44 protein-coding genes (1 of these 44 running past the window's edge) are annotated in these 57,671 nt (G+C 57.4%); 21 read left to right on the top strand and 23 right to left on the bottom strand.

Annotated features, from left to right (window positions below; translation table 11 throughout):
* Positions 1-420: the final stretch of a histone deacetylase family protein gene (locus B7364_RS16320; RefSeq protein ID WP_085341112.1), read on the top strand. It extends 489 nt beyond the left edge of the window; the window shows 420 of its 909 coding nt (coding positions 490-909); the start codon falls outside the window, past its left edge; it ends in the stop codon at positions 418-420.
* Positions 421-624: 204 nt separating this feature from the next.
* Here the strand turns inward: B7364_RS16320 and B7364_RS16315 are convergent, their stop codons facing one another.
* From B7364_RS16315 to B7364_RS16305, 3 genes are all read right to left on the bottom strand, one after another.
* On the bottom strand, positions 625-2,064 hold the full coding sequence (locus B7364_RS16315; RefSeq protein ID WP_085341111.1) for an aldehyde dehydrogenase family protein: 1,440 nt from the start codon (positions 2,062-2,064) through the stop codon (positions 625-627).
* A 144-nt stretch (positions 2,065-2,208) separates the two neighbouring features.
* Complete coding sequence (locus B7364_RS16310) at positions 2,209-3,741, bottom strand: helicase HerA-like domain-containing protein (protein ID WP_085341110.1); 1,533 nt, start codon at positions 3,739-3,741, stop codon at positions 2,209-2,211.
* 90 nt (positions 3,742-3,831) lie between these two features.
* Complete coding sequence (locus tag B7364_RS16305) at positions 3,832-5,313, bottom strand: SLC13 family permease (protein ID WP_085341109.1); 1,482 nt, start codon at positions 5,311-5,313, stop codon at positions 3,832-3,834.
* Positions 5,314-5,402: 89 nt separating this feature from the next.
* Between B7364_RS16305 and pgi the strand changes: the two genes are divergently transcribed.
* Positions 5,403-7,007 (top strand): glucose-6-phosphate isomerase, encoded by a 1,605-nt coding sequence (gene pgi, locus B7364_RS16300; RefSeq protein WP_085341108.1) that lies wholly within the window; start codon positions 5,403-5,405, stop codon positions 7,005-7,007.
* On the opposite strand, the gene B7364_RS16295 is transcribed toward pgi, so the two are convergent.
* Positions 7,004-7,750 (bottom strand): polysaccharide deacetylase family protein, encoded by a 747-nt coding sequence (locus B7364_RS16295; RefSeq protein ID WP_085341107.1) that lies wholly within the window; start codon positions 7,748-7,750, stop codon positions 7,004-7,006. The genes pgi and B7364_RS16295 overlap by 4 nt on opposite strands.
* A 2-nt stretch (positions 7,751-7,752) precedes the next feature.
* Positions 7,753-9,579 carry an HAD-IIIC family phosphatase gene (locus tag B7364_RS16290; RefSeq protein WP_157893761.1) on the bottom strand — a complete coding sequence of 609 codons (1,827 nt, stop codon included), beginning with the start codon at positions 9,577-9,579 and terminating at the stop codon, positions 7,753-7,755.
* Between the two features lie 142 nt (positions 9,580-9,721).
* Between B7364_RS16290 and rsfS the strand changes: the two genes are divergently transcribed.
* From rsfS to B7364_RS16265, 5 genes are all read left to right on the top strand, one after another.
* A complete protein-coding gene (rsfS, locus tag B7364_RS16285; protein ID WP_106407667.1) occupies positions 9,722-10,090 on the top strand; it encodes a ribosome silencing factor in 369 nt (122 codons plus the stop codon).
* 2 nt (positions 10,091-10,092) lie between these two features.
* Positions 10,093-10,563 carry a 23S rRNA (pseudouridine(1915)-N(3))-methyltransferase RlmH gene (locus tag B7364_RS16280; RefSeq protein ID WP_232780940.1) on the top strand — a complete coding sequence of 157 codons (471 nt, stop codon included), beginning with the start codon at positions 10,093-10,095 and terminating at the stop codon, positions 10,561-10,563.
* 18 nt (positions 10,564-10,581) lie between these two features.
* Positions 10,582-11,778, top strand: coding sequence for a murein hydrolase activator EnvC family protein (locus B7364_RS16275; RefSeq protein WP_085341103.1), 1,197 nt, complete (start codon positions 10,582-10,584; stop codon positions 11,776-11,778).
* Between the two features lie 145 nt (positions 11,779-11,923).
* A complete protein-coding gene (locus B7364_RS16270; protein ID WP_085341102.1) occupies positions 11,924-13,363 on the top strand; it encodes a S41 family peptidase in 1,440 nt (479 codons plus the stop codon).
* Positions 13,364-13,377: 14 nt separating this feature from the next.
* Positions 13,378-14,088, top strand: coding sequence for a M48 family metallopeptidase (locus B7364_RS16265; RefSeq protein WP_085341101.1), 711 nt, complete (start codon positions 13,378-13,380; stop codon positions 14,086-14,088).
* On the opposite strand, the gene B7364_RS16260 is transcribed toward B7364_RS16265, so the two are convergent.
* Complete coding sequence (locus tag B7364_RS16260; protein ID WP_085341100.1) at positions 14,085-16,619, bottom strand: ABC transporter permease; 2,535 nt, start codon at positions 16,617-16,619, stop codon at positions 14,085-14,087. The genes B7364_RS16265 and B7364_RS16260 overlap by 4 nt on opposite strands.
* Positions 16,616-17,302: an ABC transporter ATP-binding protein gene (locus B7364_RS16255; protein WP_085341099.1), complete on the bottom strand. Its 687-nt coding sequence runs from the start codon at positions 17,300-17,302 to the stop codon at positions 16,616-16,618. Before B7364_RS16255 ends, B7364_RS16260 begins: the two co-directional genes overlap by 4 nt.
* A 60-nt stretch (positions 17,303-17,362) precedes the next feature.
* Here B7364_RS16255 and B7364_RS16250 point away from each other — a divergent pair, with 60 nt between their 5' ends.
* The 3 genes from B7364_RS16250 to thpR are packed head-to-tail and all read left to right on the top strand — an operon-like array spanning position 17,363 to position 19,671.
* Positions 17,363-18,043: an arylesterase gene (locus tag B7364_RS16250; RefSeq protein WP_085341098.1), complete on the top strand. Its 681-nt coding sequence runs from the start codon at positions 17,363-17,365 to the stop codon at positions 18,041-18,043.
* A gap of 30 nt (positions 18,044-18,073) precedes the next feature.
* Positions 18,074-19,114, top strand: coding sequence for an aldo/keto reductase (locus B7364_RS16245; RefSeq protein ID WP_085341097.1), 1,041 nt, complete (start codon positions 18,074-18,076; stop codon positions 19,112-19,114).
* Positions 19,115-19,128: 14 nt separating this feature from the next.
* Positions 19,129-19,671, top strand: coding sequence for an RNA 2',3'-cyclic phosphodiesterase (gene thpR, locus B7364_RS16240; RefSeq protein WP_085341096.1), 543 nt, complete (start codon positions 19,129-19,131; stop codon positions 19,669-19,671).
* On the opposite strand, the gene B7364_RS16235 is transcribed toward thpR, so the two are convergent.
* Genes B7364_RS16235 through B7364_RS16215 form a run of 5 tightly spaced genes read right to left on the bottom strand, consistent with a single transcriptional unit; the run spans position 19,668 to position 28,679 of the window.
* Entirely contained in the window at positions 19,668-21,173 is a 1,506-nt protein-coding gene (locus B7364_RS16235) for a UxaA family hydrolase (RefSeq protein ID WP_085341095.1), read from the bottom strand. The two genes, thpR and B7364_RS16235, sit on opposite strands and share 4 nt — an antisense overlap.
* Positions 21,170-22,645, bottom strand: coding sequence for a mannitol dehydrogenase family protein (locus tag B7364_RS16230; protein ID WP_085341094.1), 1,476 nt, complete (start codon positions 22,643-22,645; stop codon positions 21,170-21,172). Before B7364_RS16230 ends, B7364_RS16235 begins: the two co-directional genes overlap by 4 nt.
* A gap of 1 nt (position 22,646) precedes the next feature.
* Positions 22,647-24,074 carry a glucuronate isomerase gene (uxaC, locus tag B7364_RS16225; protein ID WP_085341161.1) on the bottom strand — a complete coding sequence of 476 codons (1,428 nt, stop codon included), beginning with the start codon at positions 24,072-24,074 and terminating at the stop codon, positions 22,647-22,649.
* An 11-nt stretch (positions 24,075-24,085) separates the two neighbouring features.
* Entirely contained in the window at positions 24,086-25,714 is a 1,629-nt protein-coding gene (locus B7364_RS16220; RefSeq protein ID WP_232780935.1) for a family 43 glycosylhydrolase, read from the bottom strand.
* A 4-nt stretch (positions 25,715-25,718) separates the two neighbouring features.
* The gene (locus B7364_RS16215; RefSeq protein ID WP_085341093.1) at positions 25,719-28,679 is read right to left on the bottom strand and encodes a TonB-dependent receptor; all 2,961 of its coding nucleotides are present in this window, start codon (positions 28,677-28,679) and stop codon (positions 25,719-25,721) included.
* Between the two features lie 245 nt (positions 28,680-28,924).
* Here B7364_RS16215 and B7364_RS16210 point away from each other — a divergent pair, with 245 nt between their 5' ends.
* The 6 genes from B7364_RS16210 to B7364_RS16185 all read left to right on the top strand — a co-directional run bounded on the left by B7364_RS16210 (position 28,925) and on the right by B7364_RS16185 (position 35,693).
* Positions 28,925-30,016, top strand: a complete 1,092-nt coding sequence (locus B7364_RS16210) for a LacI family DNA-binding transcriptional regulator (protein WP_232780934.1) — start codon at positions 28,925-28,927, stop codon at positions 30,014-30,016.
* Positions 30,017-30,142: 126 nt separating this feature from the next.
* On the top strand, positions 30,143-30,991 hold the full coding sequence (gene kduI / locus B7364_RS16205; RefSeq protein WP_085341092.1) for a 5-dehydro-4-deoxy-D-glucuronate isomerase: 849 nt from the start codon (positions 30,143-30,145) through the stop codon (positions 30,989-30,991).
* A 16-nt stretch (positions 30,992-31,007) separates the two neighbouring features.
* Positions 31,008-31,766 carry a 2-dehydro-3-deoxy-D-gluconate 5-dehydrogenase KduD gene (gene kduD / locus B7364_RS16200; RefSeq protein ID WP_085341091.1) on the top strand — a complete coding sequence of 253 codons (759 nt, stop codon included), beginning with the start codon at positions 31,008-31,010 and terminating at the stop codon, positions 31,764-31,766.
* A gap of 6 nt (positions 31,767-31,772) precedes the next feature.
* Positions 31,773-32,771, top strand: a complete 999-nt coding sequence (locus B7364_RS16195; RefSeq protein ID WP_085341090.1) for a sugar kinase — start codon at positions 31,773-31,775, stop codon at positions 32,769-32,771.
* Positions 32,758-34,350, top strand: coding sequence for a carboxylesterase/lipase family protein (locus tag B7364_RS16190; protein WP_085341089.1), 1,593 nt, complete (start codon positions 32,758-32,760; stop codon positions 34,348-34,350). Before B7364_RS16195 ends, B7364_RS16190 begins: the two co-directional genes overlap by 14 nt.
* Complete coding sequence (locus tag B7364_RS16185; RefSeq protein ID WP_106407665.1) at positions 34,350-35,693, top strand: pectate lyase family protein; 1,344 nt, start codon at positions 34,350-34,352, stop codon at positions 35,691-35,693. The genes B7364_RS16190 and B7364_RS16185 overlap by 1 nt, the downstream gene beginning before the upstream one ends.
* Here B7364_RS16185 and B7364_RS16180 read toward each other — a convergent pair whose 3' ends face one another.
* Genes B7364_RS16180 through B7364_RS16165 form a run of 4 tightly spaced genes read right to left on the bottom strand, consistent with a single transcriptional unit; the run spans position 35,694 to position 39,310 of the window.
* Positions 35,694-36,974, bottom strand: coding sequence for a TRAP transporter large permease (locus tag B7364_RS16180; RefSeq protein WP_085341087.1), 1,281 nt, complete (start codon positions 36,972-36,974; stop codon positions 35,694-35,696).
* An 11-nt stretch (positions 36,975-36,985) separates the two neighbouring features.
* On the bottom strand, positions 36,986-37,480 hold the full coding sequence (locus B7364_RS16175) for a TRAP transporter small permease (protein WP_157893760.1): 495 nt from the start codon (positions 37,478-37,480) through the stop codon (positions 36,986-36,988).
* Between the two features lies 1 nt (position 37,481).
* Positions 37,482-38,465 carry a TRAP transporter substrate-binding protein gene (locus tag B7364_RS16170; RefSeq protein WP_106407669.1) on the bottom strand — a complete coding sequence of 328 codons (984 nt, stop codon included), beginning with the start codon at positions 38,463-38,465 and terminating at the stop codon, positions 37,482-37,484.
* Positions 38,465-39,310 (bottom strand): 2-keto-4-pentenoate hydratase, encoded by an 846-nt coding sequence (locus tag B7364_RS16165; RefSeq protein WP_085341158.1) that lies wholly within the window; start codon positions 39,308-39,310, stop codon positions 38,465-38,467. Before B7364_RS16165 ends, B7364_RS16170 begins: the two co-directional genes overlap by 1 nt.
* A 121-nt stretch (positions 39,311-39,431) precedes the next feature.
* Between B7364_RS16165 and B7364_RS16160 the strand changes: the two genes are divergently transcribed.
* Positions 39,432-40,781 carry a pectate lyase family protein gene (locus B7364_RS16160; protein WP_157893759.1) on the top strand — a complete coding sequence of 450 codons (1,350 nt, stop codon included), beginning with the start codon at positions 39,432-39,434 and terminating at the stop codon, positions 40,779-40,781.
* On the opposite strand, the gene B7364_RS16155 is transcribed toward B7364_RS16160, so the two are convergent.
* Positions 40,778-41,782, bottom strand: coding sequence for an alpha/beta hydrolase (locus B7364_RS16155; protein WP_232780933.1), 1,005 nt, complete (start codon positions 41,780-41,782; stop codon positions 40,778-40,780). The genes B7364_RS16160 and B7364_RS16155 overlap by 4 nt on opposite strands.
* Before the next feature lie 339 nt (positions 41,783-42,121).
* On the opposite strand from B7364_RS16155, the gene B7364_RS16150 reads away from it, so the two are divergent.
* The 3 genes from B7364_RS16150 (at position 42,122) to B7364_RS16140 (ending at position 44,425) form a co-directional block, all read left to right on the top strand.
* Positions 42,122-42,721, top strand: coding sequence for a sigma-70 family RNA polymerase sigma factor (locus tag B7364_RS16150; protein ID WP_085341083.1), 600 nt, complete (start codon positions 42,122-42,124; stop codon positions 42,719-42,721).
* A 105-nt stretch (positions 42,722-42,826) separates the two neighbouring features.
* On the top strand, positions 42,827-43,474 hold the full coding sequence (locus B7364_RS16145) for a cupin domain-containing protein (RefSeq protein WP_157893758.1): 648 nt from the start codon (positions 42,827-42,829) through the stop codon (positions 43,472-43,474).
* Positions 43,475-43,597: 123 nt separating this feature from the next.
* A complete protein-coding gene (locus B7364_RS16140; protein WP_085341081.1) occupies positions 43,598-44,425 on the top strand; it encodes an enoyl-ACP reductase FabI in 828 nt (275 codons plus the stop codon).
* A gap of 272 nt (positions 44,426-44,697) precedes the next feature.
* On the opposite strand, the gene B7364_RS16135 is transcribed toward B7364_RS16140, so the two are convergent.
* Positions 44,698-46,896, bottom strand: coding sequence for a TonB-dependent receptor family protein (locus B7364_RS16135; RefSeq protein WP_085341080.1), 2,199 nt, complete (start codon positions 46,894-46,896; stop codon positions 44,698-44,700).
* Between the two features lie 222 nt (positions 46,897-47,118).
* Here B7364_RS16135 and B7364_RS16130 point away from each other — a divergent pair, with 222 nt between their 5' ends.
* Positions 47,119-48,573 (top strand): sensor histidine kinase, encoded by a 1,455-nt coding sequence (locus B7364_RS16130; RefSeq protein ID WP_085341079.1) that lies wholly within the window; start codon positions 47,119-47,121, stop codon positions 48,571-48,573.
* Here the strand turns inward: B7364_RS16130 and B7364_RS16125 are convergent.
* The 5 genes from B7364_RS16125 to acnA all read right to left on the bottom strand — a co-directional run bounded on the left by B7364_RS16125 (position 48,570) and on the right by acnA (position 57,210).
* A complete protein-coding gene (locus B7364_RS16125) occupies positions 48,570-50,366 on the bottom strand; it encodes an AmpG family muropeptide MFS transporter (RefSeq protein ID WP_085341078.1) in 1,797 nt (598 codons plus the stop codon). The genes B7364_RS16130 and B7364_RS16125 overlap by 4 nt on opposite strands.
* A gap of 43 nt (positions 50,367-50,409) precedes the next feature.
* On the bottom strand, positions 50,410-52,128 hold the full coding sequence (locus tag B7364_RS16120; RefSeq protein ID WP_085341077.1) for an ATP-binding protein: 1,719 nt from the start codon (positions 52,126-52,128) through the stop codon (positions 50,410-50,412).
* Between the two features lie 54 nt (positions 52,129-52,182).
* Entirely contained in the window at positions 52,183-53,340 is a 1,158-nt protein-coding gene (locus B7364_RS16115; RefSeq protein ID WP_085341076.1) for a glycoside hydrolase family 53 protein, read from the bottom strand.
* Between the two features lie 56 nt (positions 53,341-53,396).
* A complete protein-coding gene (rpoH, locus tag B7364_RS16110) occupies positions 53,397-54,281 on the bottom strand; it encodes an RNA polymerase sigma factor RpoH (protein ID WP_085341075.1) in 885 nt (294 codons plus the stop codon).
* Positions 54,282-54,525: 244 nt separating this feature from the next.
* Positions 54,526-57,210: an aconitate hydratase AcnA gene (acnA, locus tag B7364_RS16105; protein WP_085341074.1), complete on the bottom strand. Its 2,685-nt coding sequence runs from the start codon at positions 57,208-57,210 to the stop codon at positions 54,526-54,528.
* Between the last annotated feature and the right edge of the window lie 461 nt (positions 57,211-57,671).

The following is a 57,671-nucleotide window of genomic DNA, read 5'->3' as shown; positions in this document are numbered from 1 at the left end:
GGCACGGCCTTGATCTTTCGGAATGAACCGCGCGTCTTCACCTTTTCCCTACATTGCGACGACAATTGGCCACTTGAAAAGCCACCTTCGGATGTGGACGTCGCGCTACCCAAGGGGATGGGCGATGCGGGCTATCTGGCTGCATTGAATGAACATCTGCCCGCATTATTGGACGAGGTTCGTCCAGATGTGGTGTTTTATATTGCGGGTGTCGATCCACATCAGGACGACCGTTTAGGCAAACTCGCCCTAACGGATCAAGGCCTGATGACCCGCGACCGCCGCGTCATCGAAGCCGTCCGCAGGCGGGCTATTCCTTTGGTCACGGTGCTAGGGGGTGGCTATGGCCACGATGTCACCGCGGTAGCGCGGCGGCACAGTTTTGTGTTTCATGCCGCGGCGGATTTTTTGGTGGGGTGATTTAGCGCGCTCCCCTCGCCCCTTTGGGGGGGAGGGGTCGGGGGAGAGGGGCCGGGGGTGAGGGGGGGCCAGCGCAAGAGTTCTTAGCTCAATACGGTGGGGGTCTCTGGCGTACAATTAACTCTATGAATGCGGGCCCTCACCCCAACCCGTCGACCTATAGGTCGACCCCAAAAGGAGAGGGGCTCCTCAGTGACCTAAGCTCTATTCCGCCGCCACCGCGCCATAGCCCATGACGGCTTTGACTTCGAGGAATTCCTCAAGGCCGAAGTCGCCCCATTCGCGGCCATTGCCCGATTGCTTATAGCCGCCAAAGGGGGCCACGGTGTCCGTGCTGGCGCCGTTGATGTGGATCATGCCAGCGCGGATTTGCTTGGCCACAGTGCGGGCGTGGTCGAGGTTTTCCGACTGCACATAGCCGGACAAACCATACACCGTGTCATTGGCCATGCGGATGGCGTCGGCCTCGGTGTCATAGGGGATCATGGTCAAGACAGGGCCAAAGATTTCTTCCCGCGCGATCGTGGTGTCATTGGTTTCGCTGACAAATACCGTGGGGCGCACGAAATAGCCTTTGTTGAAACCTTCAGGGCGGCCGAGGCCGCCAGCGACCAAGGTTGCTTCCTTCATGCCGATTTCGATCAAGGATTGCACCTTCTCAAACTGGCGAGCATTGGCCAAGGGACCCATGGCAAAGCGCTTATCACCAGCCGGGTCTGCTACCACAACCGATTCAGCCGTGGCCTTTGCGATGGCTGCGGCTTCATCCAGCTTTGGACGCGGCACAAACATGCGGGTTGGTGCGTTGCACGACTGGCCCGAATTGGTCATGACTTGCATCACGCCTGACGAAACTGCCTTCTGAATGTCGGCATCTTCCAACACGATATTGGGGGACTTGCCGCCCAGCTCTTGGGCAATGCGTTTCACCGTTGGGGCGGCACTCTTGGCAATCTCAATACCTGCGCGGGTAGAGCCGGTGAAGGAGACAAAGTCGACTTCTTCATGGGTCGACAAAACGCTACCAACGCCTGGGCCATCGCCATTGACGAGGTTGAACACCCCTTTCGGCACGCCTGCCTCATGAATGATGTCGGCTAAAATCATAGCGTCGAGGGGGGCAAGTTCGGACGGTTTCAACACCATGGTGCAGCCAGCCGCCAAAGCGGGGCCAACTTTGCAGCCGATTTGGTTCATCGGCCAGTTCCAAGGGGTGATCAGGCTGCACACGCCAATCGCTTCATAGCGAATGCGGGTATTGCCACGCGAATGCTCCCACGTGAATTCTTTGAGCGCATTCAAGGCCCCCATCAATTGGCCAAGGCCCGCTGGGGCTTGAGCAGCAGTTGCCAACCACATGGGAGCGCCCATTTCCTGGCTGATCGCATGGGCAATTTCAGGCAGCTTGGCCGAGTAGAGCGCGATGATTTTTTCCAAGAGCGCGATGCGCTCATCATGGCTGGTTTCGGAGAAAGCAGGGAAAGCAGCGCGCGCGGCAAGGATGGCCTTCACGGCATCGGCTTCGCTGCCCAGAGAGATGACGGCAATAGGCTCTTCTGTTGCCGGATTGATGACATGGTGATCGCGTGGCGTCACGGGATCAACCCAAGCGCCGTCGATATAAAATTGTTTGCGTTCAATCATGGCAGACTCCCTTGTGCGTTTCTCAACCCCGTTGATCGGGGCTTGTGCATGGCGGCTTCTTCATACCAAGGTCCAAGCGTCATGGCGAGGGACCTACACATGAATTTTATGGCACCGTTCGCAAAAGAGACGCCGGCACACGGCCTAGCGGCGGCGTAGCGAGCCCATCAGGCCGCGCATCAATTCCCGTCCGATAGTGGAACTGGCTTGGCGCACCATGGTCTTCATCGCAGTCTCAGCCAAGCTTTGACGCGACCGGCCAGAGCGGCCACGAGTGCTGCCGAAAATCGTACCCAAAAGGCCTCCAGTGTCTTCAGGCGCATCCGCTTGGCGTGTGGGTTTCGACCGGCTTGGTTCTGGCGCTTCTATTTCTGCCTGTTGCGCCTCAAGTTCGGCCGCCTTACGCTCGAGAATTTCAAACGCGCTCTCGCGGTCAACGACTGCATCATAGCGCGGGCCTATGGGGCTGGCCGAAATCACGCGCGCGCGCGCTTCAGGCGAGCAGGGGCCAACTTGGCTTACAGGCGGGCGGATATAGGTGCGCTCCACAATGGTAGGAATGCCCTTTTCGTCAAGCGTCGAGACCAAAGCCTCCCCAACGCCCAAGGCTGTGATCATATCTTCGGTCTTAAAGCGGGGATTGGGGCGGAAGCTTTCCGCAGCAATCCGTACCGCCTTGGTTTCGCTTGGCGTATAGGCGCGCAAAGCGTGCTGAACCCGGTTGCCCAATTGCGCCAATACGGTTTCTGGAATGTCTTGTGGGTTCTGGGTAACAAAATAAATACCCACGCCCTTTGACCGGATCAGACGCACCACTTGTTCGATTGTATTCAGCAAGGCTTTGGGCGCGTCGCGGAACAATAAATGGGCTTCGTCAAAGAAGAATACCATTTTCGGCCGGTCCATATCGCCAACTTCGGGCAATTGCTCGAACAATTCTGACAGCATCCACAACAGGAAAGTGGAATAGAGCGTCGGGCTTTGGACCAAGCGGTCTGCCGCTAGAATATTGACAATACCTTTGCCGGACAAATCGGTGCGCATGAAGTCGCGCAAATCAAGGGCTGGCTCACCAAAGAAGCCATCGGCACCGGCTTGATCCAATTGCATGATTTTGCGCTGGAGGGCGGCAATCGATTGCGGCGTCACAAGGCCATATTTTTTCGACACCATGCTGTCATTTTCAGCCATGAAGTCGAGAATGGCTTTGAGGTCCTTCATGTCCAACAAGAACAGGCCCTCTTCATCGGCCATTTTGAAAGCAACCGCCAAAGCCCCTTCTTGTGCGTCGCTGACTTCCATCAGGCGGGCAAGAAGCGTCGGGCCCATTTCTGAAATTGTGGTGCGAATAGGGTGACCTTTCTGGCCATAAAGGTCCCAATACACGACCGGGATAGACTCGCTTTTATAGTCATTCAGGCCAATTTGTTCGGCGCGCGCTTTGAACGGGGGCGAAGGCTCCCACGATTGGCTCATGCCCGAAAGGTCGCCTTTGATGTCGGCTGCGAACACGGGCACGCCCGCGCGCGAAAAGCCCTCAGCCAAGACCTGAAGCGTCACGGTCTTGCCCGTGCCGGTCGCCCCCGCAACCAAGCCATGACGATTGGCCCGCTTCAACAAAAGCTCGATGGAGATAAGGGGTTCGCCACCGGCGCCGATCAGAATGGACTCACTCATGGGTTACACCAAATCCTTCTAAATGCTGGAAAAAAGCCTGACCTCACCTTATTGCTGTCTGTTAAACTTGTTAAGGGCAGCGGCGGGAATTTAACCCGTCACCAAGGGGCCGATCAGTCCAACAGCCGCAGCAATGGTCAGAACTCCAAACAAATTCAACGCAAAACCGATGCGCAGCATTTCAGACTGTTTGGGGGCTCCGGTTGCGTAAGCGATGGCATTGGCCGCGGTTGCAATCGGCAGCATGAAGCCAAAGCTTGCTGCAAAGGTGGCTGACGCCCCAATTAAAAACGCATCGCCCCCCGATCCCGCGACCATGGCGGTGAGAACGGGCAACATGGCCGTCAATGTTGCGACATTCGAGGCAAGCTCTGACAGAAAGACCGTCGCGCCGACAAGGATTAAGACCACCATTAGGATAGGCAAAGCGCCAATGCCCGCCATATGGCTGCCGATATAGGTCGAAAGGCCCGTTGCTTCTAAAGCTGCGGCCATCGACAGGCCTCCGCCAAACAGGATGGCAATGCCCCACGGGATGCGCTCGGCCACGTCCCAACCAAGAAGGGCCTTATTTGGTTCGGCTCTGTCGCCCGAAGGCACAACAAACAAAGCAACCGCCCCTAAAATGGCGATCACCATATCGGTCAGGCCTTGAAGGCCGGGCAATTTGCTGACAGGTTCGCGCAAGATCCAAGCGAACGCAACGGCCAGAAAGATGGCCATCACACGGGCTTCTTTCGGGCTCATCGGGCCTAAAGCGCGGGCCTCTGCCGCGATCACGTTACGGGCAGTATCATCGCCCATATGGGCTGGAAGACGATAGGCAATCTTAGTTAGGATCAACCAGGTTAATGGCATCATCACGAGGATTATGGCCCCGCCAATCGCCATCCATTCCGGAAAGCTGAGGCCCACTCCATTGGCGTCTAGCCACTTTGCCCCAATCAGATTGGTGGGCGAGCCAATAGGCGTTCCGATCCCGCCGATGGAGGCGCAATAGGCCACTCCCAAAACACACGCGGCCATAAGTTTCCGCCGCTCTGGCCCCGCCGGCGCGGCTGCCGTGCACACAGCAAGGGCAATCGGTGTCATCATCAAAGCCGTGGCCGTGTTTGATATCCACATCGACAGCAAAGTCGTGGCGATCATAAAGCCACCAACAATGGCTGCAGGGCTGGACCCCACCGCCGCGAGGATATGGATTGCAATGCGGCGGTGAAGGCCCGATTGCTCAATGGCTGCCGCAATCATAAAGCCGCCGATGAACAAGAAGATGATCGGATCGGCATAGGGCGCTGCAGCATCGACGGGCTTTAAGACGCCCAACAACGGAAGCATGCCCAAAGGCAAAAGGGCAGTGGCAGCAACTGGTATCGCCTCACTCACCCACCAAATGATCATCAACGCCAAGAGACTGAGGGCTTTCCAAGCCTTGGGGTCAAGGCCTTCGGGGGCACCAACCCACAGCATGATCGCGGCCACAACAAGCCCCAAGACAAAGCCGATCTTTTGCCCGACACCGGAAGTGCCATGACCTTCTTCAAAATCTGTCTCATGGACGGGTTGCGGCATTGGGTTTCCTCAAATGTGTCTCGCTTCATGACTGATAGTCAGGGTTTTGAGGTCTCGACAAGTGCGGACGGTCTTGGCAGAGGTGAGCCATGACACACAATGATTTGATCGCCCGTGGCCAGTCGGCCGCCCTTACCTCTCTGCCAACTCTTCTGCTTGATCAAGCGCGTCATAAGCGCTTGAACTTTCAGGCCGCTGGCCTGTCTTTTGATTTTTCCCGCGGCCTTCTCAGCCAAGCGGATTTGGATGCCCTTTTGCTCCATGCCCAAGAAATCGGGCTAGAACAAGCACGATCGGATCTTTTCGCCGGGAAAGCAATCAATGTGACCGAAGATCGTGCTGTGATGCACATGGCTTTGCGTCAGCCAGAGCGGGAATTCATGGCCAAGGGGGACGCCATTAGCGCGGCTGTGCGCGCGGGGCGTGCGGCGGCGACAGCCTTTGCGCACGCTATTCGCACCGGGTCGATTGCGGCTTCAGATGGTCGGCCATTCAAATCCATCCTCCATATTGGCATTGGGGGGTCAGACCTTGGCCCGCGCTTGGTCTATGAGGCCTTGGCCCCAACGGCTGGCAGTGACATTACGGTCCGCTTTGCTGCCAATATTGAGCCCGGCGAACTCGCCGCCGCCCTTGTTGGCCTTGACCCGCGTGAGACCTTGATCCTGTGTGTGTCTAAGACTTTCACGACGCTTGAGACTTTAGAGAATTTGACGGCGGCGCGGGCATGGCTGCAAGCCACCATTGGCCCAGACGATAGCGCGCATCTGGTTGCCATCAGTGCGGCGCCTGAAAAGACCAAAGCCGCAGGCTTTAGGCCGGATCGGGTGTTTGACTTTAAAGAATGGGTCGGTGGCCGCTTCTCGCTGTGGTCAGCGGTGGGCCTGTCGTGTGAAATCGCTCTAGGCCCTGAGGTCGTGGCGGAGATGCATGCTGGTGCCGCTGCGATGGACATTATGTTTGAGACGCTGCCACTGGCGGAAAACCCGGTCGTCATCGCAAGCCTGATTGGGTGGTGGAACCGGACCTGTCTCAATTTCAAAAGCCGCGCGGTTATTCCCTATGCTAAGCGCTTGCGCCTCTTGCCGCAATTTCTGCAGCAATTGGAGATGGAATCCAACGGCAAGTCGGTCGATCTGGGCGGTCACAATGTTGCAACTTCTGGCCCGGTGGTTTGGGGGGCCGAAGGCACCAATGCTCAGCATGCCTTCTTCCAGCATCTGCATCAAAGCCCGGATGTTACGCCGGTTGAATTCATCGCCATCGCCCAAGATGATGAGAATGCAGCCGGCCGCACCCGCATGACTTTGGCCAATGTTTTGGCCCAAGCCGAAGCTCTGACCCATGGCAAGAGTTTGGAGTCGGTGAGACAGACGATGCAGGCAGCCGGGGCGCGTGCCGAGCAAATTGCCGCGATTGCCCCCCACCGGGTTTTCAAGGGAAATCGCCCCTCCAGCTTTGTACTGATGGACCGCTTAAGCCCCGCCAATTTTGGCGCCTATCTGGCCTTCTGCGAGCACCGCACCTTTGTTGAAGGCAAGCTGTGGGGCGTCAATTCATTTGACCAATGGGGCGTTGAACTGGGCAAGGTCATTGCCAGCGAAATCGATATGGATTTGCAAAATGGCCCCAGCGATCGCCGTGACCCATCCAGTGTGGCGATGATTGAAAAGATACGCGCCTTGCGGGCTTAGCCAAACATCACTTTGGCGGCGGCAGCTTTGACAGGCAGGGTCTCAATCCCGGCATCCTTGAGGGTCGTAATCACATCCTCAAGGTTTTCCGGCGTGCAGCCGTAGTCTGATGGGTCTGGCCCCACGTCATGGGTGAAAAAGATGATCCAAGCCTGCCGTTCTTTAGCCTCGGCGACCAGATCTCGGACGCGGCCAATATCGTGCTGACGCCGCTCAATCCCAATGGCACGCAGCTCAGAGAAATCCACCCGACCCACATTTAGGCCGCGATAGACGCCCCGACAGGTAAAAAAGTGGCGGGCATAATAGGCTTTCGCGGCCAAACTGACCGCGCCATAGGGATAGGCAAAGCTGGTCATCCGCACATCACCCAGCGTCTGACGCATAAAGTCCGCATTGGCTTGTCGATCCTCATCGCGCCCGGCATCATTTAGCTTGGTGACAAAGGGGTGGGCATAGGTGTGGCAGGCGATCTCATGGCCTGCTTGATGCAGCGCCAAAAGGTCATGGGCTTCATGCTGGGGTCGGTCTTCAAACGTTTGACCCGTATGGCCGCCACAGACATAGAAGGTGCCCTGGATCTGGGCGCGCTGCAAAATGGGTGCGCCGACGCGGGCTGCGGAAAATGGAATGTCATCAAAGCTGATCGAAGCGACCGCTTGAGAAAGGCGTGATTGGATTGGGTTCAGTGGAATGGCGCGCGTGATGGCCCCCTCGATCCGGGTCAGAAGTCCAGTCGCCATGATTACACAGCCTCCGTGGTGCGCACAGGCATGGGTTCGACAGGCAACACATGGATGCGCACAATGTCGCTGCCGTCAAAGTCGGCGGGCAAGCTTTTCCGCAATTGGCCGCGACTGTCGTCTGCCGCTTCGAGGGTGAAACCGAGGCCCAAGAAGAGATCGCGTGCAGGGCCATTGCGAGCTGCTTTCTGGTAAGTGATCGAAAGCGCCTCTGCCCCGGCGACATGATAGCGCGCGGCCAGCCACGCAAAGAAAGCCGCTTCCACCCGTTTGCGCTGCACGCGGCAGCTCATGAAGAAGTCGCGTATGTGACCCGTCTTGGGGGTGCCATAGGCAAAGCCGATCAGGCCATAATCGCCAAAGCGGTCGGCACAGCGCAGCGTCCAAGCCTCGCCACCATTTTCGTCCGACAACATGGCAGCGACATCATCGCGGCTATAGCGGGTCGCAGCAATATTGAGTTGGTTGGTTCGCTGCGACAATTCATAAACCCGCTCCGCATCCTCAGGCGACAGGGCAGAGACGGTCAAAACCAGATCACAATTGCGCAGGAATTGGTCCATATCGCCAGCCGCAGACTCGGCAGCTAAGGCGCGCTGGGCTTCCACGGCATAGAGCGCGCGACGGCCTTTGCTTTCCGGAGTCACTGGCACGTCAAATTGCGGGCGATCTAACAAGGTGAGCGCCTCTGTTTCGGCCAATACGGTTACATATGGATGGGCTTCGCCCACCTCGCCGCGCTCAAACGGCTGATCGTCAAGGAAGACGAAGGTATCAAGGCCCAGATTGAGCGTCTCAGCGATGCGCGCCAAGGCCAAGCTTTTGGGCCCCCAGCTGATCTGCGGAGCGAGCATGAATTCCAGCAGTCCATGATGGGCGAGGGCGGCTATTGCCTCATCATGATTATTCTTGCTAGCGACGGACTGAAGAATACCGCGCGCATCGAGGCCTAAGATCACGTCGCGAATGCCTGGCTTTACAACCACGCCCTCAGGCCCGTCTTCGACCAAAACACCGTCCCAAATTGTGTGATCCAGGTCCCAGACCACGACTTTGGCTTTGGCAGCAGGTGCGCTAAGCTTCGGAGCGCTCTCTGTTTCGACCGTTTTCGCCCAGCTTACAAAATCACATAAGCCAAACAGGACTTCCAGACCTTCAGTTTCGCCCATCGGCTCGATTTGAACCAGATAATCCTGCCCAAGGTCGATCGTGCGCGCAATATCTGCACCCGGGATCGAGACCCGGGTCCAGTCGGAACCCAAGGTGAATTGGCATTGGAACAGGGCAGGGTTGGTCTTGTCGACTGGCACCAAAGTCAAAGTGAAGGGGATCGCCTTTGCCGACAGAGCAGCCCCTTCGATCAAGAAGGCATCAAACTCCCCGGGTAAGCTTTGGGCAAAGCTGCGATGCTTGGCGGTGCGTGCGCGCGCCTCTCGCCGGGCAAGAAAGGCCAAGCCAAGCCCGAGAGCCGGTTGTTGGGCTTGTTCGAGATGCGCGGCTTCGGCTTTTTCAACCCGACCCACAGGGCCACGACCCTCGAGCTTGCCCCAGCGGCGAAAAGCGATCCGAGTCAAAGGCGTGTTGTGGACTGCTCCCGTCTCAATGGTTTCAATGCCATGGGCAAAGCGCCGGCAATGGCCATCGGGGCGTGGGGTGTAGAAACTGCACGCGGTGTAACAGGTGGGCGCGGCACATTCGGAACAATGCTCCCCCCACACAATCATGCTGCGGCTTTGGATCAAGTCATAGGTCGCGGCGCGCGCATCGGTCATGGCTTCAGGCAGCCGCATGCGGGCCTGAGCTTTATCCAGCGCCACCGTCTCTTTCATTACTTGACCCCTTTGAAGCCTGTCTAACAGGTCGGGCTTAAAAAACCATTTTCCAGCTTGGTTCAGCACTGTCTGCAACAGGACATGCAATTTGACTTCACTTGTGCTAGAGACGTCCTCAAATTTCTGAAAGGCCAAGACCCTGTCGTCCGAACTTAGTGATACTCAAAACCCAAATCTGAAAGACATCATCCTCACATCTTTGGATGACGACCAAGCAGAAGATGTGCTGTGCATTGATTTAACTGGCAAAAGTTCTATCGCCGATGCCATCATCGTCGCCTCCGGTCGTTCGCAGCGCCATGTAGCCGCGATTGCAGACCATATTGTGCGCAAGCTGAAAGATGCAGGCGTTGGCAAAGCGCGGGTTGAGGGCCTGCCCAATGCCGACTGGGTATTGATCGATGCTGGCGATATTGTCGCCCATATCTTCCGACCAGAAGTGCGCGCCTTTTATGCGATTGAACGCATTTGGACTGGCGAAACCCGTCACGCGGCAGGTGCTGCTTGAATGTGACTTTGGCTGCCATCGGGCGGCTTAAGGCGCAAGAACCCGAACAAGTGATGACGCTCGACTGGCTCGGCCGTGCCGATGCTATGGGTAAGCCCTTGGGCATTAAGGCGGTTCGTTTAGCCGAAATTGACCCACGTTTGCGCGAACCCGACCGCGATAAAGAGGCAGCGGCCCTTTTGGCAGCGATTGAGGCGGGCAGTTTCATCATTGCGCTGGATGAACGCGGCGAGGCGCCAGGTTCTGTTGGCTTTGCGAACCGTTTGGCCAGCCTGCGCGATCAAGGCCAACGCCATATTGTCTTGGCCATTGGTGGCCCGGATGGACATGGTAAAGCCTTATCCCAAGCCGCTTCCATGAAACTAGCCTTTGGGTCATGGACTTGGCCACACAAGCTTGTACGCGCCATGGCAGCCGAACAAATTTATCGTGCCATTTCCATTTTGGCAGGCACACCCTATCATCGGGTTTGAGGCCCATGTAACGCCAAGATGACCGCGGCGGCAAATCCGGCTATTTCACCAATCATGCGCAGATTTCGGGCGATCCTTCTGGTGGGTGTGACGCTGGGTGCAGCCATGCCTGTCTATGGCCAAAGCTCTGCTGAGCAAGAACTGAAGCGCCTCGAAGCCGAGCGTCTTCGGCGCGAAGAACGTGTAGGGGCCCTGGTTGATGATGCTAATCGCGTCGCAAGTGACGCTGAAGCCCTCAGAAAGAAGCTTGTTGCCGCCGCAGAAGATCGTGATCGGCTTGAGCGCGAGGTAGAACGCTCGGAAGTGCGTTTGATCCAAATGCGGGCGCAGGAAAAGCAGTTAAATGCAAAGCTTGCTAACAATCGTGATGCGTTAGAAGATGTCGTAATCGCCCTGATTGCGATGGAAAGAGACCGTCCACCGGCTTTGGCCGTGCGGCCCAAGAATGCCGCCGAGGCCGCCCGTGTGGCGATCTTGATGGGCGAAATTGCACCCCTGCTTGATGATCGCGCCAAACAGGCCGCAGCTGATATTGCGCGCCTCCAAAACCTGCGTGAGTCCATTCTGATGCAAAATACCAGCTATCGGGAAAGCAACACTCGCTTGATGATTGCGCGGCAGACGATTGGCGCCTTGATTCAGGAAAGGCGCATGGTGCAGGCCCGCATTATGCGGGATGCCGACACCGAGCGAGCGCGGATTTCAGAAATTGTCCGCCGCGCCAACGATTTGCGTGATTTGGTGATCCGCTTGGGTGGCTCGGTTCCCGGATTAGACCTCCAAGAGCAACAGGATGGGTCGGACTTTGCGCGTGGCTTTGATCGCGCCATGGGGACGGTAACCTATCCGGCCTATGGCCAAGTTGTGAAAGGCTTTGGCGCTGCATTGGAAAGTGGCGGCCGCTCTGAAGGCATTACCATTCGCACCCGCCGGTCGGCCCAAGTTGTTGCCCCATTTGATGGTGAAGTAGAGTTTGCTGGCCCCTTCCGTTCCTATGGACGGGTGATGATTTTGAATGTCGGTAATGGCTATCATATTGTTTTAGCAGGCATGGCGACGATTTATGTGGAAGCGGGCCAAGAAGTTTTGGCTGGCGAACCGATTGGCGAGATGGCGACCGATAGTCGCATTGTCCCAGACCTCTATATGGAAGTGCGCAAACAAAGTACGCCGCAAAATCCCAATTTGTGGCTCAAGCGGCCAAACGGCACCTGATTTCGCGTTCGCGCCGATGCCGGACTGTAGATTAAATCACCGCAATCAACTGTGGTAGGTGGTGCTTAACCACTTTGATTAGACTATATAGATAAGACAAGTTTGTTGATGATCTCATGGCCTTAGCCACTCGGAGTAGTTGCATATGACAGATTCCCAAAAGACACAGCGCTGGTGGATTGCGCCAGTCTTGGCCGGAACCTTGGGATTGGGTGCCGCTTTGGGCGCAACGGCAGTTGCGTGGTCGGCGGGTGGTCGGCCTGACAGCGCCGCCCCGGCCGCAAAGGGTGAAGATACGCTGCGCCAGCTGGAGATTTTTGCCGATGTGATGGCACGCGTCAAAACCGATTATGTGGTGCCAACAAAGGACGACAAATTGGTGGCTGCCGCAATCGATGGCATGCTGCAATCGCTCGACCCGCATTCGAGCTTTCTCGATGCCGAAGCCTTCAACAATATGCAGGTCTCGACCAAAGGTGAGTATGGCGGCATTGGGATCGAAGTCACCAGTGAAGATGGCGCTGTGAAAGTCATTTCCCCGATGGATGACAGCCCAGCTGTGCGGGCGGGCATTAAGGCTGGCGATAAGTTGATTGCGGTCGATGGGGTGTCAATCCTTGGCCTACCCTTGGATGAAGCCGTCAAGAAAATGCGCGGGCAGGTGGGGACCTCGATTGACGTTACTGTTGCCCGTGAAGGCCAAGAGCCATTTGTGGCGAAAGTAATGCGCGAAACCATCGTGCTGAAACCAGTCACCAGCAAGATTGAAGGCGATTTTGGCTATATCCGTATCTCGACCTTTGTGAATGAGCGTACTTCAGAAGGCTTGAATAAGGCGGTTGATGATATTCAGCGCCAATTGGGTGGCCGTTTGAAAGGCATCGTGCTGGACTTGCGCAATAATGGCGGGGGCCTGCTGGACCAAGCCATTGAAGTCACGGATGTGTTCATGGATCGTGGTGAGGTTGTCTCTACGCGGGGCCGTCGCCCCGACGACATCCAGCGCTATTATGGCACCCCCGGTGAGCGTTTGGCCGGTGTGCCGATGGTGATTTTGATCAATGAGGGCACGGCTTCGGCGTCAGAAATCGTGGCGGGCGCGTTGCAAGATCGCGGTCGCGCAACCATTGTCGGCATGGCTTCGTTTGGCAAGGGCTCAGTTCAGACCGTGATCCCCCTGCGCAGTGGCCGCGATGGCGCATTGCGGCTGACGACCTCGAAATATTACACCCCGGCTGGGCGCTCCATCCAAGGTGCGGGTATTGAGCCTGACATTGAAATCAGCGCCGTTCGCATCACCGAGGAACAACTCAAAGAGCGCAAGGCTTTATTCCAAGGTGAAGAAGATCTGCCCCACGCGCTCGATAATGAAAGCGGTGTGAAGCGTAAGCCACCTCATATGCCAGCCGAAATGCCGCCCGTGGGTTGGAATGAGAAGGAAGACTATCAGCTCAAGCGTGCCTATGAGCTTCTTGCGAAAGGCCTGCCTAAGCGAACTCCAGCCGTCACCACCCGTCGTGCGGAAGTCAAGCCAGGGGAGGGTGCGCGCGCACCCGTGTCCGGGGCACCTGTTACGCCAAACTAAGGGCGATCTGTTGCATGGTGGCGCGGGTAGCCCAAGTAAGCCTGCCATCTGGGCGCAGCATTGAAGCTTGTTTTACCGGTCGTCGCGGTGCCAAGCGCCTAACCATGCGCGTCGACCCGATCAAGCGCCGCCTCGTCGTCAGTGGACCATTGCGTGTCTCGCACAAGCAAGCCTTGGGCTTTGTGCAGGAAAATGCAGCTTGGATCGAAGCGCGCTTGGATGCCCTGCCAAAACCAGCCCCCTTTGTTGAAGGGGCAGAAATAATGTTTCGGGGAAGGCCGACGCGCTTGGTCCGCGTCCCCGGACGCGGAGCCCCGATTTATCAAGATGGGCTTGAGCCTTGCTTGGTGATTGCCGCCACGCCGGCCCGCTTCAGTGCGCGGGTCGCGGTAGCCTTGAAGGCCTTCGCGCGATCCGATGCTGTCCATTATGCCGACAGCTTTGCTGCACGTCTTGGGAAGGGGCCTGCCTCAATTGCGCTGCGCGATACGCGGACGCGCTGGGGCTCGTGCACCTCGCGTGGGGATATCATGCTGTCGTGGCGCTTGATTGGGGCACCGCCCAAAGTGTTCGAATATGTCGTCGCTCATGAGATGGCGCATCTCTTAGAGTTGAACCATTCGCCAGCCTTTTGGGCCCATGTGGCCCGCCTCATGCCCGACTGGAAGCCCGCGCGCGCTTGGCTGAAAAGCCAAGGTGGCCAGCTTCAAGCTTTGGGCAGCTAGCCGAATTCAGCCGCCGCCGACAGCACGCGATAGGGCGGCCGTCCCAAGGCGGCAAAGCCAATGGCCACCCCTGCCAGCGCAAACACCGTCACGGCACCCCCGACGATGGAGCCTACAAGGCCGAAGTTCAAAATCCAGTCGGCTTCCAGCACTTGGGTTACGATCGCATAGGCAGCGCCAAGGCCAAGGCCTGCCCCGATCAAGGCCGCAATCAGGCCCGCGCAGGCTTGCTCAATCGCCATGGCCCCTACAATCCGGGCGCGACTGGCCCCAAGACTTTTCAGGATTGCGGCCTCATAGAGGCGTCTACGGCTGCCCGCAGCCAAAGCACCTGCAACCGCAGCTGCCCCTGCGGCCAATGCGACCGCAGCAATCGCCTGAATGGCGATGGCGAGGCTTTCAAACAAATCGCCTGCCGCCGCCAAAGCATCGCGCACCCGCACAATACCCACGGCTGGAAAGTCCTTCGCCAGCGCTTGTGTCATGGCCGCCTCTTCAGCCGGCGTCAGACGCGCAATGGCGAAGTGACGGAATTGGGCGCCTTCAAAGGCTCCCGGCGCAAAGACGACCGCAAAATTGGCACCAAAGCCTCCCCAATCGACTTTGCGGAGGTTTTCAACTCTGGCCTCAATCTCGCGGCCTGAAACCAAAATGCCGATCGTATCGCCAACTTTGGCCCCAATGCCTTCGGCAGCTTCGGCCTCAAGGCTGACTTTGGCTTCAAACGGGTCGTTATAATCCTCTGGCCACCAGGTGCCCGCTGTCAGTTTCGCGCCTTCGGGTTGTTTGGCCTGCCAGGTCGAGCCGATTTCTTGTTCTACGAACCAACGCTCGGAAGGCTTGACCTTTTCAACGTCGATCTCTTGACCATTGAGCGAGATAACCCGGATCGTCATGACGGGTGTGCGCCCATAATCATCCGACTTCAGGCGAGGGACCGTCGCTTTCACCAAGGCATCAAACTCAAGCGCTTTGAGGTCAGGGATTTCGGTATAGGCCACACTTGGGGCTTTGGCGGGGGCTGTATCGCGTACTTGAGCTACAAGGTTTGACTGGATTTGGCCGAGCGCGACCAAAAGTGCGAGGCCCAAGCCTAAGGCAGGGGCAGCGGCTGGTGCGAGGGAACCGGGGCCGCCGAGTGCCGCAAGCCCCAATCCCCAAGCCCCGCCGGGCCTTGGGGCACGATGGGCAAGCACTTGGGCGGCTTTGCCAAGTCCGTAAAAGGCAAGCCAACCAAGACCTGCGCCAATCGCCAAGAGGATTGCCATCCTAGGATCGGGGCTTGTTACAGCAAACAGGCCTGCCAGCGCCACAAGGCCCAATATGGCCGCGATACGTTCTGCCAAAGGCGTTGGGCTGTCGCCACCGCCCCCACGTAATAGATGGGAAGGTGGTGTCGCACGGGCCGCCCCCAAAGGTGGTGCCGCAAAGGCAAAAGCACATAAGAGGCCGATCCCGGCAGCGGCCGCCAAAGGCTTTGGAAACAGCGTCAGCTCAATCGGGATGGGCAGGGCATTGCCATAGGCCCAAGCGGTCAAGAAAGGTGCTGACCCGCCAATCACAACCCCCAAAAGTGCACCCAAAAGCGCCAAGCACAAAATCTGAAGGCCATATGCCAAACGGACATCGCCGCCCGAAGCCCCCATGGCCTTGAGAATGGCAATTGAGCCACGCCGGGTTTGCAAATGCCCGCGAACAGCCCCCGCTACGCCTAAGCCGCCAGCCAGAAGGGCGGCAAAGCCGACGCACGATAGGAACAATTCCACCCGATCCAGCGCCCGATCAAACCCTTCTGCAGAGCGGGATTTATCGCGCAATGATACTTTGTCATTTGGAAAGGCCTTGTCGAAAGCAGCTTTAGTTGCCGGTGCCGTAGCTGGATCTTTAAGCTTCACCCGAAGGGCGGAAGAAAACAGGGCGCCCGGTTGGGCAAGATTAAGGGGCTTAAGGGCAGCGGTCGATACCATCAAACGCGGTGAAAAGGCAAAACCACGGCCCAAAGCGTCTGGCTCTTTCACCAGAACCGCGCGGATCTGCACCTTGCCATAGGGCAAAGCAATCTCATCGCCCACGTTCAGCTTAAAGGCATCGAGCAAGGCCTGTTCAGCGACCGCGCCCCAAACACCATTCCTCTCCACCAGAAGGTCTTGCAGATTCTGCTGTGGTGCAAGGGTGACATTACCTTCTAGCGGATGGACTTGATCGACCGCCCGCAATTGGATCAGGCGACGCACTTCACCGGATGTGCCCATCGTATTGCTATCAATCGCCAGCGAAGTGGTGCCGCGTGCATTGAAGAAAGCCAGTTGTTCGGGGCTTGGCGTGCGTTGACGCAGGTTCAAGACAAAGTCGCCGCCCAAGATGCGACGCTGCTCGGCGTCAAGGCCAGAGCGAAAGGCCTGCGCCATGCTGCCTGCGGCGGCAATAGCCGCAACGCCAATGGCCAAGCAAACCAGAAACAGCCGGAAGCCCTTAATGCCGCTGCGCAGCTCTGCCACCGCAATGTTGAACGCATAGGACCAGCGCGTCACGAAGCAACCTTCCCATCTTCTAAACGCACAATCCGGTCGCAGGCGGCAGCAAGGCTGGCTTCATGGGTGACCAGTACCAAAGCCGCGCCTTGGCTGCGGGCGGCATCAAATAAGAGATCACGCACCGATTGACCGGCTGCTTGGTCAAGATTGCCCGTCGGTTCATCGGCGAAAATGAGTTTGGGTTGGATCACGGTTGCACGCGCCACGGCGACGCGCTGTTGCTCCCCACCGGATAGCTGGCTGGGGTAGTGCTTAAGCCTGTGGCTGAGGCCTACTTTTTCAAGTGCGGCGGCGGCAGCCTCGCGGGCCGCTTTACCTGTTGAAATATCAGCGGTTTCAAGCGCAGTGGCGACATTTTCCAGCGCCGTCATATTAGGAAGGAGGTGGAAGGCTTGGAATACAATGCCAATTCGCCCGCGCCGCACAGCGGCCAATTGGTCTTCACTCAGACCCACAAGTTCAGTGCCCAACAGCTTGACGGAGCCGCCGCTTGCGGGTTCGAGCCCCGTTGACACCGCCAAGAGGCTAGACTTGCCAGAGCCTGACCTGCCGGTGATGGCGACAATCTCGCCCGCCCGGATCTCGCCATCAATCCCTTTGAGAATATGGACGGGGCCATCGGCCCCCGGCAGGGATAAGGTTACGTTTTCAAGCGAGAGGACAATATCATTCTGGGTCATAGACTGCACATAATCTAGAAAGGGGCTGTCGCAATGGGTGTGAAGGCTTAAATAAGCGTCATGTTGCACTTGCCACCATTTTTCACCACCCGTCGAGCCTTTGTGGCCCTGAGCGCGGCACTCCTGCTGACGGGCAAGGAAGCTGCCGCCCAGGCGGGCAAAGCGGCCCGCCCTCGACCCTTTACGATTGTTGCCTTTGGCGATTCTTTGACTGCAGGGCTCGGCGTCAAGCGTAGCGAAGCCTTTCCAGCCCGCTTGGAGGCTCGGTTGAAGGCGGCGGGCTATGATCTGCGGATCGCCAATGCGGGTCTATCGGGCGACACAACCGCCGGGGCTTTAGCGCGCTTTGATTTTGCCGTCCCCCGCGGGACGGACGCAGTCCTCTTGGCCATTGGGGCCAATGACATGTTGCAAGGGCGCAGCCCAGAAGACGCCAAGAAGAATATTGATGCCATGATTACACGGGCAAAGGCGCGGGGCCTTAAAGTCGCTTTGCTTGGCATGCGGGCTCCTAGCAACTGGGGCGCAGATTATCGTGCACGCTTTGATGGGATCTATCCCAGCCTGGCCCGCAAACATGCCATCCCGCTTGACCCCTTTGTGCTGGAAGGCGTGGCCCTCAACCCCGCCCTCAACCAAGCCGATGGCATCCATCCAAACCCTCTCGGTGCCGACCGGATTGCCGCTCGCCTTGTGCCCTTTGTGGCAAAATCATTTGGTCTTAAGCCCAAGCGCCCCTAAACCCTGCTCGCCGCTACAAGGAATTCAACCATGATCATGAAACCACTTGGCCGCACCGGCCTGTCCGTCCCGCTGATTTGCCTTGGCACCATGACTTATGGCGAGCAAAATACCGAAGCCGAGGGCCATGCCCAAATGGACTATGCCTTTGAGCGCGGGATCAATTTCTTTGATACGGCAGAGCTTTACGCCATCCCCCCGCGCCCTGAGACCAGTGGCGCAACGGAACGCATTATCGGCACTTGGATGAAAGCGCGCGGCAATCGCGACAAGATTTTCCTTGCTTCCAAAGTCGCTGGCCGCTCGCCCATGAATTGGTTCCGCGACTCAGGTGAAGGCTCCCGCGTCAATAAAGCCAATATTGACGAGGCGATTGAAAAGAGCCTGAAGCGCCTGCAAACCGACTATATTGACCTTTACCAAATCCATTGGCCCGACCGTCGCGTGAATATGTTCGGCGGCTGGAGCTACCGCGATTATAAGGATGATTACACCTCTTTTGAGGATGTGCTCGCGGCCTTGGCGCCTTGGGTCGAAAAGGGCGTGATCCGTCATATTGGCGTGTCGAACGAAACCGCTTGGGGCGTGATGCGCTTTGTCCAAGAGGCGGAGGGTAAGGGCTTGCCGCGCATTGCGACGATCCAGAACGCCTATAATCTTGTCAATCGCACGTTTGAAACCGGCCTTGCCGAAGTTTCCATGCGCGAAAATGTCGGCTTGTTGGCCTATTCGCCCCTGGCGCAGGGCTATTTGACTGGCAAATATCTGGGTGGCGCGCGGCCACCCGGCGCGCGGACGACGTTGTTTGAGCGTGGTCAGCGCTATCAGGGTCCGGGGGCAGAGCCTGCGATCAAATCCTATATCGAGCTTGCCGCCGCACATGGTCTAACACCGGTGCAGTTGGCTTTGAAATTCTGTGCGACGCGGGAATTCATGACTTCTGTCATCATCGGGGCCACGACGGTGGAGCAATTGAGCCATGCGATTGAAGCCTTTGACAAGCCTTGGACGCCAGAACTCGAAACCGCGGTTGAGACCTTGCATTCCACCATCCCCAACCCCTGCCCCTAAGATCAAAGAAGCCCATGCTGCGCCTCTTTGTTGCCTTGCCTTTGCCCGATGCGATTGCCGACGCGGTGGTAAAAACCCAAAGCGGCCTCGAGCGCGCGTCGTGGAGCAAGCGGGAGAATTTGCACATCACCCTGCGCTTTGTGGGCGAGGTGGATGAGGCCAAGGCGACCGACTTAGATTTGGCTTTGGCCGATATTCGCCTTGCGCCGTTTGAAGTGGCGCTGCAGGGCGCTGGCTTTTTCGGTCATTCAAAGCCCTATGCTGCTTGGATGGGCGTTGCCCCCAATGAGGCGTTGAACCTCTTGCAACGGGCATGTGAACGGGCCTGTCGGCAGGTGGGTCTTGAACCCGATACCCGCGCTTACACCCCCCATGTCACCACGTGCTATTTGCAAGATGGCCATAGTTTGGAGGCGGTGATGGCCTATCAAGCGCGCCATAATCTGTTCAAAGCAGGGCCGTGGATGGCCGACCGCTTTTACCTGTATGCCAGCCATATCTCAAAGAAGGGCTCAAATCTGTATAGCGTCGAGGCGGAATATCCATTGGCGCTCTAAAGATAAGCACCAATTTGCCATGGCACAAATTCTTCGTCGCCAAGGCCTAAAGTTTCTGACTGGGTTAGCTTACCAGAGGCGGTTTCGATCAATGCTTCAAAGATACGCGTACCTGCCGCCTCAATGCTTTCGCCCGCTAGGATGGGCGAGCAGTCAATATCCATATCCTCATCCATATGGCGGGCAAGGGCCTGGTTGGACGCAAGCTTCAAGCACGGGCTGGGCTTAGAGCCAAACACGCTGCCGCGCCCGGTGGTAAAGGCGATCAGATTAGCCCCTGATGCAATCTGGCCCGTCGCGCTGCACGGGTCGTAGCCTGGGCTATCCATAAAGACAAAGCCCTTGTCGGTGATGGCTTGCCCATAGCGATAGACAGCATTCAATGGCGTGGAACCACTTTTGGCCACCGCGCCCAGCGACTTTTCCAAAATCGTGGTGAGGCCGCCTGCCTTATTGCCGGGGGAGGGGTTGTTATCCAAGCTTGCCCCATGCTTGCCGACATAGTCTTCCCACCAAGCCAGACGATCCTTGAGAGCTTGGGCGACCTCGCCATTCTTGGCGCGTTGGAGCAAAAGATAGTCTGCGCCATAAATTTCTGGGGTTTCTGACAGAATGGCGGTGCCGCCATGGGCCACCACTAAATCACTCGCCGCCCCCAAGGCGGGGTTCGCGGTGACGCCAGACCAGCCGTCTGATCCACCGCATTGCAGGCCGAGAGTTAAGGCGCTGATGGGGGCAGGTTTGCGTCGTGCTTGATTGGCTTCTTGTACCAATTCTTGCACCAGCCCACGGCCATGCTCAATCGCCCGCGCCGTGCCGCCCACGTCCTGGATCGTGAAGGTCTGTAGTCGGTCAGAACGGGCAAGACCCATGTCTTGGACCAATCGGTCTAATTGATTGACCTCGCAGCCCAGCCCGATGATGACGACCGAATGGAAATTGGCGTGGCGGGCATAGCCGGCCAAGGTGCGTTGAAGATTATCAACCCCATCGCCCGTGCTGGCCGTGCCGCAGCCTGTCGTGTGGGTAAAGCTGGCCACGCCGTTGACATGGACAAACTCTGCCATGCGGTCGTCATGGAAATGGGCCGCGATACGTTTCGCAACAGTCGCCGAACAATTCACGGAAGTCAGAACACCGACATAATTACGCGTGCCCACTTGGCCGTCAGCACGGTGATAGCCCTCAAATGTGCGCGGATGCAGGATAGCTGGGAGAGGCCGCACATCGCGGCCGATCGCGGCTTCTTGGCTGCTGGCAACAAAGCCCAGATTATGGCTATGGACATGTGACCCGGCCTCAATCTGCACTAAGGCTTGGCCAATGATGGCCCCATATTTGACAATGGCCTCACCTGCTTGGATCGACCTCAGGGCGATTTTGTGCCCCGCAGCGATGGGCTCGCGTGCGCAGATATCGCTAAGGCCCAGCGCGTCACCTGTCGCCAAAGGCACTAAAGCAATGCCGACATCATCGGCGGAATTCAGGCGCAGGACTTTCATGGCGCAGCCTCTTTCTGAACCAGTGCTTCAACCGACGCCTGCGCACCTTCTTTTAGGAGTGTATCGAGGGCCGCCCCAATGGCGGTTACAAAACGAGGATCACGCGAAAGATCTGGGCCAAAGACAGCCTCAAGCGAACAGAGGCTTGCGGCCTTTTCAAAGCCGTTCTGGCCCTTCTGATACAGCACACGGGTTTGGGCCGCGTAGGGATCTTGGACTTCATAAAGCTGTCCGTGCGCGTCGACGCCTGCTTGCCAGCGCATCCAGCCTGCAACGGCCAAAGCGAGGCAGGCAAAGTCTTGCCCGCGTGACATCCGGGTCGCCATGGTGGCCAACAAACGCTGCGGTAATTTCTGCGAGCCATCCATGGCGATTTGATAGGTTCTATGCATCAAGGCCGCATTCTTAAACCGGCGCTTGAGGTCAGCGCGATAGGCCGCAAGATCAAGGCCCGCAGGGGGGGTCAATGTGCTTTCGGCTTCATCTTGGAGATGATCGAAGAAGCGTTCAAAGGCTGGATTGGCCATGGCTTGATCGACGGTCGAATAGCCCGCCAAATTGCCGAGATAGGCGAGCGCAGAATGTGCGCCATTCAACAAACGCAGCTTGGCCATTTCCCAAGGCGCAACATCTTGGGTGAATTGCGCGCCGGCCAATTCCCACTGCGGTCTTTCACCAGCAAATTGATCCTCAATCACCCATTGTGAGAAGGGCTCCGTCTTGACGAGGCCAAAGTCCTGCACGCCGAACTCTGCTGCAAACTGGGCCAAATCATCGGGCGTGGTGGCGGGCACGATGCGGTCAACCATGCTGGCCGGGAAAGCACCAAAATGCTCAATCCAATCGGCAAGGCTCTCGTCTTGCGCGCGGGCAAAGTCCAACACGGCTTGTTTCAATCGCCCGCCATTGTCGGGCAGATTATCGCAGGACACAGCGGTAAATGGGGCAAGGCCCTGCGCTTTGCGGGCGGCTAAAGCGGCAACCAACAGGCCTGGTGCCGTAGCCGGTGCATGTGGCGTCACCAGGTCAGCAGCAATGGCTGGATCGTCCATCCGCAGCGCGCCCGTGGCCGGATCCAGGTGATAGCCTTTCTCGGTGATGGTCAGCGTCACCACATGGACGTCTTTATCGGTCATGGCGGCAATCAATGCGGCTGGGCTTTCCGGCGCAACAACGACATTTTGGATGGCACCAATCACACTGGCCCGGCTTTCGCAGCCTTCGCGCACCAAACAGCTATAAAGGCCCTGTTGCGGGTTGAGTTGGTCGGCCACTTGCGGGCTGCGAAGGCTTGCCCCCAAAATGCCCCAGCGTAGATCGCCTGCCGAGAGACAGGCTTCGCTATAGACGGCCTGATGGGCGCGGTGAAAGGCACCTACACCCAAATGCACTTGGCCGACGCGCACTGCCCGCCGATCATAAGCAGGCCTCTTGAGGCCGTTTGGGAGTTGGCTGTCGGAAAGACGGATCATCTCACAACCGATAGGCTTCTTTGGCCAGCCGATAGGCTAGGTCATAAGCCACTTCAGCCGCTTCATCGGCTTCTAGGCGGTGGTCGCACACCAATCGCGCCAGCCAGGCACAATCCATGCGGCGGGCGACATCATGGCGGGCCGGAATGGACAAAAAGGCGCGCGTGTCGTCATTAAAGCCAACGGTGTTGTAAAAGCCTGCGGTTTCAGTCGTCATTTCGCGAAAGCGCCGCATGCCCTCGGGGCTATCGTGGAACCACCAAGCAGGCCCAAGTTTCAGGGCAGGGTAATGGCCCGCCAAGGGGGCCAGTTCGCGGGCATAGGTGCTTTCGTCCAAGGTAAAGACGATGACCGACAGGCGCGGATCATTGCCATGGCGATCCAGCAAAGGCTTGAGGTCGCGGACATAATCGGTGCGGGTGGGAATATCGCTGCCCTTATCGCGACCAAAGCGACTAAAGACGTCCGCATTATGATTGCGGAAGCTGCCCGGATGGATTTGCATAACCAAGCCGTCATCAAGGCTCATGCCCGCCATTTCAACCAGCATATGGGCACGGAAAGTCTCAGCATCTTGTGAGGAGACAGGGCCCTGTGTGACGCGCGCGAACAAAGCTTCAGCCTCTGGGCCACTCACGTACATGGTCTTTGCCGTCGGGTGGCCATGATCGGTAGAGGTAGCACCATGGGCTTTGAAATAGGCCCGCCGATCGCGAAGGGCCGCCAAATAGCCTGCATAGGTCAGAGCGTCTTGGCCCGTGATTTCTGACAAGGTGCGCAGATTGTCGACAAAGCCCTCATAATCTGGGTCGAGTACCGGGTCCGGGCGGAACGCGGTGACGACGCGGCCTTTCCAGCCAGATTTGGCGATGGCTTGGTGATGCTCCAACAGGTCGAGCGGGCTTTCGGTGGTGGCGATCACTTCAATATTGAAGCGCTCAAACAAGGCGCGCGGCAGGAAATCATCTTGGGCAAGCTTTTCTGCGATTACGTCATAATAATGATCCGCCGTATCGGGGCCGAGCCGGACTGTCAGGCCAAAGACGTTTGAATAGACCCAATCATGCCAAAGGCGTGAGGGGGTGCCGCGGAAGCGCCAATAGTTTTCCGCGAATAGGCGCCAAATCTTGCGCGGGTCGGTCTCGGTCCAGCCACCATCACCACGCGGCACACCCAGGTGCTCCATGGGAATGTCCTGACTATAGAGCATGCGAAACACATAATGGTCTGGTGTAATCAAAAGCTCTGCTGGATTAGCGAAGGGCGCATTGGTCGCAAACCAAGAAGGATCGGTATGGCCATGTGGGCTGATGATGGGCAGGTCTTTGACCGTCTCATAGAGCGTGCGCGCTATGTTGCGCTGGGCGGGGTCAGAAGAAAATAAGCGGTCTGCGTGCAGATTGAGGGCGGTGGCAGAGGGGCGGGGCATAAAGGTCATGATTAGGTCGCAAGTCCGCGGTAGGTAAAATAAGTAAAATTGGCTGCCCCGGTGCCGCTGACATATAGGGCAGGCTTGAGGCTTAAGAAGTCGCCATCGGTATTGTGATGATAGCCTGAGACTTCCATCTGAACTGGGAACTTCGCCCACGCCTTACCGTCAAGACTATGGTGGATGGTCACAATATGGCGGTCGTTGCGGATGCGCAGATAGAGCGTTTGGGCGAGGCCTGCTGGCGCACGGGATCGGCGTTGGCGACCATAGCGGTGCATCACGAGGCCGTTGCCGTCAAAGCCAAGACCCGCATAGAGCCGTTTGGAATAAAATAGAAGGAGGCCAGCCTCTGCTCCGGGCTCTAGGGTGATTTTCGTCTCCACCTCATAGGCCAAATCGCCAGCGATCACGCTCACGGGTGAGGCCGTACTCGGGCTTGTGCCTTTGGCCGTAAGCCGCAGGCCTTGTGGGCCGATTTGGAAGCGGCGCGCCTCATCGCGGGCAGGCTCATAAAAGGACCAACGTGTGCCTAAATGATTGCCGGAAAAGTCATCCGAGAGCGACTTGCCATGCGGGCTGATGGGCCGCTTAACGGGCTTTGGTAGAGGCTGTGACAGGTCGCCACCAGCAGCTAAGGGCCAGCCGTCCTGTGTCCAGCGGACGGGGTCGAGCAGCATTTGTCGACCCAAAGTCCAAAAGCCATTCTCATAGCCGTGATAGGCCATCCACCACGACCCATCCGGCACTTGGCTCAAAGTAGCATGGCCGCGCGACCACCATTTTTCTTCCGCAGACCACGTGCGGACAATCGGATTATGGGGGCAATCCTGCCAAGGGCCGCCTAGGTCCTTGGCCCGGGCCACGATGACCATATGGCCGGTGGGTGGGCCGGCCGTGCCGCCAACAGCGGTAATCATATACCAATAGTCGCCGCGTTTGGTGATCTTTGGACCCTCGGGCGAGAAGCTCTCAACCGTCCAAGCGTCTGGGTAGCGCCACGGGTCATAGACATGTTCGACAGGTCCAGCCGTCGAAAGACCATCGGCAGCCAAGGCCACCCGGTCGCCACCACTGAGGAACAGCCAGCGCTGGCCTGCCTCATCAGCCACATGATCAGGATCGATATGGGCAGGCAGTTTTAGATCAATCGGCTCGCTCCACGGCCCCTCAATCCGGTCGGCATGGATAACATAGATAGAGCGATAGTCCGACGTCCGTGCCGGAATATAGAGGTAGAAACGGCCATGATGTTGGGCCAGAGCAGGGGCCCAGACAGAGCCGATATAGGTCTTGAGGGCGGCCGTCACGGGGGCCCAATTCACCAAGTCTTTCGACTGCCAGATGACAAGGCCCGGATAGGCCTCAAAGCTTGAGAAGGTGAGGTAGAACGTGTCGCCGACGCGGATCAGAGCAGGGTCTGGATGGTCGCCAGGAAAGACGGGATTGAGAAACCGGCCCTTGCCAAGGTCGGCGCGTCGTTGGCCATCAAAGCCTGTCGCCCATGTCTGCTTGCGCCAAGCGGCACCATGCGGCGAGAGCAGACCCTCTTGTCGAGCAGCAGCGAAAAGACCTGACGGAGACACGGTTGAACTGGCAATCAGCCCAAACGTGCCCCCGATCAGATCCCTGCGGTCCACGAGTTTAGAACTTCATCCGTGCGCCAAAGTAGAATTGGCGGCCTGAATTGGAGACGTCGAACAACAAATCATTGGCGACATTGCCTTGAGCAGTGTTGTAGGTGATGCGGCTATCTTGAGCCTCATCGGTCAAATTGGTGCCTTCGAGCACGAATGTGATGCGGTCATTGAGCTTGTAAGACACCTGCATGTCCAAAGAGCTCACACCCTCTTTGCCCCACAGATCGGCTGACGATCCAGGCAGGAGGACCGAGATATAGCCGTCGCGATAGGAGTAGGACACCCGACCCGACAATTTCTTGCCTTCATAATAAAGCGTCGCATTATAGGAATTGGGCGACATGCCGATCAGATTATAGGCGGCATAGGTTGTTGCGGTCGCTGTCGAGGAGATCACATAATTGATCGTCGATTCCACCTGCGTGTAGTTCAAAATCACGCCGGTGTCCGACAAGAAGCTTGGCAAGAAGCTAAACGGCTGGTTGACCGAGACCTCAAAACCTTGCAACTCGCCGCCCCGGGTGTTGACAGGCTGGGTGACCGTATAGGCCGTCGCGAGACTTTGGCCCGTGCCATCCAATAGCGAGACATCATAACCCGTTTCACCAAACGGAATGGTGCGCACTAAGGATTGGATCCAGGATTCCAAATCCTTCTTGAACAAGCTGACGGTGAACAAGGTGTCCTTGGAAGGATACCACTCAATGCTCATGTCATAGGTGTTGGCACGGATCGGGTCGAGATTGGGGTTGCCGATGCTAAGCGTATTGCTGGTGGTGTTGATCGACCCTGCCGGCGAAAGGCTCGCCAAGGTCGGGCGCGACATGGCTTTGGCAGCTGCAAAGCGGACCAAGACATTTTCCATCGGCTCAATCGTCAGATTGAAGGCTGGCAAATAGTCTTCATAAGAGCGTTTCAGTGTGATTTTCTCTAAGACCGCACCGCGCGAGAAGAAGCCGTCCACGGTTTGCGATGTGCCGACATAGCGCACACCGATATTGCCGCGGACCGGCATGGAACCAAGCTCGGTCTGGAAGTCAGACTGCACATAAAGGGCTGTATCTTCTTCTTGAGCCGAACGGTTGTTTGCCCGCGCATTATTATTGATCTTATTGACGGTGAACTGACCCCATTGATTGGTGCAGTTACAATTATAGTCAAACTTGGCGCGGATCTTATCCAGATCGGGAACCAAATAAGTCAGACCGGCTACGGTAACGGCTCGGGCATAATTGATCAGATTGCCGTTCAATTCGGTAACGATGCCAGACCCTGGTGTGGCGGCTTCGTTAGAGGTTTGGTCTGAAGTCGTGTAGCGACGCCATTCTTGGGTCTCAAACGAGAACACCTTGAACGAGCCACCAAACTTGAACTTCACAGAGTCATTCCACTCATATTTGAAGTCCATCGCGCCGGTATTATAGGTGTTTTCAACCGTCTGAGGACGCAAGCGGATCAAGGATGCGTCGCCATTGGCGTTGGTTGCGGCGGTGGTTGAAGAAGCTGCAGCATATTGCCAATAGCAACCTTGAGAAATGTTACAGCCCGTCGCGCTTCTGCCAAAGTCGATGATCGGCTTGGTCATGTCCGTCAGGTCATATTTATAGCCTTGGACATTGTAGGACTCGAAGGTGAAGGTCGTTTGCTCTGGGTTGTCGAGATAGGAGCGCGAGCTGCCGATCAAGAGCCTGCCCGAGAATTTATCGTTGAATTGCTGATCGAGCGTGAAATTGACCTGGTTGAACGTGGTCTTCAGCGCGTCAAAGCGCATTTCGCTGCGGATATCGACGTCATTGAAAGACGCCTTGGTGATCACCTTACGGCTATCGATCGTGTAATCATAAATATCGCTTTGCGGCACACCTGCTGTATTGCGCGAGAAGGAGATGGGCTCGAGGTTATATTCGATCCGGTCTGCGCTGAACTCAGAATGCAATACATCCAAAGTGAAGGTGGTGTTTTCGGTTGGGCGATATTGCAGCGAGCCTGTTATCCCCAAACGTTCCGCATCGGTGATGAATTGACTGGTGCGCAAGAAGCGTGGGTAGATGGCCTGCGTCACGGCCAAGGCTTCACCCGTCAAAGTCGGGTTGGTGGCGCTGACTTCGGTGGTGCTGCACACGCGGGTGGTTGGCGTGGTGCACGGCGTGATTTGAATGAAGGTGCGGCCGCCATCGGTTGAGTAGGATTGCAGGCGGCCTGCATTGCCGGCGGAATAGGCATTTTGCCAGCGGCCTGAGTTCGGGCCTTCTTCAAAGTTTTGTTTGGTCGAATAAGCAATCGAGAACAGAGCCCCCAATTTGCCATCTGCCCAGCGGTTCGACACCATGAAGGTCCCGCGCTTGCCGACATCTTCCGACAAATCATTATAACCAGCCTGCACCGAGCCAGCCATGGTGAAGCCCTTGTAGTCGAAGGGGCGGGCGGTGCGTAGATCAACCGTTGCACCCAGCGAGCCTTCTTCGGTTTCTGCCGAAGTCGACTTGCGGACGGTCAATGAGTTGAACAATTCCGAGGCAAAGACGTTGAAGTCAAAGCCACGGCCACGGTTTGCCCCGCCGTCCTTGTCTTTACCCCCGGTCGTGGAGATGGCTTCAAGGCCATTTAAACGCACGCGGGTGAAGTCTGGTCCCAAGCCCCGCACCGTGATCGTCTTGCCTTCGCCACCTTCCCGGTCGATGGCGACACCTGGAATGCGCTGAAGGGATTCTGCTAGATTATTGTCAGGGAATTTGCCGATGTCTTCGGCCTTGATCGAGTCGACAATGTCGATTTCCGCGCGCTTGGTCGCAATCGCGGAGCGTAGCGACTCGCGGAACGACCCCCGTACGATGATGACTTCCGCTTGCTTTTCCGTTTCGCCGGCGCTGGTCGTGGCGGTTTGCGCGTGGACGAGACCAGCCTGGAGGCTTGCCGCAGCAACACCCATCATCAGAACGGCGGTAAGACGTATCTTCCGTGACATTGTTAACTCCCCTCGAGGCGGTGCCCCTATTTCGTCTTTCTGGGTTTCCCGCAACAGCGCACAGGGACCCATTCGACAGTCTTTTGCTACCGGTAGCATTTTCGAAAATGTCACCGGTGTCAATCCTAATTTGACCACAGGATGAAACTTGATTGCAGTACTGGGGGCAGGTCAATGTAGATGGGCCTTGCTTGCGAGGCTGTGAGAGGCAAGGCTAAAGGGAAAAGACGCATGCAGAGGTTTTTGTGAAACACGAAGCTGACCCAGACGACGCAGAACCCACTTCCAGCCCGCAAGCTGCGGGCGGGGAAGCTGTTTTGCGCGGGAAGGCGACCATTAATGATGTGGCGCGCTTGGCCAAGGTTTCTAAAAAGACCGTCTCCCGCGTGATCAATGAATCGCCCTTTGTGAAGCAAAAGACGCGCGATGCCATCAAGGCGGTCATTGCAGAACTTGGCTTTACGCCAGACCCACAGGCCCGCGCCCTTGCCCGTCGGAAGAGCTTTCTGGTTGGCCTTGTTTATGACAATCCAAGCCCGCAATATGTGGTCAACATCCAACGCGGCATTTTGGATGCACTTGAAGGCACGGATTTTCAGTTGGTTCTCCATCCATGCGACCGATCTAAGCCTGATCATGTCGCCCGCATCCAGTCCTTCATCCAACAGCATAAGCCCTTTGGCTTGATCTTGCCGCCATCGGTATCCGAGGATGAGCCTTTGGCCTTGGCATTGAATGAGGCCGATGTTGATTATGTCCGTATTGCCTCGGTTGAACTTGATACGCCCTCGCGCATGATCCGCACCTTGGACGGCGATGGCGGAGCGGCGGCTGGACGGCATTTGGCCGACCTTGGCCATCGCAATATCGCCCATATCCACGGGCCTTTGAGTTTCCGCTCTACCCATGAACGCCGCGCTGGTTTTGAGCGGGCACTGGCAGAGGCAGGCCTCGGGCTGCGTCCTGAGATGGCGGTCGAAGGGGGCTATACGTTTGAAGGGGGTGTGGCCGCGGCCGAGCATTTGTTGGCCCAGCCCCATCCGCCCCAAGCCATCTTTGCCGGCAATGATGAAATGGCAACCGGGGCCTATGTTGCGGTGCGCCGGGCGGGATTCCGTATTCCGGAAGATATCTCCATCGTCGGGTTTGACGATACCCCGATTGCCGGTCGGTTGTGGCCCGCTTTGACCACGGTCCGCCTGCCGATCCGCGAAATGGGCTCGGCTGCTGCGACCTTGCTGCTCCAGACCGCCGATGGCATGACGACCAAGAAATTCATCACCTTCTCGCCCGAGATCATTGTGCGCGGCTCAACGGCGGCACCAGAAGGCCAATAAGCGACGTAATCGCACTTGCCGACAGACAGCCCCACTTGTCAGATGAAATCTTCCCGTATAAGACTTTGTCTCATATGACACCGGTTACCATAATGGTGACGGCGCTGGCTTGGGAGGGCCAAAAAGATGTTCGACAAGGTTTATCACGCCACCCATCCAGACATGATGGCCGGGGCCGATAATGACGCGCTGCGCGCCCGCTATGTGGTTACGGGCTTGTTCCAAGCCGATGAAATTCATCTGAATTATTCGCATAATGAGCGGATGGTTGTTGGTGGCGCGATGCCCGTCCATTCCCAAGTTGTGCTGCCACATCAGACCGAGCCTGCCTCTGCCGCTGGTCATCCTTTCTTGGAACGCCGCGAACTAGGCCTGATCAATGTCGGCGCGGGCGTCGGGATCGTCCATGTCGACGGCGTGGCGCATGAGATTAAGCCGCGCGACGGCCTCTATGTGCCGATGGGCTCAAAAGATGTGATCTTCGCGTCGCAATCGGCTGATGCACCTGCCAAATATTATCTGGTCTCAACCCCAGCCCATGCCCGCTTTGAAGTCGCTAAAATCTCGATCGAGACGGCTGTACCGCTCGAGCGTGGATCGCTGGCCGAATCCAATGAGCGCGTGATCTACCAATATATCGTGCCCGCGACGGTGAAGTCCTGTCAGCTATTGTTAGGTCTGACCCAGCTCAACACCGGCAGCGTCTGGAACACCATGCCGCCGCACCTGCATGACCGCCGTTCAGAAGTCTATTTCTACTTCGGCTTGGGCGAGAAGGATCGGGTTTTCCACTTCATGGGGGAAGAGGATAAGATCCGCCATATCGTCATGGAAAATGATGAGGCCGTGATCTCGCCGCCTTGGTCGATCCATATGGGTTCGGGCACCCGCAATTATTCCTTCATCTGGGCAATGGGCGGGGAAAACCTCGACTATACAGACCTCGCGGTCTGCGACATCTGCCAGTTGAAATAGGCCGGGGGAGAAGATCATGAGCCTTTCTTTTTTCAACCTGTCCGGCAAAGTCGCGCTCGTCACGGGTGCTAACACAGGTCTCGGCCAGGGTATCGCTTTGGCCTTGGCTGAAGCGGGGGCTGATATTGCCGCCGCTGGCATCGTTCCTGCGGACGAGACGGGTGCCAAGATAACGGCGCTGGGTCGTCGTTTCATCAATATTGACGCCAATCTGATGAGCATTGAGCCTGTGGACCGCATTGTGGCAGAGACGCTGTCGGGTCTCGGCGGTCTCGACATTCTGGTCAATAATGCAGGCCTCATTCGCCGTCAGGATGCAGTCGATTTCTCCGAGAAGGACTGGGATGATGTGATGAATGTCAACATCAAGTCCGCCTTCTTCATGAGCCAAGCCGCCGGTAAAGTGATGATTGGCCAAGGCAGCGGCAAGATCATCAACATCGCCTCAATGTTGTCCTTTCAAGGCGGCATTCGCGTGCCGTCTTATACGGCATCCAAGAGCGGCATCGCTGGCATCACCAAGCTGTTGGCGTGTGAGTGGGCGGCTAAAGGCCTCAACATCAATGCCATCGCGCCCGGCTATATGGCGACGGACAATACCGCCCAATTGCGGGCAGACGAAGAACGCTCCAGCGACATTTTAAAGCGCATCCCCGCTGGTCGTTGGGGTGAGCCTGCCGATTTAGGCGGGACGGCTGTCTTTTTGGCGTCAAAAGCGTCAGACTACCTTAATGGAGCCGTCATCCCCGTCGATGGCGGGTGGCTAGCAAGGTAAAGCGCCATGGCAGGGTCAGTCGTTTGTTTCGGGGAATTGCTGATCCGCTTAAGTGGGCCAGGCCATGAGCGTCTGTTGCAATCGCCGCGCTTGGATGTGGCGATTGGCGGGGCTGAGGCCAATGTCGCCGTTTGCCTCGCCCGCTTTGGCAATAAGGCCCGCATGGCAAGCGTGGTTGCCGATAATGACCTTGGCCACGCCGCCATTGCTGAAATCCGCAAGCATGGCGTGGACACACAGCTCGTACGCCAAACCAAGGGCCGGATGGGGCTTTATTTTCTCTCTCAAGGCGCGGTCAGCCGCCCGTCGGCCGTCCTCTATGATCGGGCAGACAGCGCATTTGCAAATTCGGCTGCCGATCTGACTAACCCCGCTGACGTCCTAGAAGGGGCTGACTGGCTGCATGTTTCAGGCGTTACCCCCGCAGTTGGGCCACAGGCGTCCAAGGCGGCCTTGGCCCTTGTTAAGGCAGCGACCCAAGCCGGAGTTAAGGTCTCGTTTGACGGCAATTATCGCGCCCAACTTTGGGCTGCGTGGGCGGGCGATGGGCCTGCCATCCTAAAGCAAATCCTGTCGCACGCGACTTTAGCCTTCATCAATGAGCGCGACGTGGAACTGATTTTGGGGGAGCGCTTTGAAACCCGCGAGGCCGCATTGCAGCGGGCTTTTAAGGTCTTCCCGCGGCTTAACTGGATTGCCGCGACAACCCGTACGCTGGCTTCTGTCACCCATCAGGGCTTGCAGGGTGAACTGGTGAGCCGCACGCAGCGCTTTGTCTCAAAAGAGCATGAGCTTTCAGGCGTTGTCGACCGTATTGGCGCGGGTGACGCCTTTGCAGCAGGCCTGTTGCATGGTCTTCTGGCAGGCCACGAACCCCAAGCCGCCTTGGAATTTGCCGTGGCTTCAGCGGTGATCAAACATTCCATCCCCGGAGACTTTAACTTGACCCGTGTGCAAGAGGTTTCCGACGCCATGGCTGGGAGTGGGCTCGATGTCCGCCGCTGAGGCAGGCCCTGTGGCGGCAACAGCCTCCCGCCGACTGATTTTAGCTGGTGGCCTGATGGCCGGTCTGGTTCCACAAAACCTCTTTGCAGATGAAGCCCAAAGTCTCGTCCAAACCACTTTCGGCCCCGTTCGTGGGCGCAAGCAGGCGGGCTTGCATGTGTTTAAGGGCCTACGTTACGGAGCTGATACGGCAACCACGCGCTTTGCGAGGCCGAAACCGCCCGTGCCGTGGAAAGATCCGGTTGCAGCAGTCGATTATGGGCCAGCCAGCCCGCAAGCGGGCAGCGAGCCCAATCAATCTGAAGATTGCTTGTTCCTCAATATCTGGACTGCAAGCTTGGATGCGCGCGCGAAAAAGCCCGTCATGCTCTATATTCATGGCGGGGCCTATCATACCGGCTCTGGCTCTTCGCCTTTAACCGATGGCAGCGTGTTGGCGGCTGAAGAAGATGTGGTGGTTGTGACCGTCAATCACCGCCTCAATGCCTTTGGCTATCTTTATTTGGGTCAACTCATCCCCGAGCTTGCACCCGATAGTGGCAATGCGGGGCAATGGGATTTGGTGCTGGCGCTCACCTGGGTGAAGGCCAATATTGCCCGCTTTGGCGGCGACCCGGCCCGCGTCATGCTGTTTGGGCAGTCGGGCGGTGGGGCGAAGATCGCTTCTCTGATGGCCGCCCCGTCGGCTTCTGGCCTATTCCATGCGGTCGCGACTATGAGTGGGCAGCAAGTCACAGCCTCTGGCCCTCTAAACGCTACCGCGCGGGCCAAAGCTTTCTTGGAAGCTCTAAAAGTCTCGCCGCAAGACGTATTCAATGTGCCAAGTGCGCGCTTGATTGAGGCCTTAAATAGTGCAGACCCGATCAATGCTACGCAAAAGCTCTATTTCGGGCCGGTATTGGACCAGCGGCATTTATCGCGCCACCCATTCTGGCCAGATGCGCCGCCCCAATCCGCGCGTATCCCCATGATTCTCGGCAATATGGCCAATGAGACGCGCACCCTGATTGGCCGTTCCCACCCGGCTGCCTTTAGCCTGACTTTTGAAACGCTCCCTGCTTGGCTTGCCACCCATATGCGGACGGATATTTCTCCCGCCCATGTGATGGCGACGTATCAGGCTGCTTATCCCGGCATTTCCGCGTCTGACCTCTTTTTTGCCGCGACCACTGCTGGGCGGTCTTGGCGTGGGCAGGTCGAAGAGGCTGACGCACGCGCCCGCCAAGGGGCGCCAACTTGGGTGTATCGCTTTGACTTAAGGAGCCCTGAAGATGGCGGCAAATGGGGCGCTTATCACACACTCGATATCCCCCACGCTTTCCGCACGCTGGCAGCTTCCGGCCCGATGACGGGGACAGGCCCAGAGGCACGCAAAGTCAGCAAAGAGCTTTCCTCGGCCCTGGTCAGTCTGGCCCGCAACGGCACGCCTCAGGCTAAGGGCTTACCAAACTGGCCGCACTATAGCCTCGCGCGGCGCGAGACGATGATTTTTGACGCCCACACACGGGTAGAATTTGATCCGCGTGGGATTGAGCGCGCCCTATTCCAGACTGTGCCTTTCATCCAATGGGGTAGCTGATGGCCCGCCTGATATCTTCTCTTGCCTTGGCCAGCGTGCTTTTGGCGGCCAGCGCCGGCGCGCAGACTCCCGCTGAACCCATACGCGCTTTCCCCGGGGCTGAGGGCTTTGGCGCTTTCACCCAAGGCGGGCGCGGCGGGCGCGTCATCAAAGTGACCAATCTGGCAGATGCAGGCCCCGGCAGTCTACGCGCCGCGATTGAGGCCAAGGGGCCCCGCATCATCCTGTTTGAAATAGGCGGCATGATCGAGCTACAATCGCCCTTGGTGATCCGCAACCCCTTCATCACCATCGCCGGCCAAACCGCACCCGGCGGTGGCATTACGCTCAAAGGCCATGCCCTGTTGGTCTCGACCTCTGAAGTCATTGTGCGCTTCATTCGCGTGCGGCCGGGCGATCTCTCTAAGACCGAAACCGATTCCATTTCGCTGACAGCGGGTCGCAACATCATCATCGACCATTGCTCGGCCTCATGGTCGACCGATGAGACCTTGTCGGTTTCCCAGCAGATGACGCAGGGCGAGCGGCAATTGGACCTTGTGACGGTGCAATGGTCCATCATCTCAGAATCCTTAGACCAATCGGTCCATTCTAAAGGCGCGCATGGATATGGCTCGTTGGTGCGCGGATCGGCAGGCTCACGCTATAGCTTCCACCATAATCTCTGGGCGCATCATCGCGCACGTCTCCCGAGACCGGGAAATTTCGCCGATGCCAAGCTTGATCCACAAGGTCCGGTGTTCGATTTCGCCAATAATTTGTTTTACAATTGGGGCGGTGATAGTGCGGGCTATAATGTCGATGAAACCGCGATCAGCCGCTACAGCTTCCGCGCCAATTCCTATCGCCAAGGCACAAATTCGAAATCCGCTCTGGCCTTTGTTGAATCTGCACCCGGCGCGCAGGCCCACTTCTCTGGCAATTTCATGAATGGCGTCCTGGTGGAGACCGCTGCCCTTGTGCGCTTAAAGCGCCCGCCTGAGGGCTATTTTTCCAATACCGCGTTTGAAACGGGCGGGCTGGTGGTAGAGCCTGCGCTTGTCGCGGAAGAAAAAGTCCTGGCGCGGGCCGGGGCATCTTTGGTGCGCGATGACGTCGATAGTCGCGTGGTTCAAAGCGTGCGTTCAAAGACCGGCCAAATCATCAACTCCCAAGACGAGGTGGGCGGTTGGCCTGTCATGGCAAGCGGGACCACACGGCCCGACCAAGATGGCGATGGTTTACCCGATGCGTGGGAAATCCAGCATAGATTGAACCCAAATGATGCACGCGATGCAGCTCTAGACCCCGATCAAGACGGCATCAGCCATCTTGAGGTCTGGCTGAATTCTCTGGTGCGCTGATTAAGCCACCAAGCTTGGCAGCCACAGCGACAACTGCGGGAAGACCATCACAAAAGCCAGCACGATCAATGCGGCCAGATAGAAGGGCCACATGCCGCGCACGGCTTCCATCACGCTAATCTTACCAATGGATGCGCCCAAGAACAGGACTGAGCCGACTGGTGGCGTCACCAGACCAATCCCAGCCGACAAGATCAACACGACACCAAAATGCACCGGGTCGATGTGATAGGCTTTAGCTACCGGCAAGAAGATCGGGGTGGAAATGATGATGAGTGGGGCCAAATCCATGAAAGTGCCTAAGACCAAGAGGCACAGCACCATCAGGACAAGAACCGTCAACTTGTCATGGGCAATCGCCTTCATGGCATCAACCGCATGGCTGGGCACTTGCAGATAGGCCATCATCCAACCAAAGGCGCCGGCCGCCCCAATGACGAACAAGACCGAACCGGTCGTCTTGGCGGCCCCCTTGGCTGCGTCCAAAAAGGCGTTCCAGCTTAGGCTGCGATAGACGATCAGAGTCACCAAGACCGCATAGACCACGGCAACTGAAGCGCTTTCAATCGCGGTGAAAATCCCGGCCTTGATCCCGACAAAGATGATCAACACCAAAACCAAAGCGGGCAAAGCGGTGACAAAAGTCGTCACTAGCGCGCGGGCGCCGATCTTACCTTCAGCCTGATAACCGCGCTTGACCGCCAATATATAGGCCGTCGCCATGACAGCCAGCGCCAGCATCAAGGCTGGAATAATGCCGGCAGAGAAAAGGGCAGTGATCGAAATGCCGCCACCAGCAGCGGCAGAAAATAGGATCATATTGTGGGATGGGGGCACCAAGAGTGCGACTAGGGCTGCCGAAATCGTTACATTGACGGCATAATCCTTATCATAGCCGCGCTGGGCCATTTGCGGGATCATGGTGCCACCCACGGCAGAAATGTCGGCAATGGCAGAGCCCGAAACCCCGCCAAACAAGGTTGAGGCCACAACGCTGACTTGGGCGAGGCCCCCGCGGAAGCGGCCGACCAAAGCGCTGGCCAGCGCGATGATCCGCTCTGAAATGCCACCCTTCAGCATCAATTCGCCTGCGAACACAAAAAGCGGAATGGCCAGAAGGCCCACATTTGAAATATCGGCCGCTGCTTGTTGGCCTACCACCATGGGCGGAATACCCGACACCAAGGCCGCGCTGATCGTTGAAATGATCAACGCGATCGCTACTGGCGCGCCAAGGACCAAGAGAAGGGCGAAGACAAGGAAAAGCGCTGCGAGTGCCATCGATTTCGTCCTTAGTTTTTCATTGGCGCGAATAAGCGCTCGGCGGCAAACAGCGCCATGATGGAAGCGCCAACAGCAAAGGGCACATAACGTATCCCTGCCGGAATTGGGGCACCCGCCATGCTGACATCCCAATTATCGAGCGCGAGATTGAGGCCCCAATATGCCAACAAAAGAGCAACACCCAAGGTGAGGACGAGCAGCAATCGCCGCACCAGCGCTTGTAGGCCCGCTGGCATGGAGTCGAGGATGTTGGAGAACGAAAAATGTGTGCCCTCGCGCACCCCAACGGCGGCGGCCATCATCACCGTCATCCCCATGAAGAAAACGGCTACTGGCTCTGTCCAGCCCGGGGAGTCATTGAGAATATAGCGGGCAAAAACTTGCCAAGCTTGAACCAAAGTAATGATGACGAGGCCGGTTAGCGCGAGGATTTTGCAAGCATTGGCCAAAAGGTCCAGCGGACTTTCTTGACCTTTGGGTGGAGCGTTTTGTTCGTTTTCCATGTCAAACCATCGCTTTAATCGCCGCGTAGAGACGGGCGACATCTGGGTTGTTCAGACGTTTGGCATTGACGGGGTCACAGACTGCCTTGAAGGCAGCTTTATTGACCTCGACCACTTTGGTGCCGGCGGCGAGTGCTTTGGTGCGGGATTCAGCCTCGGTTTTGACCCAAGCCTCGCGCATGATTGCCACGGACTCCTTGGCGAGATCGCGGACTAAGCCTTGGTCCTTTTGGCTGAGCTGGCCAAAGCTTTTGGCCGACATCATCAGAAACTCTGGCGAGTAGGAATGCTGGGTCTCGGACCAATAATGCGCGACTTCGAGGTGCCGGGCTGTTTCAAAAGTTGGCCAGTTGTTTTCTGCCCCATCAATCAAGCGGCTTTGGAGTGATGAATAGACCGCACTGAAGCTCAAAGGTGTTGGGTTTGCCCCCATGGCACCAATTGCTTCGATAAAGACATCAGACTGCGGCACACGGATTTTCAGACCATGCAAGTCCTTTGGCGTCTCAATCGGGCGGTGGGTATTATAGAAGCACCGCCCGCCAGCATCGTAAGAAGCCAAACCAATCAGTCCGCGCGCCTTAAACCCATCCAAAATCTCTTGACCGATCGGTCCATCCAAAACGCGGTGTAAATGATCGTCATTCTGGATGACGAAGGGCATGGAGACGACTTGGGTGAGCGGGAACGCATTGTTGAGGGCAGCCGCATTGGCGCGGCAAATATCGATCACGCCAGATTGGGCCAGGGCAATTGTATCGTCCTCAGCCCCCAATTGGCCGGACGGATAGCTGCGGATGGAGAGGCGACCCCCGGTCTCCTTGGCCAAAGCCTCGCCCAGCCACTTTACCGCCATCACTGTGGGATAGCCGTCACGATGAACGTCGCATGCGGTCAAAACGCCCGAGGCGCTGTGGGGTTGGCACGCAGAGACAAGTGGTAAGGCAAGGCCAGCTGTGGCCAAAAGAGAGCGGCGTGTAACCATCATGTTTGTCCTGAACTTGAAGGGCCGGCCAAGCGATGGCAGGCAATTATTCCGTCTTGGCCAAAGTCTGCTATCGCATGATCGCCGGGCTTGGCGTCATGAACGCCTGAAACCGCCCCTGTAGAAATCAACATGCCGCGCTTGAGCGGTAGGCCGCGCCCTGCAGCACAATTCAGCGCAAAGACCAGCGATTGGGTGATGCCGCCTGGAAATGCGGTGACAACCCCAGTCCCAACCACATTGCCGTTAATCGTCACGGCGCACGTGAGGTCTTCCAAGCGAGCGCGCCAGTTCAGGACAGGTTTGCCCAGGATCAACCCCCAATTATTGCCAAAGTCCGAGACCACGACGGCTGGCCCCAGGTCATTAATCGTTGCAAGCGGGCTACCCGCCACTTCAATGCCGGTCCACAGCTCACCCACCAGATCTAGAGCCGAGCTGGCGTCATAATCGGTTTTGCCGGGGATGGCGTCGGCGGCAAGCTCAAACACATATTCGCCCTCAACCGCACAAAAGCCGTCTTGGATCGCCGCAAAGCTCTCCTCGGTCTCGCCTGTGGCGCGCTGTAGGGATGCGGCAAAAATGGGCCCAATCAGACGGTCTGTCCCATGGACGGCAACCAAATCGCCGAGAATGCGCCCCACTTTCCAGCCAACCAATTTGTCGGGCCAGCCCGCAATTGCGGCATCCTGAATGGCGTAGGATTCATCGAGGACGCGCGGCAAGGGCCCCGGGAAGTCTGAAAGGGCGGTTTTGCTTAAACGCGCAGCTCGAAACTGGCCAGCAATGACGCTAGCCTCGGCGGCGCTTGAAGGCTCTTTCACGGAGTCGCGGGTTTGAAACATGTGCGCTTTTGTCCTTTGATTTTCATGATTGCGCATTTTGGAAACCGGTGTCAATATGCATGAACAACACAAAATCGATGGTCCATCTATCCTTTGGATCGTCAAACAGGGGAGAAGCGGCATGAACCGCAGACAGCTTTTGGGCGCGACTTCAGCGGCAGGTGTGGCTTTGATCGTCAGCCCCGGCATGGCGCAGACCTTGGCCGCCGCGACGGCTCAAAAGGCTTTCCCCGGCGCCGTCGGATGGGCTGCGAACACACGTGGCGGGCGTGGCGGGCAGATTTTGCGCGTCACGACTTTGGCCAAGGATGGCCCGGGTTCTTTCAAGCAAGCTTTAGAAACCAAGGGGCCGCGAATCATTGTGTTTGAAGTGGGTGGCGTCATTGATTTGGAAGCCACGACGCTGAGAATCACCGAGCCATTTTTGACGATTGCCGGACAAACCGCCCCATCGCCCGGTATTACCTTGATCCGGGGCGGCATCGATGTGGCCACCTCTGAGGTCATCATGCGCCACATTCGGGTGCGGGCAGGGGAGGCTGGCAAGCCTAAGATGAGCGGCAATGACTTTGATTCCTTCTCCACCATTGGCGCGCGTCATGTGATCGTTGATCATTGCAGCCTGACTTGGGGGACAGATGAAAACCTATCCGCCTCTGGCCCACGCTTTACCGGCAAAACCCCCGCTGAATGGCGGGCAGGCACCTCGCGCCAGATCACCTATTCCAACAATTTGATCGCCGAAAGCTTGGCCAATGCGACCCATGCGAAGGGAGAGCATTCGAAGGGCTCTCTCATCCATGATAATGCCAACGACATCCTGATCTATCGCAACATTTATGCCCACAATGTTGAGCGTAATCCTTTGTTTAAAGGGGGCGTGCATGGCGCGATCATCAATAATCTGATCTATAATCCAGGCTATCGGGCTATTCATTACAATCTGATGGCCAATGAATGGGGCACCCAAACCTTCCAGAATGGCCGGATGACTGTGATTGGCAATGCTATGCGCGGCGGGCACAATACCGCCCCCGGCCTGCCGCTGGTGATGTTAGGCGGGCAGGGTGATCTCGACCTGTTCCTGCGCGACAATATTGCCCAAGATATGAATGGCAAAGCCCTCCCACAAACGGGTCGCTACACCTCTGGTGCCGCAAAAATCAATCTGGCAACCCAGCCACTCGACCTTCCTGCGGGCTTAAAGATTAGCCCTGCCTCTGGCCTTGAAGCAGAGCTGTTGACCAAGGTTGGTGCCCGGCCTTGGGACCGCGACGCCCATGATGTGCGCATTTTGGCTGATATTGCCGAGGGTCGCGGAAAAATCATCGATAGCGAAAGTGAAGTCGGCGGATATCCGGTGCAAAAGCCAACCTATCGCGCGTTTGTCCCGGAGGATTGGGACTTATCGACCATGGAACCCCGTCGTCCCGATGTGCTGGATTCAGGCGCTAAATCACGCGGGACCTAAGGCCTCGGGAAGCCCTTATCCTGCGCCCAGCTCAACACGAGGTTTGGCCAGACAGCCAAAGGCGTACCGGCAATGCCCCGCAGACCAAAGCCGTGGCCGCCTTTTTCAAACAGATGTAGCGTCACGGAAGTTTTCGCCCGCCGCGCTGCCTCGTAGAGCGCTAAGGCGTTTTCAACCGGAACGGCAGGGTCATCGCTTGCGTGCAGGATGAAGAGGGGCGGCGCATCGGCCCGTGCCGAGGTTTCAAGGGAATAAGCGACAATCGCTGCAGGCCTGGGGCCTTGCCCGATCAGATTCTCGCGCGAGTTGGCGTGGCGAAAAGGCTCCGTCATCGTCACGACCGGATACATCAGGACAGCCAAGTCAGGTTTGGCCGACAGACCATCCACATTGTCGAGCGGTGGGGCAACGTGTTGGTCGAATTTGAGGGCGAGTGAGCCTGCGACATGGCCGCCCGCAGAAAAGCCCATGACCATGATCTGATTGGCTTGGATGCCGTCTTGGCTGGCCCGCGAGCGGATCAGGCGTATGGCGCGCTGGGCGTCTTGCAAGGGCGTATCTGGCCCTGCCGCCCAGCCCTGATGGGGCAGGCGATAGCGCAGCACATAGACCATATAGCCCTCGGCGGCAAAGCGCTCGGCCCCCTCATAGCCTTCCTTGTCGATCACCACCAAGGAATATCCCCCACCTGGAATCATCAGAATGGCAGCCCCGTTGGGCTTCTTCGGTCGGAAGAGGCTGAGATTGGGGGTTGCAACCTGATGGACGGCGCGGTCGAGCAAATCGAACGAGGTGTTGCGGAATACAATTTCTTCCTTCGGCAAAGGGTTGGGCGCACCGAGTGCCGTGCCGGGCCAGAGTTGGATGATCGCGTCAGGCTCTATGCGCACCGCCGCCGTCTGCGCCTGTGACAGGGCGGGCCAAGCGGCTAACGGCACCAGCGTCATAACCATTCGAGCCATAAAGCGGGTTAGGCGCGTGGGGCTGGCTAAGCTTTGCATCACATCTCCCATCCTTGGATTTTTCACCGCTCTATCCACTAGGTGGAGGCGGCCTCATTATGCCTAAGCCGGGTCAGTCATAGGTTTTGTTTGTCACCTTGCACCCTTTGTCGCGTCCCTTTATGCGATTGCGTCGCTTTTCTCACACTTTATGTGGGGAGGGCCCCCAAAAAACGTCCCGAGTACAGACTGTTGCCTTTGCCTTACTTTGTGATGTCCTGCGTGGTAAGACGTGTACGCGCGTCGTGGTTTCCTTGCTAGACAGAGCGCCGTAGAAAGTAGCTTCCAAACCCCATGTCTTTTTCGGACAATTCTTCACGCAAGCCTCAAGCGAGCCCGATGGGGTCTGCCACTGGCAAAGCCCCGCCCAGCCCGGGGGCCTTGACTGAGGGGGAGCGTGATCGTTTTGCCGACCTGATGGAAGCCGTCGCCCTGCATAAAGACAAGGCTGCCTATGGGGAGTTGTTTGCCTATTACGGTCCGCGCGTGAAAGCCTATCTGATGCGCTTGGGTGCCGATAATGCGCTGGCCGAAGAATTGGCCCAAGATGTGATGGTCACGGTCTGGCGCAAGGCCGACTTGTTTGATCGCACGCAAGCTTCGGTCTCGACCTGGCTGTTTCGGGTTGCGCGCAACAAGCGCATTGATGCCATTCGCCGCACGACTAAGCCAGAGCTCGACCCCAATGACCCGCTCTTGTTGCCCTCAGCGCCTCCGGCTGCCGATTCGCTGATAACGGGTGCAGAGCGCGACCATTTGGTGCGGGCGGCCATTGTCGATCTGCCCGAAGAACAGCGCCAGCTTTTGCATCAAGCCTTTTATGACGGCCTGTCGCACCGCGAGATTGCTGAACAGACCGGCACACCACTCGGCACGGTCAAGTCCCGACTTCGGTTGGCTTTTTTGAAACTCAGATCGAAACTCGACAGCCCAGACTGACCTATTGCGGCCATTTCGCCTTGACGTTAGGAAATGGCAACCAATATCGGTTATCTTGGGAAGATCACAGCACTTTGGCTTTTAGGGTTTGGATTAGGGAAGAAAATGATCAGCGCTTATCCTGATGACTTCCTGACCGCAGACCCGTCTCTGCGCCTGTTGGTAGAGACCCAAGCGGCGCTCAAAGGCATTGCGCCCTTGTCGCTTGATCTTGGCGATGTGATTGGCGGCGACGCATTAGAAGCCCAAGCCCCAGCCCCGGTTTCAGACACGTTTCTTGCCAATGTTCTGGCACAAATTGATGCGCTGGAAGACAGCCACGCCCAAGCCCGCGAAGCTGTGCATGCGGCAGGGCGGGCTTTGGACGAGCTTTTGGGCCTGCCCCAACCCTTGCGGGACATCAGCCTCGATTCCGCAGCCCGCGAGGGCTGGACCTTTGCAGGCCCCGGCGTCAAATCCATGGCATTGGAGACAGGCGGCGCACTGCGTGCCAAGCTGTTGCGGATTGAGCCCGGCCATGGCGCCCCCCATCACGACCATACGGGCACTGAATGTACCTTGGTGGTGGCTGGGGCCTTTGAAGATGGCACAGGCCGCTTTGGCCCCGGCGACTTGTCAATCAAGCGGCCCGGTCAAATGCACCATCCTGTTGCTTTACCCGGTGGGGTTTGTTTGGCCTTAACCGTGGAAGAAGGCGACATCGCCTTGACCGGCGCGCTCGGCATGTTGCAGCGCCTCTTTACCCGCCACTAGCCCAATCCCCCCAACCCTCTCGCCGCACCTGCCTCTTGACCCTTGGCACGGACAGGGCAATGAAGCGCCACGCATCATGTGACCGTCACATGATTGGAAGCATTCTCAGCGGCAGGAGCTCTCATGAGCAGCGAAACGAAAGAAACTGGCTATCCAACCGGAACACTGATGAAGGGCAAGCGCGGCCTGATTATGGGCGTGGCCAATGACAAATCGATCGCTTGGGGCATTGCCAGCCAATTGGCCGCCCAAGGCGCAGAACTGGCCTTTACCTATCAAGGTGAGGCGCTTGAAAAGCGCATGCGGCCCTTGGCCGAAAGCGTCGGCTCCGAGTTGATTTTGCCGTGCGATGTCACCGATGATGCAGCTTTGGATGCTGTTTTTGCCGCCATTCAGGAGAAATGGGGCGGGCTAGACTTCTTGGTCCACGCCATCGCCTTTTCCGATAAGAATGAACTCAAGGGCTCATTTGTGGAAAACACCACGCGCGAAAACTTCCTGCGCACCATGGATATCTCAGCCTTCTCGTGGGTGGCGTGTGCCAAGCGTGCAGCCCCCTTGATGTCGCCCGGCGGCTCGATGATCACCTTGTCCTATCTGGGGGCAGAGCGTGTCTTGCCATCTTACAATGTGATGGGCGTCGCCAAAGCAGCGCTGGAAGCCGCCACCCGCTATATCGCGCGTGACTTGGGCCCCAGCGGCATCCGCGTCAACGCCATCAGCGCCGGGCCCATGCGGACCTTGGCCTTGGCTGGTATTCAAGGCGGCCGTGGCCTTGTGAATACCGGCCGTGAATGGTCCTTGATGAAGGAAGACACCACGATGGAAGGCATTGCGGGCTGCGCCCTCTGGCTCTTGTCCGACATCGGCCGTTCCACCACCGCCGAAGTCATCCATGTCGACGCAGGCTTCCACGTCGTTGGCGTGCCGGATGGTCTGAACGAGGGCTAGGCCACCCGTTGAAGCTTCTTCCGCTTTGGATCGCCTTTGCCGCAGGCCCTGCCTTCGCAAACGCGATGTCCGAGTTTGAGGGCGCAAGGCGGGGCGTCAAGGCGCGCGCTTCGCGCGTCGACGAAGTCGATTGCACCCCTTGACTTCAAAGCTTGCGCAACAAGAATTGTCGGACGGCTTCAAGGCAAGCGGAGCGACGCATTGAGGCGTTCCAAGTCAAAGAAACCTTCACGGTTTGTTTGCCCTTGGTACATTCCTGACGGAAGCCCCCCCTAAAACGCCTTCGTCAATCCGAACTGCACCTGCCGAGGGGCGCCCGGGAGGATGCCGCGGGAGCGGTCGACGATAAAGCGCGCGTCGCCCGCATTTTTCACGGCAATATAGGCACCTAAGGGCCAGTTTTCGGGGTGGAGGTTCAGGGTAACGTTCCAGATGTCGGCAGCCTTGATCAAGCCGCGTTGGCCGTCTGCCGTTGGGGTGATGGTATTGAGATCGTCGGTGAACATTTCATCGGTGCGCACATATTCGACCTGCACTTCGCCCATCGTGCCAAGCTGATAACCTATGGCGGCATTGATTAGCCAGTGCGGCGCATAGGGCAGGCGGTTGCCTGTGACCGACCGCGTTGTATTGCCCGCCACGCCCGAAAAGCGTGTGCCAACATAGCTGGCGTCGGCCACATGGGTGAGCGCGGCGCGGAAATAGAGGTCATTGCCCGTCGTCATCACACCCATATCGGCGAGTGAGCCGCGCAGCGACGCTTCAAACCCTTGGTGCAAAGTCTCGCCCGCGCTTGTCAGCGTGGCCCCCGCCCCGCCCGCGACCGAGCTTGGCACGATCTGATTGTCAAAATCCATGCGGAACCAGGTGAGGTCGATTGCAAGGCCCTTGGCAATGTCGCCGCGCAGGCCCGCTTCCCAATTGGTGCTGGTCTCTGGCCCCAGATTGACCGATGCCCCGGTAGAGTTGTTGATCGCATCTTCGACGCGCGGCGGTGAGAAGCCCTCATGTACGCCCACATAGGCGGCAAAGCGCGGGCTGATCTTGTAGGAGATGCCAAGGCCCGGAATCCATTCCTGGATTTGATCCTCGCCGCGCACCGGGCTTGCTGGATTGAGACGGTTCACGCGCTGGAAATCAATCGATTCATAGCGAATGCCCGGTGACAGCGTCCACGCCCCGATTGTCGCCTTGGTGGTGGCAAAGCCAGACCAAGCCTGCAGATAACGCAGATTATTCTCGCGCACGCCTGCATTCACGCTGGTGCCGGGTGTGCGACCGGTTGGGGTGTCGGAATTGATTTGCAGACGGTTTTGCCGCTCATCGCTATAGCGAATGCCCAGTTCGCTCTCAAACTTCACAGCGCCGATCTCGCCCGTTTTGCTCAGGCGGCTCTCAAAGCCATAGGTGTGATATTCGCGCAGGCGGCCTTCGTTGCCACAGGTGGTCAGAAGGTTCGCCATGCTGCCGCAGGTCGGGTCAGACGCATCATTGGGCCGCTGGGCGGAGTTGGACGATTGGCGCCACCAATCGCGATCAAACCAGGAATAAGAGGCCGACGTCTTTAAGGTCGTGGTGTCATCAATCGCCCAGGCCCACAGCATGGAGGCCCCGACCCGAACGGCCTTAAACCCATCATTCACAAACGCATTTTGCCGTCGATTGGCCAGATACTCGGCTTGGGTCAGGCCTGAATAGGTCACTTGGCTATCTTCGCCATAGCGGCTGATGCGCAGAGTCAGATCGTGATGCTCGCCCAAGCTTTTTTCGAGCTTCAGATAGAGGTCATTGATCTTCAGCGATTGATTTTCGCGCGCCCCATCTGATTGGGTGGCATTTGCGTGGAAAAGGGCGCGCATTCCGGCAATCGGGCCGCCCAGATTAAGGTCAGTTTCCACATAGCCATCCGAGCCGGCTGCCCAGGTGGCTTGGCCTTCAAAGGCCTCTGGGGCAGGTGGGGTTACATAATTGATCACGCCGCCGACCGTATTGGGACCAAAGCGGATTTGGCTGGCCCCTTTTAGAATTTCAATCCGGCTATAGCGGCGGATTGGCGGGTGGTAATAGGTGGCATTGTCGCCATAAGGCGCAAAGCTGAGGGGCAAACCATCTTCGAGCAAGAGGACTTTGCTGGAACGTGTCGGCGACAGGCCGCGAATGCCAATATTGGGTCGTAGGCCCATCCCCTCTTCATCACGCGCAAACACACCGGGCACTTGGCGCAAGGCTTCATTGACGGACAAGATGCGCGCGCGAACCAGATCGGCCTGCTCAATCGTGGCACCAGAGCCTGGAATGGTGCGCAGGCCATCCTTCTGACCAATCACGATGATGGTTTCGACCGGGGCGGCTGCTTCAGCAATCGCCAAGCTGGGGGCAAGGCTTGGTGCCAGGAGAACGAGGCCCCCGACACAAAGCGCGCGCGCAAATGGGGGGAGGGGGCGGTTCGGCTTATTTATAGTGATACTCATTCTTAGTTTCATATTGCGAATGATTTGCAAAAACAACTGGCAAAAAACGTAAAATGCAGTCATCACTGGCTTTTTCAGCGTTTCCTCTCTATGAACAATGCCTAGATTATGGGGTGACAAGCGCCTAAGGATCGCACATGGAGTGGTGTACGGACCTTGTTTGGTGCGGGGCCACTGAGGTCATGGGAAGCTTTTTTGGATGGGCATGCGACAAAGGTGACCATGAACACCCCATTGGATAGCCTTGAGGGAGTTTCCTCGACCGCCGCGCCGCAGTTTAAGCCCAATGATGGCTTGACGGCGCGTCTCTTGACCATTGGGGCGGGTTTTATCCTGCTGACTGAAGCGCTTTTCTTTTTGCCAACCATGGCGAGCTTGCGCGACGAATGGATTATCAACCGTCTCAACACCGCAGAAATCGTTGCCTTGGCCGTCACCGCCCCGGATTCTTACGGACTAATGGGGGGACGGACGTCGGAATTGGTGCGTGCCGCCGAAATCCAATCTGTCACCATCCTGCAAGATGATGCGCGTCTTGAGGTGTTGGGGGGAACGCCTCAGGGCCCCATCATAGACATTAATCCGGAGGCGCAAACCATTGGCCGCTCGCTCTCGGGCGTTTTGGAGGCCTATGCCGCGCCGGAGGGTCGATACCTCCGAATTGTTGGCCGCCCACAAACCAATGCGGCTATCAAGCTGGAAGTTATTGTGGCCGAAGCACCGCTAAAGGAATCGTTGTTGCGGTCGACTTGGCAGGTATTATTGGCATCCTTGGCCCTGTCGCTGACGATTGGGGCGCTGATTTATGCGGCCTTGGCGGATGGATTTGTGCGACCTATGCGGCGTCTGACCCGGGCGATTGGCCGTTTCAGCATGGCCCCAACCGATGCCAGTCGCGCGCTGATCCCCTCGGGGCGGAGCGATGAAATTGGCCAAGCCGAGGTGGCTTTTTCGGCCATGCAAGACACGGTGCGCCAAGCGTTTATTCAGAAGGATCGGCTGGCACAATTGGGGCTTGCGGTTTCGAAAATCTCCCACGATCTACGCCACTCTTTGGGCGCGGCGCAATTGGTCAGTGAACGTTTGGCATCGGTAGATGATCCGGTTGTGCGCGCCACAGCCCCGCGGCTAGAGCGGGCTTTGCAGCGGGCCGTCAATCTGGCGCAATCAACATTGGCGTTCGGCAAAGCGCAAGAAAGACCCCCAGAGCGCGAGCTTCTCTATTTGTCAGACGCGCTGGATGATGCCGCCGAAGAAGCTTTGGCGGGCCTCAATGTGCCGTGGCAGCATGATGTTCCAACTGATCTTGAGATTGAAATCGATGGCGAGCATTTGCATCGGATTTTGACCAATCTTATTCGCAATGCCGCCCAGGCCATTGTCCAATCAGGCAAGCCCGGCACCATTCGCGCTTATGCCTTGGTTGCCGATGCCCAGATTGATCTACATGTGGTTGATACGGGGCCGGGCCTGCCCAAGCGCGTGCAGGAGAATTTGTTTATGCCTTTCGCTGGCAGTGGCCTCACGGGTGGTACGGGTCTGGGCCTTGCCATCGCCCGCGAACTGGCGCGCCTAAACGGGGGCGATATCCTCTTGGCCACAACCTGTTCGGAGGGCACCGATTTTGTGGTTCGCCTGTCGGCGGAAAAATCCGACCTTGCCGATGAAGATGTTTAGGCTTTAGAGGCTTCGGCCTCTTCCCTTTTCTCCCGTTCGAGAATTTCCCGCGCTGGCCCGCGCGAGATAATCAGCGCCATGATGATGCCGAAAATCCCGATCAACGAGGTGTAGAAGAAGAAAGCGGTATAGCCTGCGGCGAGCGCCTGACCGGATACGCCCAGCTTTGCCCCGCCAGCAGCAAAGGAGTCGGCTGGCAAATGGTTGAACCACGGCTTCATGGCGGCCAGCCACCCGGTTTCAGAGGCTTTAGCCGCCCCTTCTACGACGCGGCCAGACAAGGCTGTGATAATCTTCCCGGGCAAAGCATAGAGAGAAGAAAACACCGCATATTGGGTGGCGGTAAAACCCTCTTTGGTCAGCATGGACATATACATGATGAGGCAGGTACCAGCGAACATTCCCGATAAATTGTCGATGCCGATAGCCACATAGAGGGCCGGTACATTGGGGCCTGTCAAAGTAATGGTGATGAAGGCCAAGTTTGAAATGGGCTGCAAGAATGCCCCGATGATCAGGCACCGGAATAGGCCAAACTTCAAAACCAACCACCCACTGAGGCCGGCCCCAATCGCGCTCATGGCCGCGCCGAAAAACTTTTGGGCAAAGGCGATGGAGTCTTTTGAGAAGCCCGCGTCCAGATACATGGTCGAGGTTAGATTCAGCACGAAGTCTGCCATGCGATAAACGCAGATGAACACCAAAATCAGGCTCGCCAAATCCTTATATCGGCTGAAGAAGTCAGCCAGCGGATCGCCCAATGCGGCTTTGAAATAGGCCCCAGGGCGGGTTTTCACGCGGGGGATTTGTAAGCAGGCAATGACCACAAGGCTGAGGCCAATAAGCGCATAACCTACTTGTTGCCAGACGCCCCAAGGTCGCGCCGCTAAGGCTGCGCTCATTTCCTTGGTGCCGCCGTAAAATCCGCCCACCAACCAAGCCAAGGGCTCGGCTTTGCCCGCAAGACCGACTGCCAGCACACAGGCAGCCAGCAGCATCAGCGCCAGTCGGCCAACCCATTCCAAATAGTCGATTATGCCGCGATCTGGAACGTCGGCAGGGGCGACCCAGCGCGGTGCCGGGGCTGTGGTTTCGCGCGGGGCTAACAAGGTTGAGACAATCGCCAGACCCATAAAGCCGGCCATTGCGGCATAAGCAACGGCCCAGCCGAGCCAACCATATTGGTCGCCATTCAGGGCTTGAGCGACAAAGAGGGGAAGGGCACCTGCTAACAGAATCGCAACGCGGTAGCCCCATTGATAAGTCGCGGTCAAAACGCCCAAGCGATTGGCGTCGCGGGCAACTTCAATGCGCCAAGCGTCAATCGCAATGTCTTGGGTGGCCCCGGCCAAAGCAATCAGGACGGCAAAAGCGGCAAAGGGAATGAAAGCGGCTGTGGCATCACCTTCCTTTGTAAAGGCAAGGGCCGGGTCGCTGGTCGCCATCAACAAAAGGCCGACAATGACAATGGCTTGGGTTAAGAGCATCCACGCACGGCGACGGCCCAAAGCTTTGTCCAAAACCGGAATGGCAACCCGGTCCACTAAGGGGGCCCATAGGAATTTCAAGGCATAGGTGAGGGTGGCTAACCCCATCAAGCCGATCAACGCCAGCGATGCCCCGGCTTCACGCAGCCAGATGGCTAAGGCAAGGCCTGCCAATTGATTGGGCATGCCCGCTGCAAAGCCTAGACCAAACATGACCAGCGAAGGGCGCTCGAAAAAGGCCCCGACGCCCACTTTATCGTCGGCACCCAGTTCTAATTCAGGTTCAACCGCTTTTTTGCCAGCCATGAGGGTCCTCACAAGGGTCAGGACCTTAAAGAAGCGTCCTGAATCAGGCGGCGAAAGTGGCCTGTCTGGACGCATTCGTCCAGCGCTCTAATACAGACGACAGCATGGCCGGGTCGAGGGGCTTGGTAATGAAGTCGTTCATGCCAGCATTTTTACAAGCACGGCGATCCTCTTCCATGGCTGCTGCCGTCAAGGCGATAATCGGCATCTCCAAGAACCGACCACCCAAAGCCCGGATCGCCCGGGTTGCTTCAAACCCGTCCATCACCGGCATATGGACATCCATCAGGACCAGATCATAAGGCGCGTCTTGCACCGCTGTCAGCGCCTCGGCCCCATTGCCAACAGCTACGACATGGCAGCCATTGCGCACCAAAAGCGATTTGGCCAAAAGCGCATTGATCGGATTGTCTTCTGCCAAGAGGACACGCAGGCCGATTGCAATCGGGGTGGTGTCGGCGCGCTCGTCATTGGCCACCACAGGACGTGTATCCACGCCTTCCCCAGCGGCCAAGGCCACACGCTCAATCAAGGAGGCGATGCGAAGCGGTTTGATCAAATAGCCGATCGCACCCTTGGCCCGATAATCATCAATCAGGTCGCGCCGCTCTTGTGGGATCAAGGCCACCACAGGGCTGGCGCATTTCAGCCACGGCGCGGCTTGCACGGTATCGGTATGGTGATCCAGCAGGATCACGCTGGCTTCTTTGGCTTGGCGCGGTGTTTCAACCCGCTTTACCAATGCCCCTTCGTCTTCAAGTGCCAAGCTCAAAGCCTCGACCAGAAGTGTTGATTGGCTTTGAATGGCGATGGTTTTGCCCGTTAAGCGCTGGCTGCGCGTGGGGGCAGGTGTGACGGTCTCAAAAGGAATGTCGATCCAAAACACCGTGCCGCCCCCGTCTCGGTTCTTCAGGCTCACGGTGCCGCCCAAGGCGGTGGTTAGTTTCTTGACAATGGCCAAGCCAAGGCCCGTGCCGCCAAAGCGGCGCGAGTGCGAGGAATCGGCCTGTTGGAATTCGTCAAACACGCGCTCCATCTTATCGGTCGGGATGCCAATACCGGTATCCTCCACGCAGAAGCGCAAATGGTTGACGCCTGTCGCCTCAAGCCGCAGCAACACGCCGCCCTCTTGGGTGAATTTCACGGCGTTTGAGGCCAAGTTCAAAATGATCTGGCGTAAGCGACCATCATCGCCTGCCACCTCCACCGGCACATCGGGTGCGACTGCCAACGCAATTTCGATATTCTTTTCATGCGCGCGTGGCGAGCAAAGCTCTGCAACCGACTGCAGGGTTTTGGCTGGATTAAAGACCATGGTCTCCAGCTCAATCTTGCCGCTTTCGAGCTTGGCATAATCGAGAATATCGTTGAGGAGCGCGAGCAGATGCTGACCAGAATCGGTGACCGCTCCCAGCCAAGAGCGTTGGGCGCTGGTCAGCTCGCTCATGGCCAACAGGCCCGCCATGCCCAAAATCCCGTTCAGAGGTGTGCGGATTTCGTGGCTCAAGGTGGCAAACAACATGGTCTTGCCGCGCGCCGTCTCGTCCGCATCGGGGCGGAATAGGCCTAATTGGCTGCCATCCTCGCGCTCTTGGATGCTCCAGCCAAAGCGGGCCTCATACCAAGGGGCAAAGGCACCCAGAGCCACTTGGTCGCCAAATCGCTGCAGAGCAAGCGCATTTGCTTCTAAAACGCGGCCATTTTTGCTGGCGAGAATGGCGCAATCGGGCAAGTCGCTCAAAGCGAAGGTCATGTTCGTCATGCCTGTACCCTAGCAGAGAGGGGTTAAGGAATGGCTGCCCGCGCGCCGCGCGGGCTAGTTGGGCCAAACATAGGGATGACGGACATAGCCAAAGGCAGGCAGAGCCTCATTGCCGCGCTTAAAATCAAAGAAGGTTGCATTCTCCCAATGCGAGCCTTTCCCCCAACGCGTCTTGCACGAGGTGGAGACCCACGCAGGTTCCCAATAAACCACACCCACCCCGCCATGGCTGATCACGCCTTGGGTGAGGTCGACCAAATAGCGTAGCTGGCCTTCCGGTGTGGCGGGATATTCCTGGATCAATGTATCAGGCCCCAACAAATTGGCGGCCTCATCGGCCCCGTCAGTCGTCCAAGGATAAGAGGTTTCAACCACAATCACTTTGGCCTGATAGGTGGCGGTGAGGCGGGCGATGGTGGCATTGAGGCCATCTAAGCCTTGGCTTGACCATTTCCGATAATAGGACAGGCCGATATAATCAAAATCGGTCACGCCCGCCTCGGTCGCTTTAGCAAACCACGGCTCCGCATTTTCGGGCTGGGCGATATGCAACATGATTTTTGGTGCGGTGCTGGTGGCTTTGCCTGCCTCACGAACCGCCCTGATTCCGGCGTTGAACAACGCCGCGTTGCGGACCCAATCGGTGGTCCGCGTCTCCCACTTCCAATCCTTCCGCCCCATCATTTCCTTATTGGTTTCATTCCCAACTTGGACCATATGCGGCATCAGGCCTTCGCCTGCGAGCTTGGTCAAAGTATCAAAAGTGAATTGATAGACCGCAGCGGCGAGACCCTCTGTGGTTGGGATGTTTTCCCAAGCTTTAGGGATCCATTGCTTGTCGCCATCGGCCCAATCATCCGAATAATGGAAGTCCAACAACACTTTCTGCCCGCTCGCTTTGGCCCGGCGCATCGAGCGGCGCACATCGTCGAAATGGCTGTAAGTTGTCCAATCGGGGTTATTCCACAGGCGCAGGCGCACCAAATTATGGCCCGTATCGGCAAATAAGTGATAGGGGTCGACCCGCTTTCCGCCCTGGCGAAAGACGGCCCCGCAATCTTCCATCTCATTCACATAAGACAGGTCTGCGCCAAAATAGAAGTCTGGATTGGTGGCGGCTTTGGCTGGGGCGGCAGCGCTGGTGCGAATAAGGCCACTCGCGGTTAAAAGTCCAAGCCCTGCGGCCAGCGCCCGGCGCCGAGAAAAAGTCATGCAGCCACTCCTTGAAGCGGCTACATGACCATTCAATGCCAAACGGCGCAAGCAGATTAGGCGGCGATCAACCCACTCTCAAGCGCTGCCTTTTTGATCGCGGCTTGCATTTTTTCAAAGGCGCGCACTTCAATCTGGCGAATGCGCTCGCGGCTGACGCCATAATGATCGGCGAGGTCTTCCAACGTCACCGGATCATCGCGCAGGCGGCGCTCGCGGATGATGTGCTGTTCGCGCTCGTTTAAGGTCGACAAGGCTTGATTGAGCAAAATCATGCGCTCATCATGTTCCTCGCGCTCGGCATATTCGGTCTCGGCGCTCTCGTCATCCGACGCCAACCAGTCCTGCCATTCCCCGCCACCATCTTCGCCCACGCGAACATTGAGCGAGGCATCTGGGCCCGACAAGCGGCGGTTCATCGAGATCACTTCGTCATTCGTCACCGCCAATTGGGTCGCAATATAGTCGACCTCTTCAGGCTTGAGGTCGCCTTCTTCAATCGCCTGCATTTTCGACTTCATGCGGCGGAGGTTGAAGAACAATTTCTTTTGCGCAGCCGTCGTGCCCATTTTGACCAAGGACCAAGACCGCAACACATATTCCTGGATCGAAGCGCGAATCCACCACATGGCATAGGTCGCCAAGCGGAAGCCCTTTTCAGGGTCAAACTTCTTTACGGCCTGCATCAGGCCGATATTGCCTTCTGAAATGACTTCGGCCACGGGCAGGCCATAGCCGCGATAACCCATGGCCATCTTTGCCACGAGGCGCAAATGGCTCGTCACCAGCTTTTCAGCCGCGCCCGTGTCTTCATGCTCACGCCAACGCTTGGCGAGCATATATTCCTCGTCCTTATCCAGCATTGGAAATTTACGGATCTCGGTGAGATACCGCTGTAGGCCAAGCTCTGGCCCAACATTAAGCGCGAGTGCGCGAGTCATAGATCCACTCCCCAAAAGAATTACCCTGTTAGCCGGGCAATAGCAGGAGCGTCGGGGGCCGGGATTTACGTCCCGTTCCGGCGTTCGAGACTCTACTTAGGAGTGCGATTAGGCAAAATAAAGGCCTGACCTGATGAATGATTGGTAAGGTTTCATCATGCGTTGGATAAGCAGAGCTGATCCAAGATGAAAAAGGGCCTTCTGACGCAGTCAGAAGGCCCTCATCTGGGTTCGATGGGGTGGCTTACGCGGCCCGGGCCAATTGGCGCAGCACGAACTGCATAATGCCGCCTGAGAAATAATAATCGAGCTCGTTGGCCGTATCGATCCGGCTGATGACGGGGGCGATTACCACCGTGCCATCGGCGCGGCGGATTTCAACTTCCATCTCTTTGCGTGGCGCGATGTCCTTAATGCCATAGATGGACACCATTTCATCGCCGACCAGATTGAGGCTGGCCCAAGTCACGCCATCACGGAATTGGAAGGGCAGAACGCCCATCCCGATCAGGTTAGAGCGGTGAATACGCTCAAAGCTCTCGGTGATTACGGCCCGAACACCCAAAAGATTGGTGCCTTTGGCTGCCCAGTCACGCGAGGAACCGGTGCCATATTCTTTGCCCGCAAAGATGACCAATGGCGTGCCAGCATCCTTATAAAGCATGGCGGCATCATAGATCGGCATGACTTCGCCATCTGGCCAATGCTTGGTGACGCCACCTTCAACACCTGGAACCATTTGGTTCTTGATGCGAATATTGGCGAAAGTGCCGCGCATCATCACTTCATGGTGGCCACGCCGAGCCCCATACGAGTTGAAGTCAATGGCCGAAACGCCATTTTCGGTCAGGAATTTGCCTGCGGGGCTGGATGCTTTGATCGAGCCTGCCGGCGAGATGTGGTCGGTGGTGATGCTATCGCCAAACAGACCCAAGACGCGGGCGTGCAGAATGTCTTCCACACCCTTTGGCGTCATGGTCATGCCTTCGAAATAGGGTGGGTTGGCAACATAAGTCGATTTGGCCGGCCAATTATAGGTTTGCCCGCCTGAGACTTGGATCGCCTGCCAATTCTTGTCACCCTTGAACACATCGGCATAGCGACGGGCAAACATTTCTGCCGTCACATAGTCGCGCATGATGGCCGACACTTCCGCCGATGTTGGCCACACATCCTTCAGATAGACGGGCTGGCCATCAGACCCTGTGCCGAGTGGCTCTTTATTGAGGTCCACTTGCATGGAGCCCGCCAAAGCATAAGCGACAACCAATGGCGGGGAGGCCAGATAATTGGCGCGCGTGTCTGGATTGACGCGGCCTTCAAAGTTGCGATTGCCCGACAAGACAGATGCTGCCACCAAATCGCCTGCGACAATCGCCTTGGTGATTTCTTCGGGCAGGGGGCCAGAATTACCGATACAGGTGGTGCAGCCATAGCCCACCAAGTTAAAGCCCATGGCATCCAAGTCCGACTGCAGGCCAGATTGGGTCAGATAATCGGTGACCACTTGTGAGCCGGGGGCGAGTGACGTCTTCACCCAAGGCTTTACGGTCAAGCCTTTGGCGCGGGCCTTGCGGGCCACAAGGCCTGCGGCAATCAGCACCGAGGGGTTAGACGTGTTGGTGCACGACGTAATGGCTGCAATCACAACATCGCCATGGCCGAGGTCATGGTTGTGACCTTCGACACCCACGCGCTTGGCGACTTCGCCAGCCTTGCCAAATTCACCTTCCAGCGCGGTCTTGAACGCACTAGCCGCATCGGCCACCAAGACGCGGTCTTGTGGGCGCTTGGGTCCGGCGAGCGAGGGTTGGACGCTGCCCAAATCTAAAGCCAATTCGTCGGTAAAGACGGGCTGACCCGCATCGTGTTTCCACATCATATTGGCTTTGGCATAGGCCTCCACCAAGGCGACCCGGCGGGCATCACGACCGGTGGCGCGCAAGAAGTTGATTGTGTCTTCAGCCACGGGGAAGAAGCCGCAGGTTGCGCCATATTCGGGGGCCATATTGGCGATGGTGGCGCGGTCTTCCAAGGTCATGGAATCAAGGCCTGGGCCAAAGAATTCCACAAATTTGCCAACAACGCCCTTTTTACGCAGCATTTGGGTGACGGTCAGCACAAGGTCGGTCGCCGTTGCCCCTTCGGGCAATTTGCCATCCAGCTTAAAGCCAACCACTTCGGGGATCAGCATAGAGATGGGTTGACCCAGCATCGCAGCTTCAGCTTCAATCCCGCCAACGCCCCAGCCCAAAACGGCCAAGCCATTGATCATGGTGGTGTGGCTGTCGGTGCCAACAACGCTATCGGGGTAGGCAACTTCCTCGCGGCCATCTTCGGCGGTCCAAATGGTTTGGGCCAGATATTCCAAATTCACTTGGTGACAGATGCCCGTGCCGGGAGGCACGACGCGGAAGTTCTTAAACGCGCTTTGGCCCCAGCGTAAAAATTCATAGCGCTCCCCATTGCGGTCATATTCGAGGTCGACGTTCTTCGCAAAACTGTCGTCCTTACCGGCATAATCCACCATGACGGAGTGGTCGATCACCAGATCTACCGGGATCAGCGGATTGACCTTTTCAGGGTTGGAGCCAAGGGCTGCTGCCGCATCGCGCATGGCGGCTAGATCGACTACGGCGGGCACGCCGGTGAAGTCCTGCATCAAAACGCGGGCTGGGCGGAAGGCGATTTCGTGTTCAATCTTGCCTTTATTCTCCACCCATTTGGCGACCGCTTCAATATCGGCTTTGGTCACCGTGACGCCATCTTCGGCGCGCAACAGGTTTTCCAACAAGATTTTCAAAGTCACGGGTAGTTTAGAAACATCGCCAAGACCATTTTTCGAGGCAGCTTCTAACGAATAATAGACATAGGTCTTGTCGCCGACAGTCAGAGTCTGGCGAGAATTAAAACTATTGAGTGAGGGCATGATAAGCCGTCCTTTGTTCGAGCGAGTTAATCATCACTGGATTGCCCTTAACCAGAGGCTAACAAACAATCCAAGCTTCGCCCGCAAGGGTCGCGCGCTTGTGAGCGGCGTATCGACCGGCGGATCGCCACCGTGATCGGCAGCGCCGCTGCTTTAGCGCGGAAATGGTTAAAGGTCTATGGTGGGTTTCAGGCTTTTGGGCAGGTGGGCGGGGGGTAAATTCAAGCCCATGTCATCCTGGGTGGCATAGCTTTGATTTCTGTTTATCTAGAAGCACTTTGGTGACCCTTCTGGTCACCCAACCGCTACATCCAGCGTGTTCGGGCGACTTGACCCGTCAAATCGCCCACCAACAAGTGAGTTTGGCCTTTGGGGCAGGCACAGCCTGCACCAAAGCCTTCCAAATAAAAACCTTTTTCACGGTGTCATCAAGTCAGTTGTGGAATTGAGATTTGTATTGG

Origin of the sequence: Aquidulcibacter paucihalophilus (assembly GCF_002105465.1) — a bacterium.
Classification (GTDB): domain Bacteria; phylum Pseudomonadota; class Alphaproteobacteria; order Caulobacterales; family Aquidulcibacteraceae; genus Aquidulcibacter; species Aquidulcibacter paucihalophilus.
The sequence above is the reverse complement of the archived record's forward strand: the minus strand, read 5'-3'. Positions and strand labels throughout refer to the sequence as shown.

Coding starts and splice junctions, on each gene's coding strand:
- B7364_RS16315 (WP_085341111.1), bottom strand. CDS start 2,064: ATGATTGAACGCAAACAATTTTATATCGACGGCGCTTGGGTTGATCCC.
- B7364_RS16310 (WP_085341110.1), bottom strand. CDS start 3,741: ATGAGTGAGTCCATTCTGATCGGCGCCGGTGGCGAACCCCTTATCTCC.
- B7364_RS16305 (WP_085341109.1), bottom strand. CDS start 5,313: ATGCCGCAACCCGTCCATGAGACAGATTTTGAAGAAGGTCATGGCACT.
- pgi (WP_085341108.1), top strand. CDS start 5,403: ATGACACACAATGATTTGATCGCCCGTGGCCAGTCGGCCGCCCTTACC.
- B7364_RS16295 (WP_085341107.1), bottom strand. CDS start 7,750: ATGGCGACTGGACTTCTGACCCGGATCGAGGGGGCCATCACGCGCGCC.
- B7364_RS16290 (WP_157893761.1), bottom strand. CDS start 9,579: ATGAAAGAGACGGTGGCGCTGGATAAAGCTCAGGCCCGCATGCGGCTG.
- B7364_RS16275 (WP_085341103.1), top strand. CDS start 10,582: ATGACCGCGGCGGCAAATCCGGCTATTTCACCAATCATGCGCAGATTT.
- B7364_RS16270 (WP_085341102.1), top strand. CDS start 11,924: ATGACAGATTCCCAAAAGACACAGCGCTGGTGGATTGCGCCAGTCTTG.
- B7364_RS16265 (WP_085341101.1), top strand. CDS start 13,378: ATGGTGGCGCGGGTAGCCCAAGTAAGCCTGCCATCTGGGCGCAGCATT.
- B7364_RS16255 (WP_085341099.1), bottom strand. CDS start 17,302: ATGACCCAGAATGATATTGTCCTCTCGCTTGAAAACGTAACCTTATCC.
- B7364_RS16250 (WP_085341098.1), top strand. CDS start 17,363: ATGTTGCACTTGCCACCATTTTTCACCACCCGTCGAGCCTTTGTGGCC.
- B7364_RS16245 (WP_085341097.1), top strand. CDS start 18,074: ATGATCATGAAACCACTTGGCCGCACCGGCCTGTCCGTCCCGCTGATT.
- thpR (WP_085341096.1), top strand. CDS start 19,129: ATGCTGCGCCTCTTTGTTGCCTTGCCTTTGCCCGATGCGATTGCCGAC.
- B7364_RS16235 (WP_085341095.1), bottom strand. CDS start 21,173: ATGAAAGTCCTGCGCCTGAATTCCGCCGATGATGTCGGCATTGCTTTA.
- B7364_RS16230 (WP_085341094.1), bottom strand. CDS start 22,645: ATGATCCGTCTTTCCGACAGCCAACTCCCAAACGGCCTCAAGAGGCCT.
- uxaC (WP_085341161.1), bottom strand. CDS start 24,074: ATGCCCCGCCCCTCTGCCACCGCCCTCAATCTGCACGCAGACCGCTTA.
- B7364_RS16215 (WP_085341093.1), bottom strand. CDS start 28,679: ATGTCACGGAAGATACGTCTTACCGCCGTTCTGATGATGGGTGTTGCT.
- kduI (WP_085341092.1), top strand. CDS start 30,143: ATGTTCGACAAGGTTTATCACGCCACCCATCCAGACATGATGGCCGGG.
- kduD (WP_085341091.1), top strand. CDS start 31,008: ATGAGCCTTTCTTTTTTCAACCTGTCCGGCAAAGTCGCGCTCGTCACG.
- B7364_RS16195 (WP_085341090.1), top strand. CDS start 31,773: ATGGCAGGGTCAGTCGTTTGTTTCGGGGAATTGCTGATCCGCTTAAGT.
- B7364_RS16190 (WP_085341089.1), top strand. CDS start 32,758: ATGTCCGCCGCTGAGGCAGGCCCTGTGGCGGCAACAGCCTCCCGCCGA.
- B7364_RS16185 (WP_106407665.1), top strand. CDS start 34,350: ATGGCCCGCCTGATATCTTCTCTTGCCTTGGCCAGCGTGCTTTTGGCG.
- B7364_RS16180 (WP_085341087.1), bottom strand. CDS start 36,974: ATGGCACTCGCAGCGCTTTTCCTTGTCTTCGCCCTTCTCTTGGTCCTT.
- B7364_RS16175 (WP_157893760.1), bottom strand. CDS start 37,480: ATGGAAAACGAACAAAACGCTCCACCCAAAGGTCAAGAAAGTCCGCTG.
- B7364_RS16170 (WP_106407669.1), bottom strand. CDS start 38,465: ATGGTTACACGCCGCTCTCTTTTGGCCACAGCTGGCCTTGCCTTACCA.
- B7364_RS16165 (WP_085341158.1), bottom strand. CDS start 39,310: ATGTTTCAAACCCGCGACTCCGTGAAAGAGCCTTCAAGCGCCGCCGAG.
- B7364_RS16160 (WP_157893759.1), top strand. CDS start 39,432: ATGAACCGCAGACAGCTTTTGGGCGCGACTTCAGCGGCAGGTGTGGCT.
- B7364_RS16155 (WP_232780933.1), bottom strand. CDS start 41,782: ATGCAAAGCTTAGCCAGCCCCACGCGCCTAACCCGCTTTATGGCTCGA.
- B7364_RS16150 (WP_085341083.1), top strand. CDS start 42,122: ATGGGGTCTGCCACTGGCAAAGCCCCGCCCAGCCCGGGGGCCTTGACT.
- B7364_RS16145 (WP_157893758.1), top strand. CDS start 42,827: ATGATCAGCGCTTATCCTGATGACTTCCTGACCGCAGACCCGTCTCTG.
- B7364_RS16140 (WP_085341081.1), top strand. CDS start 43,598: ATGAGCAGCGAAACGAAAGAAACTGGCTATCCAACCGGAACACTGATG.
- B7364_RS16135 (WP_085341080.1), bottom strand. CDS start 46,896: ATGAGTATCACTATAAATAAGCCGAACCGCCCCCTCCCCCCATTTGCG.
- B7364_RS16130 (WP_085341079.1), top strand. CDS start 47,119: ATGAACACCCCATTGGATAGCCTTGAGGGAGTTTCCTCGACCGCCGCG.
- B7364_RS16125 (WP_085341078.1), bottom strand. CDS start 50,366: ATGGCTGGCAAAAAAGCGGTTGAACCTGAATTAGAACTGGGTGCCGAC.
- B7364_RS16120 (WP_085341077.1), bottom strand. CDS start 52,128: ATGACGAACATGACCTTCGCTTTGAGCGACTTGCCCGATTGCGCCATT.
- B7364_RS16115 (WP_085341076.1), bottom strand. CDS start 53,340: ATGACTTTTTCTCGGCGCCGGGCGCTGGCCGCAGGGCTTGGACTTTTA.
- rpoH (WP_085341075.1), bottom strand. CDS start 54,281: ATGACTCGCGCACTCGCGCTTAATGTTGGGCCAGAGCTTGGCCTACAG.
- acnA (WP_085341074.1), bottom strand. CDS start 57,210: ATGCCCTCACTCAATAGTTTTAATTCTCGCCAGACTCTGACTGTCGGC.